58 protein-coding genes (1 of these 58 running past the window's edge) are annotated in these 54536 nt (G+C 70.6%); 30 read left to right on the top strand and 28 right to left on the bottom strand.

All coding sequences use genetic code 11. The features are described 5' to 3' along the window. The 8 genes from VIL76_RS02370 to VIL76_RS02335 all read right to left on the bottom strand — a co-directional run. A protein-coding gene (locus VIL76_RS02370; RefSeq protein ID WP_332043384.1) for a general stress protein crosses the window boundary here: on the bottom strand, nucleotides 1-66 show its 5' end (the start). It extends 147 nt beyond the left edge of the window; 66 of the gene's 213 nt are visible here — the first part of the coding sequence; the start codon lies at nucleotides 64-66; its stop codon lies beyond the left edge, outside the window. Nucleotides 67-300: 234 nt separating this feature from the next. Next, nucleotides 301-1527, bottom strand: a complete 1227-nt coding sequence (locus VIL76_RS02365; protein WP_332043383.1) for an ABC transporter permease — start codon at nucleotides 1525-1527, stop codon at nucleotides 301-303. Next, on the bottom strand, nucleotides 1524-2207 hold the full coding sequence (locus tag VIL76_RS02360; RefSeq protein WP_332043382.1) for an ABC transporter ATP-binding protein: 684 nt from the start codon (nucleotides 2205-2207) through the stop codon (nucleotides 1524-1526). The genes VIL76_RS02365 and VIL76_RS02360 overlap by 4 nt, the downstream gene beginning before the upstream one ends. A 3-nt stretch (nucleotides 2208-2210) precedes the next feature. Further along, entirely contained in the window at nucleotides 2211-3809 is a 1599-nt protein-coding gene (locus VIL76_RS02355; RefSeq protein WP_332043381.1) for an efflux RND transporter periplasmic adaptor subunit, read from the bottom strand. A 125-nt stretch (nucleotides 3810-3934) separates the two neighbouring features. After that, on the bottom strand, nucleotides 3935-4501 hold the full coding sequence (locus VIL76_RS02350) for a hypothetical protein (protein WP_332043380.1): 567 nt from the start codon (nucleotides 4499-4501) through the stop codon (nucleotides 3935-3937). Nucleotides 4502-4505: 4 nt separating this feature from the next. Continuing rightward, nucleotides 4506-5867, bottom strand: coding sequence for a HAMP domain-containing sensor histidine kinase (locus VIL76_RS02345; protein WP_332043379.1), 1362 nt, complete (start codon nucleotides 5865-5867; stop codon nucleotides 4506-4508). Beyond that, entirely contained in the window at nucleotides 5864-6595 is a 732-nt protein-coding gene (locus tag VIL76_RS02340) for a response regulator (RefSeq protein WP_332043378.1), read from the bottom strand. Before VIL76_RS02340 ends, VIL76_RS02345 begins: the two co-directional genes overlap by 4 nt. Before the next feature lie 49 nt (nucleotides 6596-6644). Continuing rightward, nucleotides 6645-7334 carry an MBL fold metallo-hydrolase gene (locus VIL76_RS02335; protein ID WP_332043377.1) on the bottom strand — a complete coding sequence of 230 codons (690 nt, stop codon included), beginning with the start codon at nucleotides 7332-7334 and terminating at the stop codon, nucleotides 6645-6647. Between the two features lie 136 nt (nucleotides 7335-7470). Here VIL76_RS02335 and VIL76_RS02330 point away from each other — a divergent pair, with 136 nt between their 5' ends. Beyond that, nucleotides 7471-9078, top strand: coding sequence for an APC family permease (locus VIL76_RS02330; protein WP_332043376.1), 1608 nt, complete (start codon nucleotides 7471-7473; stop codon nucleotides 9076-9078). 22 nt (nucleotides 9079-9100) lie between these two features. Further along, entirely contained in the window at nucleotides 9101-11545 is a 2445-nt protein-coding gene (gene hrpB, locus VIL76_RS02325) for an ATP-dependent helicase HrpB (RefSeq protein ID WP_332043375.1), read from the top strand. Here hrpB and VIL76_RS02320 read toward each other — a convergent pair. After that, nucleotides 11542-12645, bottom strand: coding sequence for an NAD-dependent epimerase/dehydratase family protein (locus VIL76_RS02320; protein WP_332043374.1), 1104 nt, complete (start codon nucleotides 12643-12645; stop codon nucleotides 11542-11544). The two genes, hrpB and VIL76_RS02320, sit on opposite strands and share 4 nt — an antisense overlap. Before the next feature lie 99 nt (nucleotides 12646-12744). Between VIL76_RS02320 and VIL76_RS02315 the strand changes: the two genes are divergently transcribed. Next, nucleotides 12745-13074 carry a hypothetical protein gene (locus VIL76_RS02315; RefSeq protein WP_332043373.1) on the top strand — a complete coding sequence of 110 codons (330 nt, stop codon included), beginning with the start codon at nucleotides 12745-12747 and terminating at the stop codon, nucleotides 13072-13074. A gap of 1 nt (nucleotide 13075) precedes the next feature. Here VIL76_RS02315 and VIL76_RS02310 read toward each other — a convergent pair whose 3' ends face one another. Next, entirely contained in the window at nucleotides 13076-13861 is a 786-nt protein-coding gene (locus tag VIL76_RS02310; protein WP_332043372.1) for an RNA methyltransferase, read from the bottom strand. Then, nucleotides 13858-14763, bottom strand: a complete 906-nt coding sequence (locus tag VIL76_RS02305; protein ID WP_332043371.1) for a class I SAM-dependent methyltransferase — start codon at nucleotides 14761-14763, stop codon at nucleotides 13858-13860. The genes VIL76_RS02310 and VIL76_RS02305 overlap by 4 nt, the downstream gene beginning before the upstream one ends. 109 nt (nucleotides 14764-14872) lie before the next feature. Here VIL76_RS02305 and VIL76_RS02300 point away from each other — a divergent pair, with 109 nt between their 5' ends. Genes VIL76_RS02300 through VIL76_RS02285 form a run of 4 tightly spaced genes read left to right on the top strand, consistent with a single transcriptional unit; the run spans nucleotide 14873 to nucleotide 18043 of the window. Beyond that, nucleotides 14873-15508: a TetR/AcrR family transcriptional regulator gene (locus tag VIL76_RS02300; RefSeq protein ID WP_332043370.1), complete on the top strand. Its 636-nt coding sequence runs from the start codon at nucleotides 14873-14875 to the stop codon at nucleotides 15506-15508. Between the two features lie 23 nt (nucleotides 15509-15531). Next, nucleotides 15532-16305, top strand: a complete 774-nt coding sequence (locus VIL76_RS02295) for an ABC transporter substrate-binding protein (RefSeq protein ID WP_332043369.1) — start codon at nucleotides 15532-15534, stop codon at nucleotides 16303-16305. Next, nucleotides 16302-17288 (top strand): iron ABC transporter permease, encoded by a 987-nt coding sequence (locus VIL76_RS02290; RefSeq protein WP_332043368.1) that lies wholly within the window; start codon nucleotides 16302-16304, stop codon nucleotides 17286-17288. Before VIL76_RS02295 ends, VIL76_RS02290 begins: the two co-directional genes overlap by 4 nt. Continuing rightward, entirely contained in the window at nucleotides 17285-18043 is a 759-nt protein-coding gene (locus VIL76_RS02285; protein ID WP_332043367.1) for an ABC transporter ATP-binding protein, read from the top strand. The genes VIL76_RS02290 and VIL76_RS02285 overlap by 4 nt, the downstream gene beginning before the upstream one ends. On the opposite strand, the gene VIL76_RS02280 is transcribed toward VIL76_RS02285, so the two are convergent. Beyond that, a complete protein-coding gene (locus tag VIL76_RS02280; protein ID WP_332043366.1) occupies nucleotides 18040-20151 on the bottom strand; it encodes a lytic transglycosylase domain-containing protein in 2112 nt (703 codons plus the stop codon). The genes VIL76_RS02285 and VIL76_RS02280 overlap by 4 nt on opposite strands. Before the next feature lie 122 nt (nucleotides 20152-20273). Here VIL76_RS02280 and dapA point away from each other — a divergent pair, with 122 nt between their 5' ends. Genes dapA through VIL76_RS02265 form a run of 3 tightly spaced genes read left to right on the top strand, consistent with a single transcriptional unit; the run spans nucleotide 20274 to nucleotide 22334 of the window. After that, nucleotides 20274-21158 (top strand): 4-hydroxy-tetrahydrodipicolinate synthase, encoded by an 885-nt coding sequence (gene dapA / locus VIL76_RS02275; protein ID WP_332043365.1) that lies wholly within the window; start codon nucleotides 20274-20276, stop codon nucleotides 21156-21158. A 2-nt stretch (nucleotides 21159-21160) separates the two neighbouring features. Beyond that, nucleotides 21161-21619: an SsrA-binding protein SmpB gene (smpB, locus tag VIL76_RS02270; RefSeq protein WP_332043364.1), complete on the top strand. Its 459-nt coding sequence runs from the start codon at nucleotides 21161-21163 to the stop codon at nucleotides 21617-21619. After that, entirely contained in the window at nucleotides 21606-22334 is a 729-nt protein-coding gene (locus tag VIL76_RS02265) for a GNAT family N-acetyltransferase (RefSeq protein WP_332043363.1), read from the top strand. Before smpB ends, VIL76_RS02265 begins: the two co-directional genes overlap by 14 nt. Before the next feature lie 3 nt (nucleotides 22335-22337). On the opposite strand, the gene VIL76_RS02260 is transcribed toward VIL76_RS02265, so the two are convergent. The 4 genes from VIL76_RS02260 to VIL76_RS02245 all read right to left on the bottom strand — a co-directional run bounded on the left by VIL76_RS02260 (nucleotide 22338) and on the right by VIL76_RS02245 (nucleotide 25441). Continuing rightward, nucleotides 22338-23726 carry a M20/M25/M40 family metallo-hydrolase gene (locus tag VIL76_RS02260; RefSeq protein ID WP_332043362.1) on the bottom strand — a complete coding sequence of 463 codons (1389 nt, stop codon included), beginning with the start codon at nucleotides 23724-23726 and terminating at the stop codon, nucleotides 22338-22340. Nucleotides 23727-23793: 67 nt separating this feature from the next. Beyond that, nucleotides 23794-24147 (bottom strand): hypothetical protein, encoded by a 354-nt coding sequence (locus tag VIL76_RS02255; protein WP_332043361.1) that lies wholly within the window; start codon nucleotides 24145-24147, stop codon nucleotides 23794-23796. Nucleotides 24148-24186: 39 nt separating this feature from the next. Further along, nucleotides 24187-24849, bottom strand: a complete 663-nt coding sequence (locus VIL76_RS02250) for a uracil-DNA glycosylase (RefSeq protein WP_332043360.1) — start codon at nucleotides 24847-24849, stop codon at nucleotides 24187-24189. Continuing rightward, nucleotides 24836-25441 carry an NYN domain-containing protein gene (locus tag VIL76_RS02245; protein ID WP_332043359.1) on the bottom strand — a complete coding sequence of 202 codons (606 nt, stop codon included), beginning with the start codon at nucleotides 25439-25441 and terminating at the stop codon, nucleotides 24836-24838. Before VIL76_RS02245 ends, VIL76_RS02250 begins: the two co-directional genes overlap by 14 nt. Nucleotides 25442-25484: 43 nt before the next feature. Here VIL76_RS02245 and folK point away from each other — a divergent pair, with 43 nt between their 5' ends. The 5 genes from folK to VIL76_RS02220 all read left to right on the top strand — a co-directional run bounded on the left by folK (nucleotide 25485) and on the right by VIL76_RS02220 (nucleotide 30261). After that, nucleotides 25485-25997, top strand: coding sequence for a 2-amino-4-hydroxy-6-hydroxymethyldihydropteridine diphosphokinase (folK, locus tag VIL76_RS02240; RefSeq protein WP_332043358.1), 513 nt, complete (start codon nucleotides 25485-25487; stop codon nucleotides 25995-25997). A 95-nt stretch (nucleotides 25998-26092) separates the two neighbouring features. Beyond that, entirely contained in the window at nucleotides 26093-26422 is a 330-nt protein-coding gene (locus tag VIL76_RS02235; protein WP_332043357.1) for a hypothetical protein, read from the top strand. 70 nt (nucleotides 26423-26492) lie between these two features. Next, a complete protein-coding gene (gene rpoZ, locus VIL76_RS02230; protein ID WP_332043356.1) occupies nucleotides 26493-26852 on the top strand; it encodes a DNA-directed RNA polymerase subunit omega in 360 nt (119 codons plus the stop codon). Nucleotides 26853-26968: 116 nt separating this feature from the next. Beyond that, entirely contained in the window at nucleotides 26969-29119 is a 2151-nt protein-coding gene (locus tag VIL76_RS02225; RefSeq protein ID WP_332043507.1) for a bifunctional (p)ppGpp synthetase/guanosine-3',5'-bis(diphosphate) 3'-pyrophosphohydrolase, read from the top strand. A 59-nt stretch (nucleotides 29120-29178) separates the two neighbouring features. After that, nucleotides 29179-30261, top strand: a complete 1083-nt coding sequence (locus tag VIL76_RS02220) for an alpha/beta fold hydrolase (RefSeq protein WP_332043355.1) — start codon at nucleotides 29179-29181, stop codon at nucleotides 30259-30261. Here the strand turns inward: VIL76_RS02220 and VIL76_RS02215 are convergent. After that, the gene (locus VIL76_RS02215) at nucleotides 30258-32081 is read right to left on the bottom strand and encodes a PQQ-binding-like beta-propeller repeat protein (RefSeq protein ID WP_332043354.1); all 1824 of its coding nucleotides are present in this window, start codon (nucleotides 32079-32081) and stop codon (nucleotides 30258-30260) included. The genes VIL76_RS02220 and VIL76_RS02215 overlap by 4 nt on opposite strands. 105 nt (nucleotides 32082-32186) lie before the next feature. On the opposite strand from VIL76_RS02215, the gene pyrE reads away from it, so the two are divergent. From pyrE to VIL76_RS02190, 5 genes are all read left to right on the top strand, one after another. Beyond that, nucleotides 32187-32771 (top strand): orotate phosphoribosyltransferase, encoded by a 585-nt coding sequence (pyrE, locus tag VIL76_RS02210; RefSeq protein WP_332043353.1) that lies wholly within the window; start codon nucleotides 32187-32189, stop codon nucleotides 32769-32771. Next, nucleotides 32768-33526, top strand: a complete 759-nt coding sequence (locus VIL76_RS02205; RefSeq protein WP_332043352.1) for a pyridoxine 5'-phosphate synthase — start codon at nucleotides 32768-32770, stop codon at nucleotides 33524-33526. The genes pyrE and VIL76_RS02205 overlap by 4 nt, the downstream gene beginning before the upstream one ends. Beyond that, nucleotides 33523-33921, top strand: a complete 399-nt coding sequence (gene acpS, locus VIL76_RS02200; RefSeq protein WP_332043351.1) for a holo-ACP synthase — start codon at nucleotides 33523-33525, stop codon at nucleotides 33919-33921. Before VIL76_RS02205 ends, acpS begins: the two co-directional genes overlap by 4 nt. Next, nucleotides 33918-34808: an aminoglycoside phosphotransferase family protein gene (locus VIL76_RS02195; RefSeq protein WP_332043350.1), complete on the top strand. Its 891-nt coding sequence runs from the start codon at nucleotides 33918-33920 to the stop codon at nucleotides 34806-34808. Before acpS ends, VIL76_RS02195 begins: the two co-directional genes overlap by 4 nt. 122 nt (nucleotides 34809-34930) lie before the next feature. Next, nucleotides 34931-36067, top strand: coding sequence for a calcium-binding protein (locus tag VIL76_RS02190; RefSeq protein ID WP_332043349.1), 1137 nt, complete (start codon nucleotides 34931-34933; stop codon nucleotides 36065-36067). On the opposite strand, the gene VIL76_RS02185 is transcribed toward VIL76_RS02190, so the two are convergent. From VIL76_RS02185 to VIL76_RS02170, 4 genes are all read right to left on the bottom strand, one after another. After that, the gene (locus VIL76_RS02185) at nucleotides 36064-37215 is read right to left on the bottom strand and encodes a hypothetical protein (RefSeq protein ID WP_332043348.1); all 1152 of its coding nucleotides are present in this window, start codon (nucleotides 37213-37215) and stop codon (nucleotides 36064-36066) included. The genes VIL76_RS02190 and VIL76_RS02185 overlap by 4 nt on opposite strands. A gap of 1 nt (nucleotide 37216) precedes the next feature. Continuing rightward, nucleotides 37217-37795: a tetratricopeptide repeat protein gene (locus VIL76_RS02180; RefSeq protein ID WP_332043347.1), complete on the bottom strand. Its 579-nt coding sequence runs from the start codon at nucleotides 37793-37795 to the stop codon at nucleotides 37217-37219. Between the two features lie 70 nt (nucleotides 37796-37865). Then, nucleotides 37866-38231, bottom strand: coding sequence for a nuclear transport factor 2 family protein (locus VIL76_RS02175; protein WP_332043346.1), 366 nt, complete (start codon nucleotides 38229-38231; stop codon nucleotides 37866-37868). Nucleotides 38232-38242: 11 nt separating this feature from the next. Then, nucleotides 38243-39061 carry an EamA family transporter gene (locus VIL76_RS02170; protein WP_332043506.1) on the bottom strand — a complete coding sequence of 273 codons (819 nt, stop codon included), beginning with the start codon at nucleotides 39059-39061 and terminating at the stop codon, nucleotides 38243-38245. A gap of 240 nt (nucleotides 39062-39301) precedes the next feature. Here VIL76_RS02170 and lepB (VIL76_RS02165) point away from each other — a divergent pair, with 240 nt between their 5' ends. From lepB (VIL76_RS02165) to recO, 5 genes are all read left to right on the top strand, one after another. Then, nucleotides 39302-40069 carry a signal peptidase I gene (lepB, locus tag VIL76_RS02165; protein ID WP_332043345.1) on the top strand — a complete coding sequence of 256 codons (768 nt, stop codon included), beginning with the start codon at nucleotides 39302-39304 and terminating at the stop codon, nucleotides 40067-40069. A gap of 103 nt (nucleotides 40070-40172) precedes the next feature. Continuing rightward, nucleotides 40173-40955 (top strand): signal peptidase I, encoded by a 783-nt coding sequence (gene lepB / locus VIL76_RS02160; protein WP_332043344.1) that lies wholly within the window; start codon nucleotides 40173-40175, stop codon nucleotides 40953-40955. Beyond that, nucleotides 40952-41650 carry a ribonuclease III gene (gene rnc, locus VIL76_RS02155; RefSeq protein WP_332043343.1) on the top strand — a complete coding sequence of 233 codons (699 nt, stop codon included), beginning with the start codon at nucleotides 40952-40954 and terminating at the stop codon, nucleotides 41648-41650. Before lepB (VIL76_RS02160) ends, rnc begins: the two co-directional genes overlap by 4 nt. Next, on the top strand, nucleotides 41647-42567 hold the full coding sequence (gene era / locus VIL76_RS02150; RefSeq protein WP_332043342.1) for a GTPase Era: 921 nt from the start codon (nucleotides 41647-41649) through the stop codon (nucleotides 42565-42567). Before rnc ends, era begins: the two co-directional genes overlap by 4 nt. Further along, on the top strand, nucleotides 42568-43299 hold the full coding sequence (gene recO / locus VIL76_RS02145) for a DNA repair protein RecO (protein ID WP_332043341.1): 732 nt from the start codon (nucleotides 42568-42570) through the stop codon (nucleotides 43297-43299). Here recO and VIL76_RS02140 read toward each other — a convergent pair. Then, entirely contained in the window at nucleotides 43296-44132 is an 837-nt protein-coding gene (locus VIL76_RS02140; RefSeq protein WP_332043340.1) for a hypothetical protein, read from the bottom strand. The genes recO and VIL76_RS02140 overlap by 4 nt on opposite strands. A gap of 225 nt (nucleotides 44133-44357) precedes the next feature. On the opposite strand from VIL76_RS02140, the gene VIL76_RS02135 reads away from it, so the two are divergent. The 4 genes from VIL76_RS02135 to VIL76_RS02120 all read left to right on the top strand — a co-directional run bounded on the left by VIL76_RS02135 (nucleotide 44358) and on the right by VIL76_RS02120 (nucleotide 48566). Then, the gene (locus VIL76_RS02135) at nucleotides 44358-44774 is read left to right on the top strand and encodes a hypothetical protein (protein ID WP_332043339.1); all 417 of its coding nucleotides are present in this window, start codon (nucleotides 44358-44360) and stop codon (nucleotides 44772-44774) included. Nucleotides 44775-44964: 190 nt separating this feature from the next. Continuing rightward, the gene (parC, locus tag VIL76_RS02130) at nucleotides 44965-47208 is read left to right on the top strand and encodes a DNA topoisomerase IV subunit A (RefSeq protein WP_332043338.1); all 2244 of its coding nucleotides are present in this window, start codon (nucleotides 44965-44967) and stop codon (nucleotides 47206-47208) included. A 148-nt stretch (nucleotides 47209-47356) separates the two neighbouring features. Further along, nucleotides 47357-47710 carry a hypothetical protein gene (locus VIL76_RS02125; protein WP_332043337.1) on the top strand — a complete coding sequence of 118 codons (354 nt, stop codon included), beginning with the start codon at nucleotides 47357-47359 and terminating at the stop codon, nucleotides 47708-47710. A gap of 58 nt (nucleotides 47711-47768) precedes the next feature. After that, the gene (locus VIL76_RS02120) at nucleotides 47769-48566 is read left to right on the top strand and encodes a hypothetical protein (RefSeq protein ID WP_332043336.1); all 798 of its coding nucleotides are present in this window, start codon (nucleotides 47769-47771) and stop codon (nucleotides 48564-48566) included. Nucleotides 48567-49003: 437 nt separating this feature from the next. Here VIL76_RS02120 and VIL76_RS02115 read toward each other — a convergent pair whose 3' ends face one another. The 6 genes from VIL76_RS02115 to VIL76_RS02095 form a co-directional block, all read right to left on the bottom strand. Continuing rightward, nucleotides 49004-49546 (bottom strand): hypothetical protein, encoded by a 543-nt coding sequence (locus VIL76_RS02115; protein WP_332043335.1) that lies wholly within the window; start codon nucleotides 49544-49546, stop codon nucleotides 49004-49006. Continuing rightward, nucleotides 49543-50304: a hypothetical protein gene (locus VIL76_RS02110; RefSeq protein WP_332043334.1), complete on the bottom strand. Its 762-nt coding sequence runs from the start codon at nucleotides 50302-50304 to the stop codon at nucleotides 49543-49545. Before VIL76_RS02110 ends, VIL76_RS02115 begins: the two co-directional genes overlap by 4 nt. 419 nt (nucleotides 50305-50723) lie before the next feature. After that, nucleotides 50724-51434 carry a hypothetical protein gene (locus tag VIL76_RS02105; RefSeq protein WP_332043333.1) on the bottom strand — a complete coding sequence of 237 codons (711 nt, stop codon included), beginning with the start codon at nucleotides 51432-51434 and terminating at the stop codon, nucleotides 50724-50726. 425 nt (nucleotides 51435-51859) lie between these two features. Continuing rightward, complete coding sequence (locus VIL76_RS02100; RefSeq protein ID WP_332043332.1) at nucleotides 51860-52306, bottom strand: hypothetical protein; 447 nt, start codon at nucleotides 52304-52306, stop codon at nucleotides 51860-51862. Next, complete coding sequence (locus VIL76_RS19730) at nucleotides 52303-52761, bottom strand: thermonuclease family protein (protein ID WP_414695406.1); 459 nt, start codon at nucleotides 52759-52761, stop codon at nucleotides 52303-52305. Before VIL76_RS19730 ends, VIL76_RS02100 begins: the two co-directional genes overlap by 4 nt. Nucleotides 52762-52919: 158 nt before the next feature. After that, on the bottom strand, nucleotides 52920-53777 hold the full coding sequence (locus VIL76_RS02095) for a TauD/TfdA family dioxygenase (RefSeq protein ID WP_332043331.1): 858 nt from the start codon (nucleotides 53775-53777) through the stop codon (nucleotides 52920-52922). Between the two features lie 133 nt (nucleotides 53778-53910). Here VIL76_RS02095 and VIL76_RS02090 point away from each other — a divergent pair, with 133 nt between their 5' ends. Next, a complete protein-coding gene (locus VIL76_RS02090) occupies nucleotides 53911-54534 on the top strand; it encodes a hypothetical protein (protein WP_332043330.1) in 624 nt (207 codons plus the stop codon). Nucleotides 54535-54536: the final 2 nt, after the last annotated feature.

Below are 54536 nucleotides of genomic sequence, written 5' to 3'. Positions count from 1 at the left end.
GCGTTCGGGGTTCATGGCGGCGAAGCCTCGGCGGGCCCGCGGCTTTCCAGTATCCATACTAGGCATCAGTCTGCTCTCCTCAATCGGGCGACGTCATCGGTAGGTCTGGCGAGAAACCCGACCGGCTACGCTCGTGATGCGCAGGCTCGGCCGTGTCGGGGCGGCGGTTCGTGTCAGTCGTCCCGACGTCCGGCGGCGGCGTTTCTTGTTTCTTTTCCAGCTCGGACATGGATTCTCGCCGTGGTTTGCGGTGTGGCTAACCAGCGAGACGCGGCAGAGGTTGCGTTCGGGCTTTTGTTATTATTCCCGCCGCAAAGCCTCGATCGGATCGAGGCGGGCGGCCCGCCAGGACGGGTAGGCGCCGAACACCAGGCCCACCATCATCGAGAAGCCCAGGGCAAGCGGACCGGCCCACGCCGGCACCGCCGCGGGCCAGTTGCCGAGCTTGGCGATCCCGAACGCGCCCGCAACGCCGATGGTCAGGCCGATGATCCCGCCAACCAGGGAAAGCGCCACGGATTCCATGGCGAACTGGATCAGCACGTCCGAGCGCCGCGCGCCGACCGCCATGCGCAGGCCGATCTCCCGCGTCCGCTCTGTCACGGCCACCAGCATGATGTTCATGATCCCGACGCCGCCCACCACCAGCGAGACCGCCGCCACTGCCGCGAGCAGCACCGTAAAGGTCGCCACCGCCGCCTGACTGGCCTGGAGGATGGAGGCCATGTTCTGGGTGGAGAAGTCGTCATCGTCGCCCGGCCGGATCCGGTGCTGCTCGCGCAGGGCGTTGATCACGTCCTCCTGCACCCGGTCCAGCGTGTCGGCCGAGGTGGACTTCACATAGATGGTCTGCACCGCGTCGGGCCGCATCCGGCGCCCCACGATGCGTGAGCGCACGGCGCTCAGCGGCCCCAGCACCAGGTCGTCCTGGTCCTGCCCGAAGCCGGACTGGCCCTTGGTCTCGAGGACGCCGATGATCTCGAAGGGGACGGTGCGCACCCGGACGCGCTTGCCGACCGGATCGTCCTCGCCGAACAGCTCGCGGGCGACGGTGGGCCCCACCACCAGCACCTTGCGGCCCTGGCGGGCTTCGCGCTCGTCGAACATCCGGCCGCCGGCGATGGTGAGGTCGCGGGCGGTGAGGTAGTCGGGCGTGACGCCCTCGATGCGGGTGTTCCAGTTGGCGCCCTCGGCGGCGAGCTGCACCTGGCCGCGGACGACGGGCGCCACGGCGGCCACGTTCTCCACCTGCTTGGCGATCGCCTCGACGTCGCCGTCGCGCAGCGAGAAGCCGCCGCCGGCGCCCTGGCTCACCGGACCGCGCTGGAAGTTCGGGGAGACGATCACGAGGTTGGAGCCGAGGCCCGCGATGGCGCTGGTCACCCGTTGCTGCGCGCCCAAACCGATGGAGGTCATCATCACCACGGCCGCGACGCCGATCACCACGCCCAGCGAGGTGAGGATGCTGCGCATGGGGTGGGCGATGATGGCCCCCAGCGCGAAACGGATCAGTTCGAAGAACCTCACGCCGGCACGCGGCGGTCGTCCGAGACGATCAGCCCGTCGCGGAAGGCCACGCGCCGATGGGCCTCGGCCGCGACATCCGGGTCGTGGGTGACGACCATGAGGGTCAGCCCTTCGTCGTTCAGCTGGTGGAAGAGCTTCAGCACCTCCTCACCGGTATGGCTGTCGAGCGCCCCGGTGGGCTCGTCGGCCAGCAGCAGGTCCGGGCGGTTGGCGAGCGAGCGGGCGATGGCCACCCGCTGCTGCTGCCCGCCGGAGAGCTGGGTCGGCTTGTGACCCATGCGGCCGCCGAGACCAACGCGCTCCAGCAGCTCGGCGGCCCGCGCGCGCCGCTCGCCGGGCGCCATGCCGCCGTAGATCATCGGCAGCTCGACGTTCTGCAGCGCCGTGAGCCTGGGCAGCAGCTGGAAGGACTGGAAGACGAAGCCGATCCGCCGACGGCGGAAGTCGGCCAGCTCGTCATCGAGGAACCCGCCCACCTCCTCGCCCTCGAACCGGTAGGCCCCGGACGTCGGCCGGTCGAGGCCGCCCAGGATGTTCATCAGCGTCGACTTGCCGGAGCCCGACGGGCCGATCACCGCGACGTACTCGCCGCGCCCGATGTCGAGGTCGACGCCGGCGAGAGCCGCCACGTCCTCCCCGCCCATCGTGTAGACCTTGCGAAGGCTCCGGACCTCGATCATCGGCTACATCTTCACCCGGACCTGAGCTCCGCCGCCCTGGCCGCCGCCGCCCATCGGGCCGCGCAGCTGCGGCTTCGGCTTTGGTCCGCCGCCGACGATGACCTGGTCGCCGGGCTTCAGCTGGCCCACCACCTCGGTGGCGGTGCCGTCGGTGGCGCCCACCCGCACCGGCACCGGCGCGGGCTTGCCGTCCTTCAGGACGTAGACCACGCCTGCGCGCATGCCGCCCGCGCCGCGGCCGCCCATCTGGGCCGCCATGCTGGCGCGAAGGGCCGCCAGCTTCTGCTTCTGCTCCGGCTTCAGCGACGGCTCCAGCTTGGCGAAGGCCTCGGCCTGGATCCGGCGCATCGTCTCGCGCATCTGGGTGCGGTCGCCGCCCGCCGAGGCGAAGGCCGCCTGGGTCTTCTGCCGCGTCTCGGCCTGGGTCGCTTCCCACTGCTTGCGCTGGGCGGCGTTCAGCTCCAGCTGCTCGACGATCCGTGCGCCCATCATCCCGCGCTGCGCGCCCTGCGCCCCCTGTCCGCCGCCGCCTTGACGGCCGCCGCCCCCAGGCGGGCCGCCCCCGAAGCCGCCGCCGCCCATGCCGGGCGGTCCCACGGTTGGACGCGCCGCCAGCTCGGGCGGCGTCCACCGTAGCGCCGCCGCCGGCACCTTCAGGACGTCGGCCTTGCGCTCGATGATGATGTCGGCGTTAGCGGTCATGCCCGGGAGCAGCTTGCCCTGCGGATTGTCCGCCTCGGCGATCACCGTATAGGCCACCACGTTCTGTTCGGTGGTGGGCTGCTTGCGCACCTGGGTCACGACGCCGTCGAAATTGTCGTCCGGGAAGGCGTCCACGGTGAAGCGGACGGTCTGGCCCTCCCGCACCTGGCCCACGTCGGCCTCGTCGACGCTGATCTTCACTTCGACCTTGGAGAGGTCCTGGGCGATGGTGAACAGCACCGGCGCCTGGAAGCTGGCCGCCACGGTCTGGCCGGGCTCCACCTTCCGGTCCACCACGATGCCGTTGATCGGCGAGACGATGGTCGTGCGGCCGAGGTCGACGCGCTGGCTCCTGAGGGAGGCGTTCGCCTGGGCGATCCGCGCCCGGGCGGCGGTCACGGACGCCTGGGCGTTGCGGAACGCCGCCTGGCTCTGGTCCAGCACGGCGGGCGCATAGACGCCCTGGTCCACGAGCGTCTTCTTGCGGTTGTAGTCGGCCTGGGCGTTGGCGAGCTGGGCCTCGGCCTGGCGGAGGCCGGCCACGCCCGCCTGCACGTCGGCCTGGGCCTGGGCCACCCGCGACTGGAAGGTCTGCGGATCGATCACCGCCAGCACCTGGCCCGCGCGGACGGGGTCGTTGAAATCGGCGCGGACGTCGCGCACCAGGCCTGAGATCTGCGAGCCGACGTCCACCGTCACCAGCGCCTGCAGCGATCCCGACGCCGACACCGAGCGGGTGATCGCCCCGCGCTCGACCTCGCCGAACCGGTAGGGGTCCTTCTCCGGCTTGGGCCGCATCTGGCAGGCGACCACCGCCACGATGATCAGGCCTATGACCGCCGCGGCGATCATCAGGGGCCGCGACACGCGTCGGCGGCGGGCAGGCGGCGTCGGGCTCATGCGGAGGTCGAAATCTCTAGGGCTAAGGTCGGCTTAAGGACCAAGCCGCAGTTGCCCCGCGATTTCACAGTGGGGCGCCGTCTTGCGCCGCCGTAACAATGGTATGCGCCAGAGCGCGCGGCCTCTCAGCGCGGGGGCGATATCCGGATCGACCGGACGAATCGCCTGAACACCTCCAGGTCGCGCTCGTAGCGGGCCTTAGTCGTTACGAGCCGGACCGTATGGAAAATGTGAGGTGTCTTGTCCTCCGCCTTGCCCCAGCCACCTTCCGTTCGCGTGGTCTGGCCGATCAGCACGAGCTCGACGGCTCCGTCCGCTCGCTCGTAGTGGCACATCGCCGTCCTGAGGCCGCCGACGGCGTGACGCCATTCCCCGCGGGCCCAGGCAGCCTTGGGGCCGGCGCAGCGTCCTTCGTAGCGTAGCACATGCCGGGCGTCCGGCAGGAAGGCCGAGTTGTAGTCGGCCCAGAGGCTGAGCGACGGTCCGGGCTGCGCACAGTCCTGTCCGGCAAGCCGTGTTCCCACGCCATGTACGTGTGTGCCCGACTCTCCCCAGCAGACCGGCGATCCGTCCGGCAATTCGACCGAGAATCCGTACTCGTCGTTGCTGATCCGCTCCGCAGCTTCCACGGGTGCGGTGGCAAGGACGGCTGTCGCGATTGCAGAGGCAATCGTGGGTCCGAAGGCGCGCATGACCCTAGACCGGCAGCAGGACCCGCGCGGTCAGGCCGCCGCCGTTGCGGTTGACCAGGACGACGTCGCCGCCGTGGCCGCGGGCGATGGAGCGCACCACGGCCAGCCCAAGGCCTATGCCGCCGGTCTGGCGGCTGCGCGACGGCTCGCGGCGATAAAAGGGCTCGAAGACCTTCTCCGCGTCGGCCGGGGGGATGCCCGGGCCGTCGTCGTCGATCTCGACGACGGCGTTGCCGGCGTCGCAGAAGACGCGCGCCCGGGCCCGGCCGCCGAACTTCACCGCGTTCTCCAGCAGGTTCGCGAACAGCCGGCGAAGCGCCATGGGGTCGCCCTCGACGACCACCTTCTCGGCGGCGTCCATCTGCGTCTTCGCGCCGGTCTCCGCCATCTCGTCGCAAAGGCTCTCGACCAGCGAGGAGAGCTCCAGCGGCGTGCGCTCGCCCGGCCGGCTGGCGTCCCGCACGAAGGTCAGCGCCGCCGAGATCATCGCCTCCATCTGGTCGATGTCGGCCTCGATCTTGGCCTTCTGCTCGTCGTCGGGCAGCGAATCGATGCGGAAGCGCAGGCGGGTCAGCGGCGTGCGCAGGTCGTGGGCGATGGCGCCGACCATGGCGGTGCGGTCCTCGACGTACTTCCGCAGCCGCTCCTGCATGTCGTTGAAGGCCCGCGCCGCGACGCCGATCTCGGCGGTGCCCTTCACGTGCAGGGGCGGGGCGCGCGGGTCGCGGCCCAGCCGCTCGGCGGCGTCGGCGAAGAGCCGAATGGGGGCCGAAAGCCTGCGGGCGAAGATGTAGGTGATCGGCGCCATGGCGATGGCCGAGAGGATGAACCACAGCGCGATCCGCTGCTGCCACGGCGACAGGCCGATGCGCGGCACCGGGCGGACCACGATCCAGCGGCCGTCGGCCCGCTGCACGCCCACCTCGAAGGGCTCCAGCAGGAAGTGCTCCTCGCGCACGCCGCCCTCGCGGGCCATCCGGTCGCGCAGCACGCGCAGGACGCGGCGGTCGGAGAACGGTCCGCGCTGCCCGGCGATAACGATGCGCTGCACCGGCACCTTCAGCTCCTGGGCGATGCGCAGGCGGATCTGCGGCGCCATGGTCCCGTCCATCGAAGGGCCCGGCGGCTTGTTCAGCACGATGGTCTCGAGCGGGCGGCGCTCCTGGAAGGAAGGCGGGTGGCCGCGCAGGCCCTGCACGATCTCCGGCAGCCGGTAGAAGTCCGGGGTCGGCGGCGGCAGGTTGAAGATCAGGAACAGGCTGATCGCCTGGGCCGCGATCAGGGTCAGGCCGGTCAGCGTCAGGAGCTGGCCGAACAGCGAGGCCGTTGGGCGGTCCTTCCGCAGCTGCCGCCCGAAGGCGGTCACGTGCGCTTCACCTTGGCGGTGAACATGTAGCCCTCGTTGCGGATGGTGCGGATCAGGTCCTGGCCGCCGCCGTCATCGAGCTTACGCCGAAGCCGGCTGATCTGCACGTCGATGGCCCGGTCGAAGGCGTCGCTGTCGGGGCCGCGGGCGTATTCCAGCAGCTGGTCGCGGGTCAGGACCCGCTGCGGCCGCTCCACGAAGGCCCGCAGCAGGCTGAACTCGCCCGAGGAGAGGTTGACGATCACGCCCTGCGGCGAGCGCAGTTCCCGGCGCACCAGGTCGAGCCGCCAGCCGGCGAACTCGCAGCCGGCGTCGACGCCGGCTCCGTTGGAGCGCTGCTCGGCCCGCCGCAGAACGGCGCGCACGCGGGCCAGCAGCTCGCGCGGGTTGCAGGGCTTGGCCAGGTAGTCGTCGGCGCCCAGCTCGAGCCCGACGATGCGGTCGGTGTCCTCGCCCATGGCCGAGAGCATGATGATCGGCGGCGACCCGTCGCCGGTGGTCAGCCGGCGGCAGATGGCCAGGCCGTCCTCGCCCGGCAGCATGACGTCCAGCACGATCAGGTCGACGGGGCCGCGCTCCAGCGCCTGCTCCATCTCGCGGGCGTCGCCGGCGGTCTCGACCTTGTAGCCGTGCCGCCCCAGGAAATCCGAGACCACGTCGCGGATGCCAGGATCGTCATCCACCATCAGGATGCGGGCGCCCGCGGTCATGTCTTGCTGCATCTCCATGCCGCCCCATAAAGGGTAACGGCGTAACACGTGGATTTCGCCCTTGAAATCACGTCCCGCTCAGCACTTCGTCGGCCACGAAGGGGTTGGTCCTGCGCTCCTGGCCGAAGGTGGACATCGGCCCGTGCCCCGGCACGAAGCGCACGTCGTCGCCCAGCGGCCAGAGCTTGGTGGTGATCGCGGCGATCAGGTCGGCGTGGTTGCCGCGCGGGAAGTCGGTCCGGCCGATCGATCCCTGGAACAGCACGTCGCCCACCTGGGCGAACTTCGTCTCCCGATGGAAGAAGATGACGTGGCCGGGGGTGTGGCCGGGGCAGTGGTAGACCTCGAAGGTCTGCTCGCCCAGGGTGACGGTGTCGCCATCGGCCAGCCAGCGGTCGGGGGTGAAGCCGCGGGCGCCCGGCATGCCCCACCGGGCCGCCGAGGCCTCGATCTGGTCGATCCAGAAGGCGTCGTCCGGATGCGGGCCCTCGATGGGGACGCCGGTCGCCTCCTTCAGCGCCGCCGTCCCGCCGGCGTGGTCCAGGTGGCCGTGGGTGACCCAGATCTTCTCCAGCGTCAGGCCGTAGTGCTCGAGGGCCTGCAGCAGGCGCGGAACCTCGCCGCCGGGGTCGATGACCGCCGCCTTCTTCGTCTTCGAGCACCAGACGATGGTGCAGTTCTGCTGCAGCGGGGTCACCGGCGCGATCACCGCGCGGATCGCAGGCTCTTGGGGCTCGGGGGGCGAAGCGGCGTTCATGTCGCCCCTATGATCGGGATTTGCGCTGCAAAATGAAAGTCTCGGCGGCTCCCGAGCGGCGATTGCCCGGAACCCGCGGCGCAGCTAGCGTGCCGCCCAAAGCCCGCACCGGGCAGAATCGACGGGGAACAGCCGTATGGCGAACGGGATCGGGCGCATCTTCCTGCGCAAATCGGTCGAGCAGATCCAGGCCGAGCACGAACAGGGCGAGCTGAAGCGCTCTCTGGGCGCGCTGAACCTGGTCCTGCTGGGCATCGGCTGCATCATCGGCACCGGCATCTTCGTGCTCACCGGCCGGGCCGCGGCCCAGTTCGCCGGGCCGGGGATCATGGTCTCCTTCGTCATCACCGGCCTGCTCTGCGCCTTCGTGGCGCTCTGCTACGCCGAGCTCGCCTCGGCCCTGCCGGTGTCGGGGTCGGCCTACTCCTACACCTACGCCTCCATGGGCGAGGGGGCGGCCTGGGTCATGGGCCTGCTGCTGGTGCTGGAATACGGCCTGGCGGCGTCCACCGTGGCGGTCGGCTGGTCCGGCTACTTCGTCAGCCTGATGCACGACATTGGGGTGAACATCCCAGCCGCGCTGCAGGCCGCGCCAGGGGTGGAGGTCAAGGACCACGCCGGCAACGTCATCGGCACGGGCATGTTCAACCTGCCGGCGCTGGTCGCCATCGCCCTCGTGACCCTGCTGCTGGTCCGCGGCGTCACCGAGTCCGCCACGGTCAACAACATCGTCGTCGCCATCAAGGTGACGGTGGTCATCCTCTTCATCGTCATCGGCTTCCGCTACGTGGATGTGGCGCAGTGGTCGCCCCTGATCCCGGCCGAGATCCCCGCCCGTCCGCCGGGCACCGACAACGGCCTGCTGGCCCAGATCGGCCGCGCGCTCGGCGACGTGATCACCGGCAACTCCGACTACAAGTACGGCATCGGCGGCATCATCCACGCCGCGGCGGTGATCTTCTTCGCCTACCTCGGCTTCGAGGCGGTCTCCACCGCCGGCGCGGAGAGCCGCAACCCGGGCAAGGACATGCCGATCGGCATCCTGGGCGCCCTGACCATCTGCACCGTCCTCTACATCCTGACCTGCGCGGTGCTGGTCGGCGTGGTGCCCTACAGCCAGCTCGACGTGCCGGCCCCGATCGCGCTCGCGGCGGACAAGATGGGCCTGCCCTGGTTCAGTTATGTGGTGAAGGTCGGGGCCATCGCCGGCCTGTCCAGCGTCATGCTGGTGCTGCTCTACGGCCAGACCCGGGTGTTCTACACCATGTCGCGCGACGGCCTTCTGCCGCCGGCGCTCTCGGCCGTGCACAAGACCTTCAAGACGCCGTGGATCAACACCATCGTCGTGGGCATCGCGGCCATGATCGCCGCGGGCTTCCTGTCGCTGGACGCGCTGTCCGACCTGACGAACGTCGGCTCCCTCGCCGCTTTCGCCCTGGTCTGCATCACGGTGATCTACCTGCGCATCACGCACAAGGAGATGGTCCGGCCGTTCCGCACGCCGCTGTATCCGGTGGTGCCGATCCTGGGCGCGGCCATGTGCGTGATCCTGCTGCTGAGCCTGATGGCCGGCGAGCACACCCGGAACTTCTTCCTGATCTACCTGGTGATCGGGATCGCGGTGTACTTCCTCTATGGCATCCGGGCCTCGAAGCTCGGGCGCGGCATCCGGGTCGCGGGCGGCGAGGGCGAGCCCCACGAGCTGCCGCACCGGGTGGGCGAGCCGCCCGAGGGCCAGGGGTGATCCCATCGAAGGGACCGGCGGCATGAGCCTGCCGGTCCACGAGGTTCTGCCGGAACTCAAGGCGGCGTTGGCGAGGGCCAGCGCCGCCGTTCTCGTTGCGCCCCCCGGCGCCGGCAAGACCACGGTCGTGCCCCTGGAGCTGCTGGGCGAGCCGTGGCGGGGCGACGGCAAGATCATCGTCCTGGAGCCGCGGCGCCTGGCCGCCCGCGCCGCCGCCGAGCGCATGGCCAAGACCCTGGGCGAGCCGGTGGGCAAGACGGTCGGCTTCCGGGTGCGGATGCAGTCGAAGGTCTCGCGCGACACCCGCATCGAGGTGGTCACCGAGGGCGTCTTCAGCCGCATGGTGCTGGCTGACCCAGAGCTGGCCGGCGTGGCCTGCGTGGTGTTCGACGAGTTCCACGAGCGCAGCCTGGACGCCGACCTGGGCCTGGCGCTCGCAAAGGACGCCCAGGCGGTGCTTCGCGAGGACCTGCGGCTGCTGGTGATGTCCGCCACCCTGGACGGGGCCGCCGTGGCCCGCCTGCTCGGCGACGCACCCGTGGTGGAGAGCCAGGGCCGCGCCCATCCCGTGGAGACCCGCTACCTCGGCCGCGACGAGCGGCTGCGGCTGGAGGACCGCGTGGTCCGCGCTGTGGAGAAGGCGTTGGCCGAGGAGACCGGCTCCATTCTCGTCTTCCTGCCCGGTCAGGGGGAGATCCTGCGCACGGCGGAGCGGCTGGCCGAACGCGTGCGGCGCCCGGACGTCGACATCGACCCGCTCTACGGCGCGCTCACGCCGGCCGAGCAGGACCGCGCCATCTCGCCCGCGCCGGCTGGCCGACGGAAGGTGGTCCTGGCCACCTCCATCGCCGAGACCAGCCTGACCATCGAGGGCGTCCGCGTCGTGATCGACTGCGGCCTGGCCCGCGTGCCGCAGTACGACCCCGCCAGCGGCCTGACGCGGCTGGCCACGGTCCGCGTCTCCCGCGCCGCGGCCGACCAGCGCCGCGGCCGCGCGGGGCGCACCGAGCCCGGCGTTTGCTACCGCCTGTGGGACGAGCCCGAGACCCGGTCCTTGCCGGCCTACGCCGCGCCCGAGATCCTGGAGGCCGACCTCTCGGGCCTCGCGCTGGACCTCGCCCGCTGGGGCGCCAAGGACCCCGCGGACCTGGCCTTCCTCGACCCGCCGCCCGCCGCGGCGTTCGCCGAGGCCCGCAGCCTGCTGGTTCGCCTGGAGGGGCTGACGCCCGACGGCGTGCTCACCGAGCATGGCCGGGCGCTCTCCGACATGCCCCTGCCGCCGCGGCTGGCGCACATGGTGCTCAGGGCGGCGGACACCGGCCAGGCGGCCCGCGCCGCGCGGATCGCGGCCCTGATCACCGAGCGCGGCCTCGGCGGCCGCGACGCCGACCTCCGCCACCGGCTGGAGAGCCTGGAACGGGACCGCTCGCCCCGCGCTCGTGACGCCCGGGCGCTGGCCGACCGCTGGGCCTCCCTGACGGGCCGGGCAGGGCGGGGCGAGCCGCTCTCCGACGGCCTGCTGCTGGCGTTCGCCTATCCGGAGCGCATCGCCCGCGCCCGCGGGCCGCTGGGCGAATTCCAGCTGGCCAGCGGCCGCGGCGCCTTCCTCGAGGCCACCGACGCCTTAGCCCGGGAGACCTGGCTGGCGGTCGCAGAACTCGGCGGCGGCCAGAGCCGGGACCGCATCCTGCTTGCCGCGCCCCTCACCGAAGCGGAGATCGTCGAAGCGTTCTCAAGCCAGCTGGAAACCGAGGACCGGCTGGAGGAGAGCGGCGGCGGCAAGCTGCGCGCCAAGCGCCTGACCCGCCTCGGCCGCCTCGTCGTCCGAGAGCAGGTGGACGACAACCCCGACCGGGCCGTCGTCGCCTCCGCCCTGGCCGACCGCGTGCGGCGCGAGGGCGTGAGCCTCCTGCCCTGGGGCGAGGCGGCCCAAGCCCTGCGCCAGCGGGTCGCCTTTGTCCGCCAGTTCGATGAGGCTTGGCCCGACCTCTCCGACGCCGGCCTGGCCGCGCGCCTTGACGACTGGCTGACGCCGCTGCTCCCGGGCGTCCGCTCTCTCGCCGCCTTGAAGCCCGACGTCCTCGACAGCGCCCTGCGAACTCTGATCCCGTGGGACCTCCAGCGCCGCCTCGACGCCGAGGCGCCCGCCCGCTGGACCGCGCCCACCGGCAACAGCTTCGCCATCGACTACGGCGCGGACGGCGGGCCCCGCGTCGAGGTGCGCGTGCAGGAAGCCTACGGCCTCACCGAACACCCCGCGGTGGCCGGCGGCCGCGTCCCGCTGACGCTCGCCCTGCTGTCGCCCGCCCACCGGCCCGTCCAGACCACAAAAGACCTGCCGGGCTTCTGGAAGGGCTCCTGGAAGGACGTCCGCACCGACATGCGCGGCCGCTACCCCAGGCACGTCTGGCCCGAGGACCCCGCCAGCGCCCAGCCCACCACCCGCGCCAAGCCGCGCGGGACCTAGGCGGCCTTCAGCTTCGCCAGCAGAGCCGCTTCGCGCTCGGGCGTGAGGCCGGAACGCAGCTTCGCCTGCCGCTCGGCGGGGAGGGTCCTGACCCAGGCCAGCGTGTCCGCCGCAGTCGTCGACAGTGGCCGGCAGGTGAGCCCCGCGGCCAGCGCCCGGCGGATGTCGCGCCGGTGGAAGCCGGCGCTGTCGCCCTCGTGCGGGATCCACACCGGCATGTCGCTCCAGGGGTTCACCCCCCCGGCCTCCAGGAACCGGGTCGGCGCCCAGGTGAGCTTGCCCGTGAAGCCCACCGCCGGTCCGATCCCCGCCAGCATCTGCGCCATGGTCATGGGCCGCGCCGGGCCGATGCCGTTGAACACCCCGGTAGTGCGGTTCTCCGCCAGCCGCACGATCCACTCGGCCAGGTCTCGGGCGTCGATCAACTGGACGGGATCCTTGCCGTCGCCGGGCGCCAACACCTCGCCGCCGCGGGCCAGCCGCACGGGCCAGTAACTGAACCGGTCTGTGTCGTCGCCGGGGCCGACGATCAGTCCCGGCCGCACGATGGTGGTCGCCGCCTCGCCGAACTGCCGGCGGGCCTCCGCCTCGCTGAGCGCCTTCAGCGGGCCGTACAGCCGCCCGCCGCTGGCCTGCAGGGTCTGGGCGGTCTCGGCCATGGGGTCCGCGCCCCGATAGGGCGCCAGCGCCGCCGTCTCGTCCGCTGGCCGGTCATTGGCCGCATACACGGAGATGGTCGAGACGAAGATGTACTGCTTCACCCGTCCCTTCAGCACCCGCGCGGCGTCGCGCACCCAGAAGGGCAGGGTGGTGGGATTGTCGATGCAGACCTCCCAGTCGCGGCGCTCCAGCGCCTTCAGGTCCCCGGTATTCCGGTCGCCGGTCAGGTGCTCGACCGCGTCCGGCAGGTCCGCCTGCCGGCGTCCCCGGTTGAACACCGTCACCTTGTGGCCGCGTGAGACGGCGTAACGCACCTGATAGGGCCCGATGACCCCGGTCCCGCCGAGGATCAGGATGTTCAGCTTCCGGGGCTGGGCGATCGCCGGCGCGGCCAGGGCGGCGGCGGCGGTCGTGATCACGGTGCGGCGGGACGGCGGCATGGGGCTCCTCGAGACGGAATCGTCCCGGAGCCTATAGCGCCGCCGGCCGCCCCGCCGCGCTCTTGCTGCGAACGGCGTCGAGGGCCTAGGCTTGCGGCCATGAAAGCCGCCCTGATCGCCGTGGCCACGCTCGTGAGCGCCACCGCCGCGCATGCGCAGGCTCCGAGCCTCACGGCCCTCAACGCCGCCGTCGGCAAGCCGGTGGAGATCAGGCCCACGCTCCCGCAGGTCGCAGCCGAAGCCCACGCCCTCAAGCTCGCCGGCATCGCCCGCACCTCCGTCGAGCGCCGGAGCGACAACGCCACCGCGGCCCTCGGCTTCCTTTGCGGGATCCAGGACAGCGCCGGCCGCCAGGGCGCGTCGGCCGCCTTCGGGGCGGACCCGCACGGCCGCTTCCTCGGCGCGAAGCTGAGCTTCGCCTTCCGCTGATCTAGGCGGTCGCCGCGTAGATCATGATCCCGGTCGCCACCGACAGGTTCAGGCTGTCGGCGCGGCCACGCATCGGGATCTTCACATTCACGTCCGGCAAGGCGGCCATGTCGGGCGGCAGCCCCTGCTGCTCGTTGCCCATCAGGATCAGGGCGGGCTTTCGGTACTCCGCGCGCCGGTGGTCGACGTCGGCCGTCAGCAGGGTGCCGACCACCGATCCCGGCCAGGAGGCCCGCCAGGCGGCGAACTCGGTCTCGGACGCCTTCGCCAGCGGCACGGCGAAGATCGAGCCCATGGTGGCCCGCACCGCCTCCACCGAATAGGGATCGCAGCACTCGCCCACCAGGATCACCGCCCCACAGCTGGCGGCGTCGGCGGTGCGCACGATGGTCCCCAGGTTGCCCGGGTCGCGCACCCGGTGCAGCGCCACCCAGCACTCGGCGCGGCCCGGATCGAGGCTGTCCAGGTCCACGAACCTCTGGGCGAATACGCCCACCACCGCCTGCGGGTTGTCCCGCCGGGACACCTTGGCGAGGATGTCCGGGGTCACCTCGATCACCTCGCCGCGGACCGCCAGCGTCGCCTGCACCGCCGCCTTCAGCAGCGGATGGTCGGCGGCCTCGCGGCCGTACATCAGGATCTTGGGCGCGTGGCCCGTCTCCACCCCCTCGGTGACGTTCTTCAGCCCCTCGGCCACGAACAGGCCGGTCTCGTCGCGTTCCTTGCGCAGGTGCAGCGCGCGCACGGCCTTCACGGTCGGGTTGGTGAGCGAGGTCACCGCCTTCATGCCTGCCACCGCGCGTAGAAGCTCATGCCGATCTCGCGCTCGCCGCCGTCCTGCGCCAGCGCCAGCTCGCCCCACTCGATCGTCCCGCCGCGGCCCTGCAACACCTCGGACAGCAGCCCGGAGAGCGCCGCCCCCGAGATCCGCTCCGCATAGGCGTTGAGCACCAGGAAGGCCGCATCGTCCGACAGCAGCTGCGCGCAGAGCTGCGCCAGCTCCGGCAGGTCCTCGAACAGCCGCCAGACCTCGCCGCCCGGCCCGCGGCCGTACTTCGGTGGATCGAGGATGATCCCGTCGTACTTCGACCCCCGCCGCACCTCCCGGGCCACGTACTTGCGGGCGTCCTCGGTGATCCAGCGGATCGGGCGGTCGGCGAGGCCGGAGAGCTCGGCATTCTCGCGCGCCCACGCCACCGCCTTCTTCGAGGCGTCCACGTGGGTCACCGCCGCGCCCGCAGCCGCCATGGCGAGGCTCGCGACGCCCGTGTAGCCGAACAGGTTGAGCACCTTGGGATGGCCGCCCCGCTCCCGGACGCGGGCGTCGAGCCATTCCCAGTTCGCCGCCTGCTCGGGGAAGAAGGCCAGGTGCCGGAAAGCGGTGAAGCGGCCGGAGAACCGCACGTCGCCCCACGACAGCGGCCAGGACTCCTTCGGCCGGCCCGAGAACCGCCAGCGGCCGGAGTCCTCGTCCTCGCTGGCCGGGTCGAACACCGCGTCCGCCGCCTCCCAGCGCTCCGCAGGCAGGCTCGGCCGCCACAGGCACTGCGGCTCCGGCCGGACCACCGTGTAGGGGCCGTACCGCTCCAGTTTCCGCCCGCCGCCGGAATCCAGCAGGGCGTAGTCCGTCCAACCCCGCGTGCGCATCACGCCGGGCGTTTCGGCGACCTTGGGGCCGTGCGCGCTCATGGGAGGCCGCTTACAGCCCGCGCCTCGAGGTCACAACCTATGGGCTTGCCATACCAGAGGTTTTAAGGTCCGCTATTGACGCTAGGGGAACTGGGGGAGGGAACCGAGCTTGTCCGTCGCAGAAACGATCACACGCCGATCGGCGCGCAAGGCCAAGGGTGACGGCCACCTCCGTCGCGCCGAGATCCTCGAGGCCGCCGAGCGCATCTTCGTCGCCGAGGGCTACGACGGCGCGACGATCAGGAAGATCGCCGACGAGGTCGGGGTCTCCTCCACCGCGCTCTACATGCACTTCCCGGACAAGAGCTGCATCCTGCTGGAGATCTGCCAGGGCACCATCGGCGTGCTCCTGGAGCGCAACCGCGAGATCGCCGCCAAGCCGCTCGATCCCGTCGTGCGCGTGCGCATGATGCTCGAGGCCTACATGCGCTGGGGGCTGGAGCATCCCAACGCGTATCAGCTTGTCTATTCCGCTCCGCGTCCGGTAACGGCGCATCCCTGGCCTGACGACACGGTGGACCTCTCAACGCAATGCTACGAGAGCTTCTCAGGGGTGGTGCGCGAGATCGCGGCTTGCGGGCGGCTTCGCACCGGCACGGCCGACTCCGCCGCCCAGGCCTTCTGGATGTCCTGCCATGGCGTGGTGGCCCTGCTGACGGCCCGGCCGAGGTTCGGCTGGTCCGACCAGGACGAACTGATCCGCGTCACCCTCGACGCCCTCATGAACGGGCTGGTCATCGACTGATCGCGCTCGCCGCCGCGCTCGCGTTGGCCACGCCGGCCGCCGCCGCGCCGCGGGTGCTGTCCTTCGACCAGTGCGCCGACCAGTTCGTGCTGGCGCTCAGTCCCCGCGAGGCGGTGGTGGGCCTCTCCACCCGCGCCGACGACGCCGATTCCCGCCTGCGCGCCCTCGCCGCCGGCCTGCCGAAGCGGCGCGTCGGGCTCGAGACGGCGCTGGCGGCGGGTCCTGAGGTCGTCGTCCGCTACTGGGGCGGCGACCCGCGCCTGGTCCGCGCCGTCGAGGCCCGCGGCGTCCGGGTCGTCACGATCGACGAGGCGCAGGGGTTCGAGGATGTCCGCGCCAATATCCGCAAGGTCGCCGCCGCCCTCGGCCAGCAGCCCCGCGGCGAGGCGCTGATCCGCCGGATGGACGGGCGCCTGGCCCGCAGCGCCGGCGCCTGGCGCGGCGCGAGCGCCCTCTACCTTACCCCCAGCGGGGTGACAGCCGGGCCTGGCACCCTGGTCAACGCCGTGCTGACCGCGGCCGGCATGCGCAACACCGAGCGCCGGCCGGGCTACCAGACCGTCTCCCTGGAGGCCCTGGCGCTGCAGCCTCCGCAGGCTGTGGTCCTCGGCTTCTTCGACACCTTCCAGCTGGCCGGCGACAGTTGGGGCCCGGGCCGCCACCAGGTGCTGAAGCGCGCCGTGCGCGAGCGGACGCTGGCGAGCCTGCCCGGCGCCACGCTCGGCTGTCCCGACTGGAGCGCCGCGGAAGCCGCGGAGCTGCTGGCGGCCAAGGCGCCCCAAGGCCTTTCCAGGTGAGGGACACCGCCCTCAACCTGGGCCTGCTGCTGGGCCTGCTGACCATGGCCGCCCTCGGCCTGGGGCTCGGCGAGACCCAGCTCACCGCCGCCCAGTACGTCCAGGCCGTCACCGATCCCGCCTCGGGCGCCGGGCAGGTGCTCTGGGATATCCGCGCGCCGCGCACCGCCGCCGCCGCCGTGGTGGGCGCCGCCCTGGGCCTCGCCGGCGCCGTCATGCAGGGCCTGCTGCGCAACCCGCTGGCCGACCCCGGCGTGCTCGGTGTCTCCGGCGGCGCAGGGCTCGGCGCGGCGCTGGCCATCTCCCTGGGGCTGGCCGCCGTGCCGGGTGGGGTCGAGGCCGCCGCCCTTGCCGCGGCGCTCGCCGCCGGGGCCCTGCTGACCGTGCTCGCCGCGCGCTTCCGGGAGCCGGAGACCCTGATCCTGTTCGGCGTCGCGCTCTCGGCCTTCACCGGGGCGGTCACCTCGCTGGTGTTCAACTTCTCGCCCTCGCCGGTGACCCTCGCCGAGGTGTTCTCCTGGTTGCTGGGCTCGGTCGCCAACCGCGACTGGGTCGACATCGGCCGCCAGCTGGTTCCCATGGCGGTCGGCGCCGGCCTCTGCGTCTACGCCGCCCGCGGCCTCGTCATGCTGAGCCTGGGCGAGGAGACCGCCGCGCTCTCGGGCTTGCCCATGACCCGCCTGCGTGTGGCCGCTGTGGCCGGCGCCAGCCTGCTCGCCGGCGCCGCCGTCGCCATGGCGGGCATCGTGGGCTTCGTGGGCCTGGCCGCCCCGCACATGGTGCGCGCCGGGGCAGGCGCCGATCCCGGCCGGGTGCTGCTGCCCTCGGCCCTCGCCGGGGCCGCCCTGCTGGTCGCCGCCGACCTGGCCGGCCGGCTGATCCCCACCGACCTGGAACTGAAGCTGGGCGTCGTCACCGCGCTGTTCGGCGCGCCGCTCTTCGCCCTCATCGCCTGGCGCGCCGCGCGGAGCTGGCGGGGATGACGCCGGCCCTGGAGCTCACCGGCGCCCGCGTGCGCCGCAACGGCCGCCTCGTGCTGGAGGACGGTGCGCTTTCCGTCGCGGCCGGCGAGGTGATCGGCGTCGTCGGCGCCAACGGGGCCGGCAAGACCACCCTGCTGCGCGCCGCCCTCGGGCTCGCGCGCCTCGAAACCGGCTCCGCCCAGCTCGGAGGCCGTGATGTCCAGGGCCTGTCCGACGCAGAGCGCGCAGCCCGCGCGGCCTACCTGCCCCAGGAGCGGCGCGTCGGCTGGAACCTGCCGGCCTGGCGGGTGGCCAGCCTCGGAGCCCCCCTGCAGGACCCTGGCCACGCCCGCACCGCCGGCCTCGAAGCCCTGCAGCGCGTCGGGCTTTCGGGCCTGGAGAACCGCGGCGTGCTGGACATGTCGGGCGGCGAGCGGGCGAGGGCGCTGCTCGCCCGTCTCCTGGCGGCCGGCGCGCCGCTGCTGGTGGCCGACGAGCCGGCAGCCGGCCTGGACCCGGACGCCCAGCTCCTGGCGCTCGACCTGTTCCGCGAAGAGGCGCAGCGGGGCGCCGCGGTCGTGCTCACCCTGCACGACCTCAGCCTGGCCGCCCGCGCCTGCGACCGGCTGGTGGTGCTGCACGAGGGGAGGGTGGTCGCCGACGCCGGGCCGCGGCAGGCGCTCACGCCGGCCGTGCTCGATCAAGCCTTCGGCTTGGACGGGAGCCTTGCGGATACGCCGGCCGGGCCTGTCGTGGCGGCCCGCCGCAAGCCCTAGTTGGTTGCGGTGGCCGACGCGTTGCTGGCGACGGTGGCCGCCGGCGGGTAGCCGTAGCCGCCGCGCTTCAGGTCGTTGGCCAGGGTGATCGGCGCGGAGCCGCCGTTCAGCTTGGCCCGGTACACCTGCATGTTCTCCATCACCCGCATCACGTAGTTGCGGGTCTCGGAGAACGGGATGCACTCGATGAAGTCGAGCGGGTCGGTGGCGCCGCGCGGGTCGCCGCAGAAGGCGCTCCACTGGGGCGGACGGCCGGGTCCGGCGTTGTAGCCGGCGACCGCCATCACGTACGAGCCGGAGAACCGGTCGACCAGCTGGCCCAGGAAGCTGGAGCCGAGCTGCATGTTGTAGTCGGGCTCCCACAGCTTCTCGGTGGAGTAGGAGACGCCCATGCGGCGGGCGACCGATGCGGCCGTCTCCGGCAGCAGCTGCATCATCCCCCGCGCGTTCGCCGAGGACCGGGCGCGCGGATAGAAGCCGCTCTCCTGGCGGGTGATGCCGAGCACCAGGGCCGGCTCCGGCCCGCCGTCGACGCGGGGCGGGGTGCGGTAGGGATAGCCGCGCTCCGGGAGGATGAACCCGCGCTGGGCCGCCGCGCGGACGACCTTCATCGAGGTGTCCTGGTCGCCGTATCCGCGGACCGCGTCCACCAACAGGGCTTCCTCCACCGCGCTCGGCAGCATGTCGTCCAGGTTCAGGGCGAAGGTGCGGAACAGCTCCATCTGCCCCTGGTCGTAGAACAGGCGCATGGCCTGCACGGCCTCGCGGCCTTCGAAGCGGGCGCGGTCCGCCGGCGTGATCTTCGGGTCCGACCCCGGCGTCAGGCGCTGGCCGAGCTTCTCGCCCGCCAGCTGGCCGTAGAAGGTGGTCTGGTGCTGGGCGGCCGAGGCGTAGAAGTCCTGCGCCGCCTGGTGGTCGCCCTTGGCCTCGGCCGCGCGGCCCTGCCAGTAAAACGCCCGGGCCTTGGTGATCGGCGAAGAGCCGATGCGCTCGATGTTGGCGAAGTGGCGGGCGGCCTTGTCGGCGTCGTTGAGGCGGGTGAGCGCGATCCAGCCGGCGTAGAACTCGGCCTCGGTGGCGTCGGTCCCGCTGTTCAGGCCGGTGTCGGCCGCCGCGGCGTAGGCGGCCTTGTAGTCGCCGTTGCGCAGGGAGGTGAGGACCAGGCGGTAGCGCTCGTCCCAGATGCGGCTCGCCTGCTCGTCGGTGACCACCTCCTTAGGGAAGTACTGCAGCTGGCCGATGGCCATCTGGTCGAGTCCCTTGCGCCGCAGGTAGGCGGCGCGCTCGAAGGCCACGCCCGGCGTCTGGGACTGTGCGCCGGGTAGCGCGGCGGTGAGGTCGTTGGCGTTGCCGGCGTCGGTGCGCAGCGCGATCCGCGCCAGGGCCGCCTGCTGGTGCTCGGCGGGCAGCAGGGCGACCATCTCGCGCGCCGCCGGGCCTTGCGGCCCGTAGAGGAGGACGTCGGCGCGGCGGACGTGGTCGTCCACGGTCAGCACGTCGGCGAAGCGCGCCAGCATCGAGCGCTGGGCGTCGGCCTCGAAGCTCTCGTCGCGCCACCAGCGCTTGATCAGCTTGGCGGCGTCGTCGGTGCGGCCCAGCACCCGGTAGGCCGAGGCCAGCGCCATGGCGCCTTCCGCGGTGGAGGGCTGGCGCACGCCGAACCACTCGACGATCTGCGCGGGGCTCTTGCCGGAGGTCTCCAGCAGGCGCTCGGCGGCGGCGGTACGGCGGCTCTCGCGAGGCCAGCCTTCGAGTTCGCGCCGGGCCTGGTCGGCCTCGAAGAAGGACAGCGAGGTCGGGTTCGAATCGACCAGCACCCAGGTGGCGGCCTTCTTGGCCACCGGATCGGTGATGGCGGCGATGGAGACGCGCGCGTCGCCCACCCGGCCGCGGCGGCCCGATTCGACGGCGGAGCGGAAGGCGACCAGGTCGGCCTGGCTCAGCGGGCGGCGCACCGTCTGGTTGGCGTGCGGCGCCTCGACCGCGGGCTGCTGGGACGCCTGGTCCAGCAGATCCCCGATGGAATCCGTCGGCTGGGCGTGGGCCGCCATGCCGGCGAGGACCACCGTCCCGGTAACCACGAACGCTTTACGGAGCTTGGCGTGCAACTCTCGCCCCCCAGACTGACGTAGCCGACATGGTCATTGCGGGCCTGCCCCGCAACGCCATAATGTCCGGCCAATTCTGAACGCCGCTTCAACAAGCGCTCATCACGGCAAATTCATCACCCATGTCCGACCCTATGTTCAGGGGCGTGTTCCCGGCGCTCGTCACCCCGTTCCGCAACGGGGCCGTTGACGAGGACGCTTTCGTCGCCCTGGTCGAGCGCCAGATCGCCGGCGGCGTCCATGGGCTCGTGCCCGTAGGCACCACTGGGGAAAGCGCGACCCTCAGCCATGAGGAGCACCGCCGGGTCATCGAGCTGTGCGTGCAGACCGCCCGTGGCCGCGTGCCGGTGGTCGCCGGGACCGGCTCCAACTCCACGGACGAGGCCATCGAGCTGATGCGCCACGCCAAGACCGTGGGCGCCGACGCGGCGCTGGTGGTGACGCCCTACTACAACCGCCCCAGCCAGGAGGGACTCTACGCCCACTACAAGGCGCTGAACGACGCCGTGCAGCTGCCGATGCTGGTTTACAACGTCCCCGGCCGCACCGGCGTCGACATCTCCAACGCCGTCCTGGAGCGGCTGGCCAAGCTGCCGAACATCGTCGGCATCAAGGACGCGACGTCCGACCTCGGCCGCGCCAGCCTGCAGCGGCTGGAGTGCGGCGCAGACTGGGTCATGCTGTCCGGCAACGACGACACCGGCCTGGGCTACATGGCCCACGGGGGCCATGGCTGCATCTCGGTGACGGTGAACGTCGCGCCCGAGCAGGTCTCGGCCATGTACAACGCCTGCCTCGCCGGCGACTGGGAGGCCGCCCTGCAGGCGCAGGACAGCCTGATCCGCCTGCATAAGGCGCTGTTCTCGGACGCCTCGCCGTCGCCCACCAAGTTCGCGCTCGCCCACCTGGGCCTCTGCAGCGAGGAGGTCCGCCTGCCGCTCGCGCCGGCATCGGAAGCCTCCCGCCAGGAGGTCCTAGCCGGCATGCGGGACGCCGGGGTCATCTGAGGATGGCCGGCAAGCTGATCGCCGAGAACCGGCGCGCCCGGTTCGACTACTTCCTGGAAGACACCTTCGAGGCCGGCCTGTCGCTGACCGGCTCGGAGGTGAAGAGCCTGCGCAACGGCAAGGCCAACATCGCCGAGAGCTATGCGGCGGTAGAGGGGAACCAGATCGTCCTCGTCAACGCCGACATCCCGCCCTACCAGCAGGCCGGCCCGCACTTCAACCACGAGCCCCGGCGGCCGCGGAAGCTGCTGCTGCACCGCAAGCAGATCGAGAAGCTGATCGGCTCTGTGCAGCGCGAGGGCCGCACGATCATCCCGACCAAGCTCTACTGGAACGACAAGGGCCTTGCGAAGCTGGAGATCGCGCTGGCCAAGGGCAAGAACGTCCGCGACAAGCGCGACACCGTCGCCGAGCGCGACTGGCAGCGCGACAAGGCGCGCCTCATGCGTGACCGCGGCTGAGATCGAGGCCATGGAGCGGGCGACCGTGGCCGCCGTCGCCCCGCCCGAGGTGCTCGAGATCGGCGGCTGGCTGGTCCCGCTCGACGACACCAGCGTCGGCCGGGCGAAGAGCGCCGTGCCGCTGTCACACACGCCGAGCTTCGACGCCCTGCCGCAGATCCTCGCCGCCTTCGAGGCTCGCGGCCTGGCGTCGTCGCTGCGGATCGCCGATACGCCCTCCTTGGAAGATGCGCGCAACTATCTGACAGAGCAGGGCTTCCATGCCTACAAGCCGACCCTCGTGAAGGTGGGCGACGTGGACCGCCTCGCCGCCTTCGCCGACGGCGAGGTCGAGCTGATGACCACCCCCGACGACGGCTGGGCTTCGGTGTTCCTGGGAGAAGGGTTCGACCCGCAGGACGGCGCCCAGCGGGTGCGGGTGCTCAAGCGCTCGCCAGATGCCGTCTACGCCGCGGTCCGCAAGGACGGCCGCACGCTCGCCGTGGGCGCCGCCAGCTTTGGCCACGGCTGGGGCGGCATCCACGGCATGCGGACCTTGCCGGCCGCGCGGGGCCGGGGTCACGCCGGCGCCATCCTCGCCGCGTTCGGCCGCGAGATGCAGCGCCGCGGGATCGCCCGCGTCCAGCTCCAGGTGGAGGAGCCCAATCCGGCCCGATCGCTCTACCGAAAGGCCGGCTTCGAAGCCGCCTGGCGCTACCTCTACTGGGTGCGGTAGCGGCTACTTCGCCAGGTCCTTCAGCACGCTCTCCCAGTGCGCCACGGCGCCGTCGATCGCCGCCACCGGGGCCCGCTCGTTGAGGCCATGGGCGAAGTCGTCCGAGGCCTTCATGAAGAGCCCGCCCACGCCGTAGCTTGGCACGCCGCGGGCGCGGAAATGCATGCTGTCCGTTGCGCCCGCGGACATCGACGGGACGATGGTGAGGCCCGGGTATCGCGCGTGCACCGACCGTGTGACGGCGGCCATCACGTCGGGCCTGAGCGGCGAGGCCGGCGCGTCGATCGCCCCGTTGCCCTCTACCCGCGCGATCACGACCTTCGGATCGGCCACCACCTGCGCCAGCGTCTGGCGAACGCTGTCCGACGACACGCCGGGGAAGATGCGGCAGTTCACGTTGGCGCTCGCGCGCTGGGGCAGGGCGTTGGGGGCGTGACCGCCCGAGATCTGCGTCGCCACGCAGGTGGTGCGCACCTGGCCGACGTATTCGGGATCCTTGGTGAGGGTGGCGATGGCCTGTTCGTCCTTCGGGTTGGCCAGGTAGGCCCGCATCGCCGCGCCCGTCGCGCCCGGCGTCTTTGGCGCGCTGGCCTGGAAATAAGCCCGCGTCAGCTCGCTCTGCATGGCGGGGAACTGGTAGGCGCCGATCTTCTCCAGCGCCCGGGTGAGCGTGTAGATCGCGTTCGACGGACCCGGCCGGCTGGAGTGCCCGCCGGGGTCGGTCACCGTCAGGGTGAAGTCCGCATAGGTCTTCTCGCCTGCCTGCAGGCCGTAGACCACCGGCTTGCCGTCCTCGCCCAGCAGGCCGCCGCCGGCGTCGACGTTCAGCACCAGCTCCGCGCCCTTCAGCTGCTCGGCGAGCGCCTTGGTGGTGGCCATCTCCGTCTCTTCGTCGCCGGTGAGCGCCAGGATCACATCGCGGCCGGGCTTCCACCCCTCGCGGCGGAGCTTGGCGATCGTGGCCACCGACATGGAGACGTCGAACTTGTTGTCCACCGACCCGCGGCCGAAGACGTAGCCGTTCTCCACCACTGGGGTGAACGGGTCGCGCGTCCAGTCCTCCCGGTTTGCCTCCACCACGTCCATGTGGCCCAGCACGACGATCGGCTTCTTCGCCGGATCGCGGCCGGGATAGCGCGCGGTCATGTAGGCCGTGCCGCCCAGCCGGGTGATCTTGATCTCGTCGGGCTTGAACCCGGCCTCGATCAGCACGCCGCGGAGGTACTCGGCGTACGGGACGAACTGGTCGCCGCCCTTCACCGTCCGGAAGCTGATCCCCTTCTTCAGGATCTCCAGGGCCTGCTGCCCGGTCGGCGTGGTCGGCTGGGCCGAGGCAGGGAGGGCGGCGGCGAGCGCGAGGACGGCCGCCGCGGCGGCGAAGGACTTGATCACTGAGGAACTCCAGCTTGGACGCGCCCGACACTAAGGCCCAACGCGGGGGCCCGTCGAGCCGAGCGGGTCAGCGGCGGAGCAGGTCGCGCAGGCTGAAGGCGGCCGCGAGCCCGCCCACGGCGAAGACCACCATCGCGGGACCGCGCGTCGCGGCGTCCGTGCCCGCCAGCGTCAGCAGCACGCCCATCAGGACAATCGCGAGTGCGCCCGCCAGGGCGGCGAGGCTCATGAGGCGGTCCGGCCGCCCCGCCCGGGTGCGGGCCAGGTTGGCCAGCCCGGCGACGAGGCCGAGCAGCCCCGCGCTGAGGAACCAGACCCGGCCTTCCGTCGGCTCCGTGAAGGCGCGTGACGCCGCGGCCACGTGGGCAGCGCCCACCAGGAGCAGGGCCGCGGCGGCGAGTTGGTCGACCAGCTTCAGCATGGCGCGACGCTAGGCCTGCGCCCGCTTCCCCGCAACGGCTCAGCCGTCGATCAGCGCCCTGGCGCGAGCGAACACCGCCTCGAACATCTCAGGCGTCAGCCGGCCGGTGTTCGTGTTGAGCCGCGAGCAATGGTAGCTGTTCAGCACCGTGTAGGGACCCGCCTGGAACTCCGAGCCGTGCCCGGCGATCCCGGCGCTGGCCTTCAATCCCAGCGCTCGCAGCACGTTGCGCCGCGAGACGTCGCCGAGCGTCACGATGACCTTCAGTCGGGGCAGGGCGGCGATCCGCGCCTCCAGGAACGGCCGGCAGCTCGCCTCCTCGATCGTCTCGGGCTTGTTGCCTGGAGGAGCGCAGCGCACCGCATTGGTGATCATGCAGTCGACGAGCCGCAGGTCGTCCGCGCCGTCCGGATCGTAGCGGCCCTTGGCGAAGCCGAGCTTCAGCAGGGTCGCGTAGAGCAGGATACCGGCATGGTCGCCGGTGAACGGCCGGCCCGTCCGGTTGGCCCCCGTGCGCCCCGGGGCCAACCCTGCGATCAGCACCCGCGCGCCGTCGTCCCCGAACGAGGGGGCAGGGCCGTTGAACCAGTCCGGATGGGCTTCGGCGTTGGCCCGCCGGTACGCCACGAGCCTGGGGCAGATCGGGCAATCGCGCGGCGGCTCCGGGGCGACGACCGCGGTCGCGGCCTCAAGCCTCGGCATCTTCGTCCAGGGCGCGTTCCCGCTCGGCGGCCTTGGCCTCCTGCAGCAGCCGGGGCAGCCGCGAGGGCCGCCCGATGATGTCGGCGAGGTCCGCCAGGTCCACGAAGCTGTCCGCCTGCCGCCGCAGGTCGTCCGACGCCATCGGCGGCTGCGACTTCACGGTGGAGACCACCGTCACCCGCGCCCCCTTCCGCTGCACCGCCTCCACCAGCGCGCGGAAATCGCCGTCGCCGGAGAACAGCACCATGTGGTCGGCGCCGGCGGCCGCCATCTCCATCATGTCGACGGCGATCTCCACGTCCATGTCGCCGCGCCAGCGCTTGCGGCCCTCGCGGTCGGTGTATTCCCGCGCCGCCTTGGTCACGAGGCGGTACCCGTTGTAGTCCAGCCAATCCACGAGCGGCCGGATCGGCGAGTACTCCTCGTTCTCCACCAGCGCGGTGTAGTAGTAGGCGCGCACCAGCACGCCGCGCTTGCGGAATTCCTCCAGCAGCTTGCGGTAGTCGATGTCGAAGCCCAGGCCCTTGGCGGCCGAATAGAGGTTGGCCCCGTCGATGAAGAGCGCCAGCCGGTCCGTGGGGTAGAAGGTCATTCGCTCGAAGATCCTAGATGCCGGACTGGACGAGGCCGTCGTCGTGGCCCTCGGCTCCAACCTGGCCGGCGATTACGCCTCCTGCGAGGCGCTGCTGGAAGCGGCCCTGGCGCGGTTCCCCCAGGCGGGATTGGCGGTGGTGGCGCGGTCGTCCTGGTGGCGCTCGGCCGCCTGGCCCGATCCATCCGGGCCTGAGTATCGCAACGGAATCGCCCTTGTCGAGGCGAACGGCGACCCGCGCGAGGTGCTTTCCGCCCTCCTTGCGGTCGAAACGAGCTTCCACCGCACCCGTGAGGGCAAGAACGCCCCCCGCACCCTCGACCTCGACCTCATCGCCCACGGCCGCCACGTCCTCGACGAGCCCGGCCTCGTTGTCCCTCACCCCAGGGCCCACGACCGCCGCTTCGTCATGGGACCCCTGGCGGAGATCGCTCCCGACTGGGTGCATCCGGCCCTTGGCAGGACGGCGGGGGAGCTTGCGGCGGCGGCGAAGGTGGGAGCGGACGCGAGCCCCATTACGCCCCCCTCTCGTTCGTCATCCCCGGCCTTGTGCTAGGGACCCAGAAGCACCGATCGCGGCGAGGACTCCAACGTCGATGTCTCTGGGTGGCCGGGACAAGCCCGCCCATGACGATCTAGAGGGGGAGGGCGATGACCATCCTCGACATGCCCCTGTGGCTGCAGATGGCCCTCATGGCCGAGGGCCTGGTCGTGTTGTGGCTCACCTGGCGCTTCGGTTGGCGCGGCCTGCTGTGGGGGCTCCTCGGCGCCACCACCTTCTGGTTCGTGTTTGGCTTCGCGGCCTCGTTCCTCGTCGGGCGGCTGGAGGGCGGCAAGGCGCAGGAAGTCTCAGGCATCCTCTCGGGGGCGGTGATCGCCACCGTCCGCCTCGCGCCCATCGCCGCCCCCCTGGTCGCCCTGGGCGCCGCCGCCGGCCTGCTGCTGCGGCGGTTAAGCCCCCGAAAACCCAGACGGGGCTAGGTTTTGCGGCGTTGCACAATGGAGCCCGAGCCTCTATTTTCCCGGGTTCTCTCCCCGTTCCGAGGACTCCATGGCTCGCGTCACCGTCGAAGACTGCATCCAAAAGGTGCCCAACCGCTTCAACCTCGTGCTGCTGGCCGCGCACCGCGCCCGCGCCATCTCGGCCGGGTCGCAGCTCCTCGTCGACCGTGACAACGACAAGAACCCCGTCGTCTCCCTGCGCGAGATCGCCGAGGACGTCGTGGACGCCGAGGAGCTCCGCGAGAGCCTGATCGGCACCCTGCAGCGCGTCGACGAGCGTTCGGAAGCCGAGGAAGAGGCCGAGACCCTGGCCCTGCTGGCCGACCCGACGCACATGCAGATGAGCGAGCTCGAGCTCGTTCGCGCCCTGCAGAGCGACCGTGACGGCGGCCAGGAGGAGCGGTACTGACCCCGGAAGGGACAGACCCTCTCACCAAGGCGGCGGCCAGGCCTGCCGCCGCCGGCAAGAAGGCCGCGCCTGAAAAGGGTGCGGCCAAGCCTCCGAAGTTCCTCCGCCAGTTCGAGCTGATCGAGAAGGTCCGCTCCTACGACCCCACCGCCGACGAGGCGCTGCTCAACCGCGCCTATGTCTATGCCGTGCGCATGCACGGAGCCCAGAAGCGGGCCTCCGGCGACCCCTACTTCGCCCACCCCATCGAGGTGGCGGGCATCCTCACCGACTACCGGCTGGATACGGCGACCATCGTCACCGCCCTGCTGCACGACGTGATCGAGGACACCGCGGTCACCCGCCACGAGATCGACGAGCTGTTCGGCTCTGAGGTCGGCGAGCTGGTCGAGGGGGTCACCAAGCTCTCCAAGCTGGAGCTCTCAAGCGAGCACCTGCGCCAGGCCGAGAACCTGCGGAAGTTCATCCTCGCCATCAGCCGCGACGTCCGCGTGCTGCTGGTGAAGCTCGCCGACCGGCTGCACAACATGCGCACGCTGGGCTTCATCGAGAGCCCCGCCAAGCGCGAGCGCATCGCCCGCGAGACCCTCGACATCTACGCTCCGCTCGCCCGCTCCATCGGCATGCACCGCATGACCACGGAGCTGGAGGAGCTGGCCTTCGAGCACCTCAATCCGGTCGCCCGCGACGCCATCTACCGCCGGCTCGACAAGCTCCGCGCCGAGCAGGGCCCCGCCGTCAGCCACGTCTCCCAGGAGATCGCCAACCGGCTGGAGGCCGCCGGCGTCCCGGCCCGGGTCTTCGGGCGGGAGAAGCACCCCTATTCGATCTGGCGGAAGCTGCAGCGCAAGTCGATCGGCTTCTCGCAGCTCTCCGACATCTACGCTTTCAGGGTCATCGTCGACACCGAGGAGGACTGCTACCGGGCGCTCGGCGTCATCCACCGCGCCTGGCCCAGCGTGCCCGAGCGGTTCAAGGACTTCATCTCCACGCCCAAGCGCAACAACTACCGCTCGCTGCACACCACGGTCGTGGGCGCCAAGGGCATGCGCATCGAGATGCAGATACGCACCGAGGCCATGGACCGCGTCGCCGACGAAGGCGTCGCCGCCCACTGGCGTTACAAGGATCAGACCTACGGCTTCGACGCCGAGGCCCAGGCCGCCGCCGGCGGCCGCGACCCGCTGGTCAACTTGCGCCACCTCGTCCAGGTGCTGGAGCACGGCGGCGACGCCGAGGAGCTGGTCGAGCACGCCAAGCTCGAGATGTTCCTCGACCAGGTCTTCGTCTTCACGCCGAAGGGCCGGCTGGTCAGCCTTCCGCGCGGCGCCATGCCCCTCGACTTCGCCTACGCCGTCCACACCGACATCGGCGACACCACCATCGGCGTGAAGGTCAACGGCGAGCTGAAGCCCCTGCGCACGGTGCTGCAGAACGGCGACGTGGTGGAGGTCATCCGCGGCGGAAAGCCGGTGGTGCCGCCCGACTGGCGCAGTCTCACCGTCACCGGCCGCGCCCGTTCCGCCATCCGCCGCCACATCCGCCAGACGGAGAAGGAAGAGTTCACCCGTCTGGGCCGCGCGACCGTCGACCAGACCTTCGAGTCCGCCGGCAAGACCCGCAAGGAAGTCAGCCTGCGCCCCGCGCTCGACCGTTTCGCAGCGGCCAGCGAGGACGAGCTCTTCGAAGCCGTCGGCCGCGGCCGCGTCTCCCCGCCCCAGGTGCTGGAGGCCGTCTTCCCGGGCCTCAAGGCGGCCGAGCGCGAGGCGGCGTCCGCCCGCCGGCGCATCGAGGGCGGGAAGGGCGCCAAGCTCTACGTCCGCGGCAGCGGCCTGACGCCCGGGGTGACCATTCACTTCGGTGAGTGCTGCTCGCCGGTGCCGGGCGACCGCGTGGTGGGCATCCTGGAGGGCGACGGGCGCGGGCTCACTGTCCACACCATCGACTGCACCAAGCTCGAGGAGTTCGAGGAGCGCGAGGAGCTCTGGCGCGACCTGCAGTGGACGCCCGAGGCCGAGCGCAACTCCATCGCCCGCGCGCGCCTCACCGCCACCATCCGCAACGCGCCGGGCGTCCTCGGCCAGGCCTGCACCATCATCGGCGAGGCCGGCGGCAACATCGTCGGCCTGCGCATGCACCACCGCCAGTCCGACTTCTTCGACGTGGATTTCGACGTCGACGTGAACGACGCCCGCCACCTCACCCACATCGCCGCAGCGCTCCGGGCCAATCCCAGCGTCGAGACGGTCGACCGGGCAAAGGGGTGAGTGGTTTACACGCGTAACATTTTGCGCTTACGTTGAGGCTTCGCCGCTGCGAGGTCTGCATGAACCGCCGTCTGTTCCTGACCGCCTCGGCGGCTGCGCTTGCGTTCGCGCCCGCCGCCGGCGCTCAGAACCCTGCCGACCGCGATTGGCCAGCTCTGAAGCCCGACGCCTATGAGATCGCGACTCCGAAGGGTGTCCGCGAGGAGGCCTTCGTCACTCTGGGCGGCGTCGAGCAGTGGGTCAGTATCCGCGGCCGCGACAAGGCCAACCCGGTGCTCCTGCTGATCGGCTCCACCGGCGGCGGGCCAGGCGCCACCCACAGCCTCACCCAGCAGGTCCGGCTCCCTTGGGAGGAGCACTTCACCGTGGTGAGCTGGGACGTGCGCGGATCGGGGAAGAGCTACATCCGGGCCGGCAAAGAGAAGGCGCGCGACGGGCTCACGCTGGACCGCATCGTCGCCGACGGCCTGGAGCTGACCGACCATCTCCGCCGCCGGCTCGGCAAACGGCGGATCGCGCTGCTCGGGATCTTCTATGGCGCGACGATCGGCCAGAAGATGGCGCTGGCCCGTCCCGATGCCTATTCGGTGCTGGCCCTCGACGGCCCTGTCGCCAACAGCTCGCACGAGCGTGAGCAGTTCTATTACGACCGCCTCGTCGAGCTCGCCCGCGCCGCGGGAGACAACGCCGCGCTCGAGGACCTGAAGTTCTCCGGCCCCTTCGTCTGGGACGACGGCGTGGACCCGCAGAAGCGGGTGAAGCTCAGCGCCGTTTACCGGAAGTACCGCCCGCCAAACCCGCGCTTCAACGGCACGCCGCCGCATTGGACGCTGCTGGAAGCCTCGCGGAACCGCGAGGGCATGCTGCTCGGCGACGAGGTCCTGCTGCCCGAGTGGAAGGCCTACGACTTCGGGAAGCTCGGCTACCGCTACGGTGTCCCGATTGTCGTCGTCACTGGGGCTGACAACCTGTTCGCGCCCGCGCCCATGGCCCGCGCCTGGCTGGACAGGGTCCATGCGCCCAGCAAGGCCTTCCACGCCATTCCCGGCGGCGGCAACCACGCTCAGGAGACCCACCCGGAGGCCTACCTCGAGCTGCTGGTGAAGCACGTCCGCCCGCTGGCGGCCTCGCGCGAGCGCTAGCGGCCGTCCACCGAGTAGGCGATCAGCACGTTCAGCGGATTGCCGAACCCGCCGCTGGAGCCCGAGTAGCCCGAGAGCACGAACAGTCGCCCGCCGGCGAGGACCGGCCCCGTCGCATCCACCGAGCCGCCCGGCTGGTCCTTCACGCCCTGCACGGTGACGTACTTGCGGCCCGCCGTGTCATCCTCCCACAGCTTCTTGCCGGTGCGGCTGTCGTAGGCCCGCAGCCAGCCGTCGTGGGTGCCGGTGAACACCACACCTGGCATCGCGCTGGGCGGGGCGGCGTAGGCGTTGGAGCAGCGCGGCGCCTTGAAGCTGCAGGTGGGCGTCGGGGCGGGCGCGGACCACACGACCTTGCCGGTCGCCGGGTTGAGCGCATAGAGCCCCGGCTTGGGGTCCTTGCGCGCGCCGGCGTCCGAGTTGGCCGCGAACAGCAGCCGGCCGTCATAGGCCATGCCCCACTCGATCCCGCCGATCGCCGAGCCCGCGCCGACCTTGGTCTGCCAGACGAGCTTTCCGGTGGCGGCGTCCATCGCATAGACGATCCCCGACTTCTGTCCCGACAGCACGAGCGCCTTGCCGCCGGCCGTCACCGGGATGGGCGAAGCGCCGTAGTCGTAGTCCGGGCCGATGTCGCCCAGCGGGCAGTTGATTCCCCGCTGCGCGCCGCAGCCCACCAGGAAGTTGTCGTCCTCCGTCACCTGGTTGGCCCAGACGACGCGGCCGGTGCCCAGGTCCAGCGCCACCACGGCGTCGGACATGGACTCCTTCACCTCGGTGTAGCTGTCGCCGGTGGCGACGTAGACGTGCCGCCGCTTCGGATCGATGGCCGGCTGGGACCAGATCGCCGCCCCGGCGGGGCCGTACATCTGGGTGCCGGCCGCGTTCTTCCGGGTGGGCTTGGCGTCGGGCAGCAGCTTGCGCTTCCACCTGATCTTGCCGGTCTTCGCGTCGATGGCGATGACCGAGCCGGAGAAGGTGCAGCACTCGTAGGTCGCGACGCTGGTGATCGTCTCCTCGGCCGAGGAGGTCGGCACGTAGAGCACGCCCTCGTGCAGGGCCGGCGAGCCGGTCAGCCGCGAGCGCTCATGGGTCTCCACATTGGTCGTCCAGAGCCGCTTGCCGGTGTTGGCGTCAAGTGCGTGCACGTCGCTGTTGGAGTCGCCGACGAACACCACCCAGCGCCCGCCGACCTGCCCCAGGACGGGCGAGGTGCGGGAGGCCGAGCCCAGGTCCGCGCGCCAGTGCACGCAGCCGGTGTCCGCATCCAGCGAGAAGGCATGGCCGCCGTAGCTCGCCACGAACAGGTGCCGGCCGATCACCGTCGGTTGCCCGTACTTCCCGCCGCTGAGCGAGAACGACCACTTGGGCTTCAGCCGCGCCACGTTGGCGGCGGTCAGCCCGCCGGGGTTCGGCTGGTGACGGGTCGCCTGGGGGTCGCGTCCGAAGCCGTTCCAGTCCGACGCGGACGCCTGCACCGGCGGGTGCGCCTTGCAGATGGGGTCGCTCGGCTGCGCGCCCGGCTGCGGGCCGCGGGCCGCCTGGCCCGGCGGGCGGCCGGTCAGGTGGAAGGCCAGCGCATTGATCTCCTGCCGCGTCAGCCCCTGGGCCATCGGGGCCATGACCCCGCGGGTGAGGATCTGCACCATGGCGTCGGCTTCGCGCTGCCGCATCTCGGCGCGGCTGATGGCGCGGTCGATCGGCGGCTCGTGGCAGCCCTTGCAGCGCTGCTGGAAGATCGCCTCGGCGTTCACCTGCGCGAACGCCGGCTGCGCCAGCATCATCAGCCCGAAGGCCGCCAGAACCGAAAGGACCCGCAACGCTTCCCCCATCTTGTTTTGCGGTGAGCCTAACCCGACGGATTCCGGATTCGCATTTCAGCGCTGAATCTTCCGCTCTCCCCCGAACACGATTATCTCCACGCCATGAACACCGAAGACGTCCTCGACGAGTTCCGCGGCGCCGGCGCCCTGCGCGAAGGCCATTTCGTGCTGTCCAGCGGCCTGCACTCGGGCGTCTTCCTGCAGAAGAACCTGGTGTTCCAATACCCCGACCGCACCGAACGCCTCTGCAAGGCCCTGGCGGCCAAGATCCGCGCCCAGGTGGGTGACGTCGACGTCTGCGTCTCCCCGGCCGTGGGGGGCATCATCCCGGGCTACGAGACCGCCCGGCACCTCGGCGTGCCCTCGCTCTACGTCGAGCGCGAGGGCGGCGAGTTCAAGCTGCGGCGCGCGTTCCACATCCCGCAGGGCGCCCGCGTCGCCATGGTCGAGGACATCGTCACCACCGGGCTTTCCAGCCGCGAGTGCGTCGACGCCATCCGCAAGGCGGGCGGCGATGTCGTGGTCGCCGCCTGCATCGTCGACCGCTCGGGCGGCAGGGCCGACCCCGGCGCGCCGCTGGTCAGCCTCGCCCAGCTCGACGTGCCGGCCTACCCGGCCGACCAGCTCCCGCCCGAGCTCGCCGCCATCCCCATCGAGGACCCTGGCAGCCGGAGGCTCCACGCATGACCTCCCTCAGGCTGGGCGTGAACATCGACCATGTGGCGACCGTCCGGAACGCCCGCGGCGAGGGCTATCCCGATCCGGTCCGTGCCGCCGAGATGGCCCTGGCCGCCGGGGCCGACGGCATCACCGCCCACCTGCGCGAGGACCGCCGCCACATCTCCGACGGCGACATCGACCAGCTCGCGGTCATCTGCCGCCGCCGCGGCCGGCCGCTGAACTTCGAATGCGCCGTGACGCCGGAAATGGAGGCCATCGCGCTCGCGCACCGTCCCCACGCCGCTTGCCTCGTGCCGGAGCGCCGCGAGGAGCGCACCACCGAGGGCGGCCTCGACGTCGCCGGCGGCCACAACACCATCGCACCGGTCGTGCGCCGCCTCGCCGACGCCGGGATCCGTGTCTCCTGCTTCATCGACCCCGACCTGCGCCAGGTCGCCGCCTCCAGGGACGTCGGCGCCCAGGTGGTCGAGCTGCACACCGGCGCCTACTGCGAGGCCGTCCGCCACCGCTCGCCCCAGGCCGACGACCTGCTCGCCGCCCTCAAGGCCGCGGCGGCCGAGGCCCACCGCCTGGGCCTCGAGGTCCACGCCGGCCACGGCATCGACTACGAGACCGTGAAGCCCATCGCCGCCATCCCGGAGCTGATGGAGCTCAACATCGGCCACTTCCTGATCGGCGAGGCGATCTTCATCGGCCTCGGCCCCGCCATCCAGCGGATGCGCGCCCTGATGGACGAGGCCAGAGCGGTGCGCGCGGCGTGATCCTCGGCATAGGCTCCGACCTCTCCGACATCCGCCGCGTACAGGCGTCCCTCGACCGCTTCGGCGACCGGTTCACCAACCGCTGCTTCACCGACATCGAGCGCGCCCGCTCCGAGCGCAAGCCGGACCGCGCCTCGTCCTACGCCAAGCGCTTCGCCGCCAAGGAGGCCTGCGCCAAGGCGCTCGGCACCGGGATGAGGCGAGGGGTCTTCTGGCGCGATATGGGCGTGGTCAACATGCGCTCAGGCCAGCCCACCATGGCGCTGACCGGCGGCGCCGCGGCCCGCCTGGCGGAGATCACACCCCCGGGCCACACCGCGGTGATCCACCTCAGCCTCACCGACGACCACCCCTACGCCCAGGCCTTCGTGATCATCGAGGCTCTGCCCGCGTGAGCCGCGAGGCCTCGCGGCTGGAGATCGACGCGGAGCTCGTCCGCCGCCTCGTCGCCGACCAGTTCCCCCAGTGGGCGGACCTGCGGATCAGCGCGGTCGAGCACGGCGGCTGGGACAACCGCACCTTCCACCTGGGCCCCGACATGCTGGCCCGCCTGCCCAGCGCCGGCCGCTACGCCCAGCAGGCTGAGAAGGAGCGGACCTGGCTCCCGAGGCTTGGCCCCCACCTGCCGCTGCCCATCCCGGAGCCGCTGGCGATCGGCGAGCCCGGGCACGGCTATCCCTACCGCTGGTCGGTCTACCGCTGGCTGCCAGGCGACAACGCCAGGGTCGCCGCCATCCCGGACAGGACCGCGCTCGCCCGCGATCTCGCCGCCTTCCTGCGCGCCATGCACGCCATCGACCCCGCCGACGGCCCGCCGCCGGGCAAGCACAACTTCTTCCGCGGCGGCCCGCTGGAAACCTACGACGCCGAGACCCGCGACGCGCTCGCCGCCCTCGAGGGCCGCATCGACACCGCCGCCGCCCGCGCCGTCTGGCATGCGGCGCTCGCCGCCGACTGGCGGGGCGCGCCGGTCTGGGTGCACGGCGACATGGCTCCCGGCAACCTGCTGATCGGCGACGGCAGGCTCAGCGCCGTCATCGACTGGGGCATCTGCGGCGTCGGCGACCCGGCCTGCGACCTCGCCATCGCCTGGACCTTCTTCTCCGGCGAGAGCCGCGCCGCCTTCCGCGCCGGGCTTCCGCTCGATCCGGGCGCCTGGGCCCGCGCCCGCGGCTGGACGCTGTGGAAGGCGCTCATCCTGGCCGCCGGCTCCAGCGGCGACCATCCGGACGTCCCCGCCTCGTGGGGCGTGATCGAGGACGTCCTCGCCCACCCACTCTAAGGCCAAGCTCCGCCCAAAATCCGCCGTCTCCGGCCGGCAGAAGCCGACCATCGGGGGCGGGGAAACCTGCCAAAAATCAACGAGCTGAGCCGTAGCCTTCAGGTTGCGGCAGGGGGCGATCCATGGCGGGCACCTTCGCGGACTTCCTGACGGCGCTTGGGCAGAACGAGTCCGGCAACAACTACGGCTTCGTCTCCAGCGTCGGCTATCTCGGCCGCTACCAGTTCGGCGAGGAAGCCCTGGAGGCCGTCGGCTTCTACAAGGGCCACGACGGCACCGGCGCGATCGACTTCATCGGCGGCTGGACCGCCAAGGCCGCCAGCTATGGCGTCTTCGACAAGACCACCTTCCTGGCCTCGAAAGCCGCCCAGGACGCCGCTGCCGAGGCGTGGTTCGCCCGGGTCGACGCCGACCTGAAGATGCTCGACCTCTACCGCTTCGAGGGCCAGTGGATCGCGGGCGTGAAGGTCACCGCCTCGGGCCTGCTGGCCGGCGCGCACCTCTCCGGCGTCTGGGCCCTGAAGTCGTGGCTGGAGACCGGCGGGGCGAAGGAAGCCTGGGACCCCTACGGCACCACCATGTCCTCCTACGTGAGCAAGTTCGGCGGCTACGAGACCCCGTTCTTCGCCGGCAGCCATTCCGGCGCCGAGACCCTGGTGGGCGGCTCGGGGGCCGACATCTTCTCCGGCGGCGCCGGCGACGACCGCCTGATCGGCGGCGACGGGCTGAACGTCCTGCGCGGCGACGACGGGAACGATTACCTCCAGGGCGGCGCCCACTTCGACGACCTGCACGGCAACGCCGGCGACGACACTGTCTCCGGGGGCTGGGACGGCGACTGGGTCGTGGGCGGCAGGGACCAGGACCTTCTCTACGGAGAAGGCGGCGGCGACGTGGTGCTGGGCAACCTCGGCAACGACACCGCCGAGGGCGGCGACGGGGCCGACGTGGTCCGCGGCGGCCAGGGCGACGACATCGTCCGGGGCGGGGAGGGGGCAGACTGGCTCTCCGGCGACCGCGGCTCCGACACGCTCACCGGCGGCTCCGGCGCCGACGTCTTCCACACCTTCGCGGAGGCCGGGCTCGACCGCGTGCTGGACTTCCACGCCTGGGAAGGCGACCGGGTGAACGTGCTGCCCGGCACGGCCTGGAGCGTCGAGCAGGTGGGCGCCGATACGGTGGTCCACGCCGGACCCGGCGCGGACCTCGTGCTGGTTGGCGTGCAGGCCTCGTCGCTGCCGGAAGGCTGGATCTTCTAGTTCGGGCTGCGGCGGTCGATCTCGATCGAGACCAGCACGTCGCCGCCCTGCACGGGCCGTGCGTCGGCCGACCACAGGTTCATCCGCATGGAGCGGGCGAGCGCCAGCGCGGCCTCGTCGAACCCCAGCAGGTCCGGCCGGGCCATCATCACCTCGCAGCCGTCCAGCGCGCCGGCCTCGCGCACGTTGCAGCGGAGCACCGCGGCGCCAGCCTGCACCCCCTTGGCGGCGGCTTCGGCCGGGAACACCCTGGCGGCCGCCTCCGGATCGAAGGTGGCCAGCCACACCGGCGCGCGCACCGTCCGGTCGGGCCGTGAGCCCGGCGGCGCGAACCGCACCGGCACGTCCACCTCCACCGGGGCGCCGCGTGGCGCGCTCGCCATCGCTTCCGGCGCCACCCGGAACTGCGGCGTCAGCGCCACCGCCGCCTGGCCGAAGCCGCGACCCGCCGGCTCCTCGATCGCCGCCTTGCAGTGGCTGAGCACCCCCGTGGGCTGCACCCGGCAGTGGGCGACGGCGTAGCCCGGCGCCCCGCCGCCCTGCGCCGGATAGGCCGCGTCTAGCGCCTCGAAGCCCGGCGCGTGGCTCCAGGCCGGCCCGTTCAGCATGGTGATCCGCCGCGTCTTCACCGGATTCCCGCGGATCTGCAGGCCGCCGATGTTGACGTCGCGGTTCTGCTCCTGCGGCCGCCCGGTCGGGTCGGTGGCCACCGAGCCGGCGCTGTTCAGGATGTCGGCAAGGTTCGAGCTCGTGTTCGGCGGCTTGAACTCGATGGCGACGTTCATCTCCGACGGGATGGGCCCGTCCGGGCCCGCCTTGGGCGTGAGCGTCAGCGTCGGCCGCAGCGACAGGGCCGCCGCGCCGAACCCATGCCCCAGCGGCTGCTCGTAGGCCACCCGGCAGGTCTCGGCGAGCCCGTGGACGTTGACCTTGCAGGTCAGCACCACCTGTCCGCGCACGCGGGCCCGCAGCGCCGCGTCGGGCCAGATGCCGACCTTGTGCCCGCCCACCCTGTCCTCGTCGGCTCCGATCACCACGGTGGCGTCGGTGGGCGGCGGCGCCTTCGGCTGGGCGGTGACCACCAGGGGCGCCACTTCACCCGGAGCCTGGGCGGCCAGCAGCATCAGGAGGAGCGACGGCGCGAGCATCTCAGCGCTTGGGCGCCGGCGGCGCCACCGAGGCGCCGAACCCCAACCGCGCCAGCTGCGCCTTCGGAAGGTTCCAGTCCGGCGCCAGCTCCAGCGCCTTCTGGTAGTCCAGGTAGGCGGCGGCCGGGTCGTCCAGCCATTGGTAGGCGACGCCGCGGTTGTAGTAGGCCTTGTGCGGCTCGGGCACGCCGAGCTGCAGAGCGCTGTTGAAGTCCACCACGCTTTCCATGAACCGGCGGGCGCCGATGTAGGCGGCGCCGCGGTTCACATACCCTTCCGCCAGGTCGGCCTTCGTCTTGATGGCGTTGTCGAAGTCGGCGATCGCGGCCGCGTACTCCTTCCGTCGCAGCTTGATGATCCCGCGGTTCACATAGGTCCCGGCCCGGTCGCGGGCGGGCATCAGCTCGCCCTCCAGGGCCGCCGTGCAGGCCTGTTCGGCGGCCGGGTCAGTCACCCCGTCCCGGGCCGCGGCGGAGCAGGCCTGGGCCATGCCGCCGCCGAACACGGTCACCGCGGCCTGCGCGCCGCCGGCCGCGGCAAGGGCCAGCACGCAGGCGGCCGCCGGAGCATATCTGCGCATGACGTGTCCTCCCCAGGACCTTTTTTTGAGCGTCCCCTCGCGGCAGGATCAAGTCAACGGACGCAGCGCCTCACCCCTTCATCTGCGCAGGGTCGTAGAAGAAGGTCTCGGCGATGATCTCCTCGCCGGCCCAGGTCTGCCAGGCGACCTCTTCGAAGGACCGCGTCGAGCCGTCCTTCCCGGTGAAGGTGAACCGCCAGCGGATCGGCACCTGGTCACCGTCGATCACCGGCGGGGCGACGAGCTCGGTCTTCACGCCGGCGAACCGCGCGAGCGTCTTGCGCTCGCCCTCCATCAGCACCTCGCGGCCGACGCGCCGCTCGCCCTGGTTCTCCTGCATGTAGGCGTCCTGCGCGTACCAGCGCTCGATGGCGCCCACGTGGTCTTCGGAGAGCACGTCGGCGACGAAGGCCTCGACGATCCGTCGGTCGGGCATGGACGAGCCTCCTATTCGGCGAGCGCGGCGGCGCGCCGCCGCTCCAGCATGGGCCAAAGCGAGTTGATGGCCAGGCCGCTCAGCACCAGGACGGCGGCCGTGAGCTTCCACGAGGTCAGCGCCTCGCGCAGGAAGATCGCCGAGGCGCCCATGCCGAACACCGGCACCAGCAGCGACAGCGGGCTGATGGTCGCCGCCGGGTGCCGCGCCAGCAGCCACGCCCAGGCGGCATAGCCGAACAGGCTGTTGCCCACCGACTGCCAGAGCACCGCGGCCCAGGTCGCGGCGTCGGCCTGGCGAATCCCCGCTGTGATCGCCGCCGGCCCTTCCATGAAGAATGCCAGGGCGAACAGGGCCGGCGCCGCGAACAGGCTCGACCAGACCACGAACGCCACCATGTTCACCTGGCCCACCCGGCGCGAGACGATGTTGCCGCCCGCCCAGCCCAGCGCCGCCGTCAGCACCAGGATCAGCCCCAAGGGCGTCACCTCGCTGTTGGTGTGCAGCATGAGCCAGCCCAGGCCCGCCGCCGCCAGCGCCAGGGCGGCGATCTGGTAGCCGCGCACCCGCTCGCCGGTCAGCAGCATCGAAAGCCCGATGGTGAAGAAGGCCTGCACCTGCACCACCAGGGAGGCGAGCCCCGGCGAAATCCAGCCGTCCATGGCGATGTAGATGGTCCCGAACTGGCCCACCCCGATCAGCAGGCCGTAGGCGGCGAGCGCGCCCCACGCGGCCGGCCGCTTCAGGAAGAGCACCGCCGGCAGCAGCGCGAAGGTGAACCGCAGCGCCGCCAGGGTCAGCGGCGGCAGGTGGCCCAGCGCGAACTTCATGATCACGAAGTTCGTCCCCCACACCGCCACCACGCAGAGCGCCAGAGCGCGTGCAGGGGCGGCAGGGCAGGGCGTTGCATCGACGTCACATGGGCCCAGCTTGGCTGGTTGTCACCCGCCGCCGCCACATTCCCGCCCACGAGATGACCCCGAGTTCACGGGCGCGCGGGCCCAGGGTGCGCTATCTCAGGCCCCAGCCGACTCGGTCCGGCCGCACCGGACGACGACCAGGGACGATCTATGACTTCGACTGCCGAGGCCGCGCCGGCCACCCAAAGATCCGACGGCCAGGGCGGCTGGGAGACGGTGAAGACCGTAATCTATGCCTTGCTGATCGCCCTCGTCCTGCGGGTGCTGCTGTTCCAGCCCTTCACCATCCCGTCGGCCTCCATGGAGCCCAAGCTCTTCGAGGGCGACTACGTGGTGGTCACCAAGTTCAGCTACGGCTGGTCGCACCACTCCATCCCGTTCAGCCCGCAGGTCTTCGACGGCCGGCTGTTCGCCCAGGCCCCGCAACGGGGCGACATCGCGGTCTTCAAGACCCCGCTCGACAACCGCACCGACCTCATCAAGCGCATCGTCGGCCTGCCCGGCGACCGCATCCAGATGAAGCAGGGGGTGCTGCACATCAACGGCCGCGCAGCGCCGCAGACGTTCCTCGGAAACGCCACGGAGCATGACAGCGGTCGGCCCGTGGCCCGCTTCCGCGAGGCCCTGCCGGGGGGCCGCACCATCGTCATCAACGACTTCGGCCGCGGCGGCGAGCTCGACGACACGCCCGTCTACGTGGTGCCCGAGGGCCACTACTTCATGATGGGCGACAACCGCGACAATTCCGGCGACAGCCGCGTGCCCGTTGAGGCCGGGGGCGTCGGCTATGTCCCGGCGGAGAACCTGGTCGGCAAGGCCCAGGTCGTGCTGCTGGCCTGGAAGCCGGGGGCCTCGGTGTTCAAGCCGTGGACCTGGCTCAACCTCGACACCAGCCGCTTCCTGCGTCCCCTGAACTGAGCCCGCGACATCGGCCGCTGGGCCGGCGCAAGCCTTGCTCGCGCGTTATCGAGCGCGTAGCTACACGCCGTCCGGCCTGCCGGACCCACCGTCAGGGACAAGCATGAGCGAGAACGTGCAGGCCGCGCATACCCCCGAGAAGTCCGGCGCCGTCAACGAGATCGTCGAGATCGTCAAGACGGTGGTCTATGCGCTGCTGATCGCCCTGTTCCTGCGGGTGATCTTCTTCCAGCCCTTCACGATCCCCTCGGCTTCGATGGAGCCGAACCTCTACCAGGGCGACTACATCATCGTGTCGAAGTACACCTACGGGTACTCCCGCCACTCGATCCCGTTCAGCCCCCGGATCTTCCCGGGCCGCATCCTGGAGAACGTCCCGCAGCGCGGCGACATCGTCGTCTTCAAGCTGCCGAGCGACGGCCACACCGACTACGTCAAGCGCGTCATCGGCCTGCCGGGCGACCGTATCCAGATGAAGGACGGCCTGCTGTTCATCAACGGGCAGCAGGTGAAGCGCGACTCCCTGGGGACCAAGCGGGAGGAGAGCTCGTTCGGCGCCGCCCGTGACGTGACCGTCTATCGCGAGACCCTGCCGGGCGGGCGCACCTACGTCACCAACGACTACGGGACCGACGGCGACCTCGACAATACCGAGACCTTCGTAGTGCCCGAGAAGCACTACTTCATGATGGGCGACAACCGGGACAACTCCTCCGACAGCCGCGTCGCCCCGGAGATGCAGGGCGTGGGCTACGTCCCGGCCGAGAACCTGGTGGGCAAGGCCCAGATCATCCTGCTCTCCTGGTATCCCGGCGCCTCCATCTTCAAGCCCTGGACCTGGTTCTTGGACGCCCGGCCCAGCCGCTTCTTCCACGCCCTGAAATGAGCCCGCGCGAGGCCGCGGTCGCCGAGCTCGAGCGCCGCGTCGGCTACCGGTTCCAAAACCGCGAGCTCCTGGAGCGCGCGCTCACCCACTCCAGCGTGGGGCAGGGCGCCAAGAAGGTCCGCGACAACGAGCGGCTGGAGTTCCTGGGCGACCGGGTGCTCAACCTCATCGTCGCCGAGCGGCTGATGGAGGTCTCCCCGCACGCCACCGAGGGTGAGCTCTCCAAGCTGATGGGCCAGTTCGTGAACTACCACGCCTGCGCCGAGGTCTCCCGCGCGGTCGGCCTGCCCGAGGCCCTGCGCGTCGACGCCAGCGCCACCAAGATCGGCGCGCGCAAGAATGACCGGATCCTCGGCGACGCCTGCGAGGCGTTGATCGCGGCCATCTACCAGGACGGCGGCTTCGCGGCGGCCAAGGACTTTGTGCTCCGGGCCTGGGACGAGCGTTTCCAGCACGTCGACGAGCCGGTGAAGGACCCCAAGACCATGCTGCAGGAATGGGCGATGGCGAACGACAAGCCGCTGCCTGACTACGTCGTGGTCGAGCAGGAAGGCCCGGCGCATGCGCCGCGCTTCACCATCGAGGTGCGCGTCGAGGGCCTCGAGCCCGAGCGCGCCGAGGCCGGCTCCAAGCGCGACGCCGAGAAGCTCGCCGCCGACCGCATGCTGCGCCGCCAGACGGACGTGCCCCAATGACCGCGCGCGCAGGCTTCGTCGCCGTCATCGGCGCCCCCAACGCCGGCAAGTCCACGCTCACCAACCGCCTGGTGGGCGCGAAGGTCTCCATCGTCACCCAGAAGGTGCAGACCACCCGCTTCCCGGTGCGCGGCGTGGCCATGGCTGGCGAGGCCCAGATCGTGCTCGTCGACACGCCCGGCATCTTCCAGCCGCGCCGCCGGCTCGACCGGGCCATGGTCCGGGCGGCCTGGGGCGGGGCCGACGAGGCCGACGCCATCGTCCACCTGGTCGACGCCGCCGCCGAGCTCGGCGACAAGCCCGCCGACAAGAAGGCCCGCATCGACGTCGAGACCATCGTCGAGGGCCTGAAGGGCGCCGGCAAACAGGCCATCCTGGCGCTGAACAAGGTCGACGCCGTGAAACGCGAGGCCCTGCTCGACATCTCCAAGCGGCTGTTCGACACCGGCGTCTATTCCGAGGTCTTCATGATCTCCGCCGCCACGGGCTCCGGCGTCGAGGACCTCAAGAAACGCCTCGCCGAGCTGATGCCCGAGAACCCCTGGTTCTACCCCGAGGACCAGACCGCCGACCTCCCCGCGCGCCTGCTGGCCGCCGAGATCACGCGGGAGAAGGTCTACCTGCGTGTCCACGAGGAGCTGCCCTATTCCGCCGCCGTCGAGACCACCAAGTTCGAGGAGCGCCAGGACGGCAGCGTCCGCATCGAGCAGACCATCGTCGTCGAGCGCGACAGCCAGCGGCCCATCGTGCTCGGCAAGGGCGGCCAGACGCTGAAGTGGATCGGCCAGAAGTCCCGCGAGGAGCTCGAGGTCATCCTCGACCGCAAGGTCCACCTCTTCTTGCACGTCGCCGTCGACGAGAAGTGGGCCGACAAGAAGGAGTTCTACGGCTCGATCGGTCTGGAATACGATTCCTAGGTGGAATTCGAAGACGACGCCTTCGTGCTCTCCGCCCGCGCCCACGGCGAGACGGGCGCGATCGTCGAGCTGTTGACCGCCCATCACGGCAAGTACGCCGCCCACGTGGCCGGCGGCGCGTCACGCAAGATGAAGCCCTTCCTGCAGGCCGGCAGCCCCGTCACCGCCCGCTACCGCGCCCGCGTCTCCGACCAGCTGGGCTCCGCCACCCTCGAATCCGCAGGGGAAGGGCCCGCCGCCCTGTTCGACGACCCGCTGGCCCTGGCCGGCGTCGCCGCCGCGGCCGCCGTCGCCGCCGGGGCGCTTCCCGAGCGAGAGCCGCACCCCGGCGCCTACCTGGCCTTCCAGGCGCTCTGCCAGGCGCTCGCCCATCCGGAGATCTGGCCTGCGGTCTTTGTGCGCTTCGAGGCCGGCCTGCTGCAGGACCTCGGCTTCGCCCTCGACTTCTCCAAGTGCGCCGCCACGGGCACGACCGACGACCTGGTCTACGTCAGCCCTAGAACCGGCCGCGCCGTGAGCCGCGAAGCGGGCGAGCCCTACGCCGAGCGCCTCCTGGCCCTTCCGCCGTTCCTGCTCTCGTCCCAGTCGCGCCTGCAGCCCGGCGACGTGAGAGCCGGCCTCGACCTCACCGCCCACTTCCTCGAAGCCTTCATCTTCAACCCGCTGAACCGCCCCCTGCCGCCGGCGCGCCTGTGGCTCGTCGACCGGCTCAGCGAGGCGGGGCGGCTCTAGTCCAGGTCCACCGCGCTGCCGCGGCACCAGGGCGTCGAAGTGCTGCAGGGGCCGTAGGTCCCCACCGAGCCCGCGCCATGCGCCAGGATCTCCGCGCGCAGCTCGCGCCACTCGCCGGCCATCGCCGCCCAGGGCTCGGGCCGCCAGTCCACCGCAAGGCCAGCGGCCACGTCACGCCAGAACGCCCGCTCAGCCGGGTCGGCCCCCAGGTCGTAGGAGCCCGCGCCGGCCAGCCGCTCCTGGCATTCCCTGTGCCCGCCGCGCGCGCACAGCCGCAGCACCTTCGCCGCCAGCGGCAGGTTCGCCGGGTACTGGTGCACGTTCCCGGCGATGTAGACGCCGATCCGGTTGATGGCATGCCACTGGCCGCCCGCCGCGGCCGGGGCGGCATGGTCCAGCGCCCGGGCCCGGTACCGCTGGACGGCCGCCAGCGAGCCGTCGCCCTTCTGGTGCCACCACCAGCGCACCAGTTCGTCATGCGCGTCCGGATGCCCGCCCGCCGCCGCCCGCGTCACCAGTCGCTGCCAGCGGACGATGGCGCCCGGCGCTTCCTCGTCGCGGAGGTCCCAGGCCAGCCGGAACATCGCCTCGGCATTGCCGGCCCCCGCCAGCGGCTCCAGCACCTGCGCCCGCGCTGCCCTGTGCCGCTCGACCCGTCGCGCCAGCTCCGCCTCGTCGCCGGCGTCGGCCGCGGCCAGCACCGCCGCATGCTCCGGCGCGACTCGGGCGAGCACGGCCTCCACCGCCTGCCGCTGCGCCGTCAGGTCCGGCGCCGCCGGCCGCGTCGCGCAGGCCGCGAGCGCCGCCATCGCCAGGATCGCCACCCACTTCATGCCCGGACTTTCCGGTGGCCGCCGCTTTGACGCAACGGCCGCGTGCGACTACAAGCGCCGCCATGGCCGCTCACCGGACCCAGCAGCAGCAGACGCAACAACGCCGCCCGGCGGTGTCTGCGCGCGCCTGCTAGCCCGACCAAGCCCCAGCAGTCGACCCACGCAGACCCCGCCCCGGCGGGGTTTTTGCTGCGGCCTCGCACCGGGGCTCCAAGAGGAGCCACCATGTTCACCGAAGACGACATCGACCGCATTGGGCTGGGCGTCGAGACGCGCACCCTGCCCAAGCCGGAGTGGACGCACGCCGCCCACTTCGCCGCCGCCTTCTGGCTGATCACAGCCCCCGGCCGCGACGCCGCGCGCGAGATGCCCGGCCTGATCCGCGCCTACAACGCAGCCACCGGCGTCCCGAACACCGACACCGAGGGCTACCACGAGACCATCACCCAGGCGTCGCTGCGCGCCGCCGCCGCCTGGCTCGCCGGTCATCCCGGCCCCAGAGCCGACGCCCTGAACGGCCTCCTGCAAAGCCCCTACGGCCGCTCCGACTGGCTGCTGAAGTACTGGAGCCGCGAGCGCCTGTTCAGCGTCGAAGCCCGCCGCGCTTGGGTCGAGCCCGACCTCCAGCCCCTCCCGTTCTGAGGCGCGAAGCGCAACACAGACACGAAGACCACGAAGAGCACGAAGACCACCAAGGGTCGGCGCCGGCCTCTTCGTGCTCTTCGTGTCCTTCGTGCTCTTCGTGTTGAAAACGGCGCCTGCGGCGCGTCGCAGCGTCGCCGCATTGGCCGGCCCGCGCTAAGGATGGGGCCTAGATGCCCCGCGTGATTCCATGAACGACGTGACCACCGCCCCGCCGCCCGCCGGCCCGGACAACTCCGGCCGCATCATCGACGAGCCGCTCAGCGAGGCGCTCAGCCGCCGCTACCTCGCCTATGCGCTCAGCGTCATCACCGACCGCGCGCTCCCCGACGTGCGCGACGGCCTCAAGCCCGTGCAGCGCCGCGTGCTCTACGCCATGCGCGAGATGCGCCTGAACCCCGAGGCCGCCGCGCGCAAGTGCGCCAAGGTCGTCGGCGAGGTGATGGGCGGCTACCACCCGCACGGCGACCAGTCGATCTACGACACCCTCGTGCGCATGGCCCAGGAGTTCGCCCAGCGCTACCCGCTGGTCGACGGCCAGGGCAACTTCGGCAACATCGACGGCGATAACCCCGCCGCCATGCGCTACACCGAAGCCAAGCTCACCACGGCGGCCATGCTGCTGCTCGACGGCATCGACGAGGACGCCGTCGACTTCAAGCCCACCTACGACGGCGCCGACACCGAGCCCGTGGTCCTGCCCACCGGCTTCCCCAACCTGCTGGCCAACGGCACCACCGGCATCGCGGTCGGCATGGCCACCTCGATCCCGCCGCACAACGCCGGCGAGCTGATCGACGCTTGCCTCCTGCTGCTCGACAACCCGAACGCCTCGACCGCCGATCTGATGGCCCACGTGAAGGGCCCCGACTTCCCCACCGGCGGCGTGATCGTCGAGCCGGCCCACTCCCTGCTGGAGACCTACGAGACCGGCCGCGGCGGCGTGCGCCTGCGCGCCGCCTGGACGAAGGAGGACACCGGGCGCGGGACCTACCAGATCGTCGTCACCCAGGTCCCCTACCAGGTGAAGAAGGCCGACCTCGTCGAACAGCTCGCCGAGCTGATCGAGGCCAAGAAGGCCCCGCTGCTGGGCGACGTGCGCGACGAGTCCGCCGAGGACGTCCGCCTGGTCCTGGAGCCCAAGAGCCGCAACGTCGAGCCGGAGGTCCTCATGGAGAGCCTCTTCAAGCTCTCCGCGCTGGAGACCCGGTTCAGCGTCAACCTCAACGTCCTCGACGCCCGCGGCACCCCGGGCGTCATGTCCCTCAAGCAGGCCCTGCAGGCCTTCCTCGCCCACCGCCGCGACGTGCTGGTCCGCCGCGCCCGCCACCGGCTGGCCAAGATCGAGGCCCGCCTCCACATCCTCGACGGCCTCTTGATCGCCTACCTCAACCTCGACGAGGTGATCCGCATCGTCCGCTACGAGGACGAGCCCAAGGCCCGCCTGATCGAGGCCTTCGCGCTCACCGAGATCCAGGCCGAGGCCATCCTCAACACCCGCCTGCGCCAGCTCGCCCGCCTCGAGGAGATGGAGCTGCGCCGCGAGCACGCCGAGCTCGCCGACGAGCGCGACGGCATCCTCAAGATGCTCGACTCAGACCGCGCCCAGTGGAAACTCGTGGGCCAGGGCCTGAAGGACACCAAGGCCCAGCTCGGCGACCTCAACCGCCGCCGCTCGGTGTTCGCCGACGCCCCCCAGGTCGACGCCGAAGCCGCCATGGAGGCGATGATCGTGCGCGAGCCGATCACCGTCATCCTCTCCGAGCGCGGCTGGATCCGCGCCGCCCGCGGCCGCGTCGACGACCCCTCCGAGCTGAAGTTCAAGGAGGGCGACAAGCTGGCCTTCCTGGTGCCTGGCGAGACCACCGACAAGCTGCTGATCTTCGCCTCCGACGGCCGGTTCTTCACCCTGGGCTGCGACAAGCTCCCCGGCGCCCGCGGCCACGGCGAGCCCGTGCGCCTGATGATCGACCTCGACGACAAGGTCGGCATCGTCGACGTCTTCATGCACCGCCCGGGCGCCAAGCGCGTGATCGCGTCCAAGGAGGGCTACGGCTTCATCCTCCCCGTGGACGAGGCGCTCGCCAACCGCCGGGCCGGCAAGCAGGTGCTCAACGGCAAGGCGCTGGTCTGCGTCCCCTTGGGCGACGCCGACCACCTCGCCGTCATCGGCGACAACGGCAAGCTGCTGGTCTTCCCCACCGCCGAGCTCCCCGAGATGCCGCGCGGCAAGGGAGTCAAGCTGCAGTCCTACCGCGAAGGCGGCCTGCGCGACGCCGCCGCCTTCAAGGGCGACGACAACCTCACCACCGTCGACGCGTCGGGCCGCACCCGCGCCTGGCCCGAGTGGCGCGAATGGCTGGGCCGCCGGGCCGGCGCCGGCAAGCTGGCCCCCAAGGGCTTCCCCGCCAACAAGCGCTTCCGGCCGAAGTAGCTACCTCCCCCGTTCCACGGGGGAGGGGGACCGCCCGCCGAAGAGCGGGTGGTGGAGGGGGGCGAGGAGACGCACGTAGCAGGCGTCACCGTCGGAACATTCCGACCCCTGATCAGCTTCCTGCCCCACACGGGACAAGGAATTTCAAATGATCAGAACTGTGATGGCGCTCGCCGCCACCGCGGCGCTGCTCGCCGCCTGCGGCGACAGCTCCAAGAACGCCGAGGGCGGGGACAACACCAACGGACCGGCCGTCGCCGCCTCCGAGACCCCGCGCAACGAGGCCGTCGACACCACCCCCACCGCCGACGGCGCGGCCCAGACCCCAGGCGCCAACTCCTTCACCGAGGCCCAGGCCCGCAGCGCCATCGAAGGCGCAGGCTACGGCGAGGTCGGCGCGCTGACCCAGGACGCCTCCGGCATCTGGAAGGGCCAGGCTGTCAAGGACGGCAAGAAGGCCACCGTGTCTGTCGACTACAAGGGCGCCGTCACCGCCGGCTAGCCCGCCGGCCCCGCCCCATCACCCCTCCCACCCGCCTAACCTCCGAACGGAGATCCCCATGACCAGGACCATCACCCGGCTGTTCGACAGCCACACCGAAGCTCTCCGCGCCGTCGAGACGCTGGAGCATTCCGGCGTCGACAGCGACCGCATCAGCCTCGTCTCCAACAACGCCGACAACTGGCACGAAGGCCACAAGCATCCGGGCGGCGAGGCCACCGCCATGGGCGGCCGCGGCCCGCTCGGCGACGCCAATGGCGACGGCGAGAACGACGTGGCCGACGGCGCCGGCAAGGGCGCGACCACCGGCGGCCTGCTGGGCGCCGGCGCGGGCCTGCTGGCCGGCCTCGGCATGCTGGCCATCCCCGGCCTCGGCCCCGTGGTGGCGGCGGGCTGGCTCGCCTCCACGCTGACCGGCGCAGCGGTCGGCGCGGCCGCCGGCGGCGCCACGGGCGGCCTCCTGGGCGCGCTCAAGGAAGCCGGCCACACCGACGAGGAGGCCCACGTCTACTCCGAAGGCGTCCGCCGCGGCGGCACGCTCGTCAGCGTCAAGGCCGAGGACCACGAGGCCTCGCAGATCGAGCAGGTCCTGCACGGCCGCAACGGCATAGACGCGCAAGTCCGCGGCCAGGCCTACCGCGAGTCCGGCTGGAGCCAGTTCGACGCCAACGCCCAGCCCTACAGCACCGACGAGATCGCCCGCGAACGCCAGCTCTACGCCGAGGACCGCTCCTTCGCGGCCTCGGGCGGGAGCACGACGGGCGGGTTCGCGAGCGACGCCCCGTCGGACACCGAGCGCGGCACGAGCGCCGGCATCCCGGGGACCCCGGACGCCGACCCGATGCGCCGCATCTAGCGGCGGCGGCCTAGCGCTGAGACGACGAAGGCCCCGGCCGCAAGGCCGGGGCTTTTTCGTGTGGCGACATCATCCAGTGCGTACCGACACGCGGCACCTCGCCACATTGGAGCCGCGGGGGTTTCCAGTAGAACGCAGCTACGGGCGGGCTAGCACCGCCCAACAAGAAGCTGGAGGTCGGGGGTTCGAATCCCTCTCCGGACGCCACAACGCTTCGGCTCTGTGTCCGGGTAGCTCAGTGGATTAGAGCAACAGCCTGCTATGCACGGGAAGCCCGGTCCTTGTGGCCGGGCTTCTTCCGTTTTGGAGTATCGGACGGCTTGGGTGTCGCCCAGGGTGGCCCGAAAGACGGCCTCGAAGGTCTCGCTCGTGCGGTCGGCACCCGCCTCGCGGGCGGCGTCCTCGAAGTGCGCGCCTGATGCTCTTAGGCTTGCGTGTCATATGCCGCCACTCCAAGGCAGCTCTTGAGCCGCTGCAGTCGTGGGTATCGGGATTTCGGCCAAGCCGCGAACGCTCATCCCTAGCCGCAGCGCCAAGCTCCGCTGCCCGACATCGTCCGTATAGAAGGTGGTAGCCCCTTCGGTCGCGGCGATAGCTACGATCTGCCGGTCGTACTTCAGCTTAGCGTAGGTCCCGCCCGTCGCCGCCTTTGAGGTTTCTCCTTTAACCATATGGCCACCCATGATCGCCACTTCGATGGCAGACTTCGCGTCGAAGGGTACGACCTTGAAAGCCTTCGACTGGTTCATCATTGCCAGCCAGCTCTGGCCGGCCTGGACGCCGGAGCGCACCATGATTTCGCTCAGTGCTGGCGTGCCAACGATGATCGTGGAGCCCTGCTTCTCCAACTCGGCGATCAGGCCCTGCACTCGCTCCTTCGCCATCGATATGGGCTGGCCTGCGAAATCCAATGGGACGCCAACCCCCTCCGGCGGCGCGAAGAAGTAGAGGAGGAACGTGGCGTCAACGCCGACGATCAATGCGGCTCACCCTCCTCGTTCCGGTCGCGCATGATGTCCCCCCAAGGGTCGCGCAACTCGGCCAATCCAGACGGAACCGCACGCATCCGGTCGACCACCTGGGAAAGGGTCTGACTCTCCAATGGTTCGTGATTGTTTATTACGAACCTCTTCAACGACCACGCGCCGTTTTCGTCTCTCTGCCAGGTCGCAGAACCCTCGAAGCGGCGCTCGGCGCCGTCCAGAATGTAGGGGCCAAGGGTCTTGGCTATCGCTCTAGAGGCGACGCACTGGTGAACTGTTTCGCCCGTGTCGATGAAGACCGCCACGCGAGCATCATTGACGACCCTGCCACCAACGCCCTGCACAATGCCGATTAAAGCGCCCGGCTGCTCCACCGGCAGAATTTCAATTGGCTTGGGCGCGTGCACGCCGGGGAACTCTAGGAAAGTCGCCCCCGCCCCGATGTCCGCGTACGTCGCGAAGGTGTTGTCCAGCGCGAGCTTCTTGTTGAGAGCCCGGTAGGCGTTCATCGCCTCCGCTGCTGCTATCCCATCACGGATCGCAGCGAGCCGCTCTTGAATCTTCGGGAAGGCGGTGAAGCCAACATCGTGCATGATCTGAACGCAGCCATCTTCGAGGCTGACGAAATGCACGTCCGCCTTCTCTCCGAGCATGGCCGCGAGGTCTGCCATGTACTCGGCGAGCCGAGCCATGGGGATGGTCTCAGGTTGAAAGGCATCGATCTTGAAGCTTAGCCGGACGGCGTCATGTGCCATGGTCCGCCTCCCTGCTAGAGCGCCGCCCTGTACGAATCCCGGTACTTGAGTCGCTTATCAACAAACCCGAATAACGCCCTAGAGGTCCTTTCCAGGTCGTTCATGCCTAGGGCCGCGCGCCCGATGTAGCGAAAGGCCTAGGCGCGACAGCGGTGCAATGGGAACTCGCCCGGCTCGCGCCCTTTGAACGTCTCGTACACCTCAACAGCGCCGCTACCGACCTCGAACGGCGCAAGATCACCATCTCGCATCGCCTCCCACGTTCGATGTGCCATCAACCACGCCGTCTTCAGCGTGACCCTCTGGGTGCGGCGTAGCTGGTGGCCGCTGATGCATTCCTCTATAGAACATAGCGGGAACATATCCTGAAGCCAATCGTGCATCTTCACAAAGACGGCTCGCTTACCGGGCACCACGAGCTAATCCTGAAGCAGAGCGAACACGATAACCGCGACGATGAGGAGCCACACTAGACATCCCCAATTGAAAGACTGGCCATTCGTGCCAGGAGCGTATCCCGCCGAGCGTGGATCCTCGATTGACGCTCCCGAGGTGCCACGATCGACTAAAATTTCAAGTTCGTGCTTCCCAATCTTGATGACTTGCGCCATGCGGCCCGTCATCGAGCCCGATTCAGATCTCATGTGCGCCAACATGACCGGGGTCTGCGCGCGTATTCCTTCGGCCGCGAGTTCCACTTCTGCAGACGTTAAGTGATTGAGTAGTTGTTGCTTTACGGCGACGTCACCAGCAGACAGCCATCGAAACCTTGCTTCCAGCTGCCACGGAATCTCGAACGTCTTTACGACCGCCGAAACGTGTTCAAGGAAGGCGTTTGCGACCTCCTCTCCTGAAACATCCAGGCCAATGCGCAGCACCTTCTTCGATGATGGGCCGTGGTGTTTCCAAAGTGTCTCGGTGAGACGGTACTTGTCCGGGAGGGGCATCCGCGGTGGAAGAAGGTTGAATAGCCGCTCCGCGACCGTGCCACTCATTTTGGTATGACCTGATGCCCACTTGGGTATCGTGGCATCGGCGTACTCGCGTGCGGCTTTCCCGTACTGCCGCTCGTACTCGCGAAGGATGCTCTCCCTTTCAGCAGCCGGAAGCCGAAAGAAGTAGGCTTTCACGTCCTGGTCGGCACCCCCTAACTCAGCCGTAAGCCGCCTTGCGTCTTCAATGTGTTGCCGAGCTCGCTCATGGCCGTAGTCGGATCGCCCACGGGAGTACCTCTTATAGCGGTAGCGGCGGCGAGCCACGTTTCACCGGCTAAACAGGCGGCTAAGCAGTCCGCGCCGAGGCTTAGTATGGAAGCGAACTGACACTCTATATCCTCGCCCCTGGACCTCTCGAGTGACAGCCATTTGGCTGCCGACAGCGGTCAAACGCGCGCCCTGTTCTACTAGGGCACTCACAACCGTTCGGGTGCTATCGACGAGAGAGGCAGTTGAGGCGGGATCGAGACCGTCTGCGTGCGCGCGCCGCGTGAGATCGCGGATAACGCCGTCTACGTCCGTGGCCGGAGTGGCGTGGATGATGGCGCGAAGCACGACGACTAGTTTCCGGCGAGCGCGGACACCACGAGCACCAAGGCGATAAGGCCTGCCACGATATAGAGCCAGGTGAAATCGCGCTCTCCCGTCTGGCTCTTGGACAGCTTACCCCGCTGCGCTGTTTCCGTGTTTCCCATGATGATCTCAGTGCGCCCAATCGATGTCGTTTGGGTGTGAGTCACGGTGACCGAGGCACCGCTTGCCGCCACCTCTTTGGTCGTGTGGCTCAAGGTGCTCAGCGTGCTTTGGAGAGCCCCGATGTCTACGTGAAGGTCTTGAGCCTTCTTCGCAATGTCGAGTACTCCACGGGAGTAATCCAGCAATAGTGCACGCCGCTCATCTTCCGGAAGGAAGCTCAAATCAACTGATGCCGTCGGGCCTATCGCTACCTTGGTTGGCACACTCGAAACCGGTGCAGTCGGCTCGATGCCGGTGGTCTGCTTTGTCAATTGCCCCCTCCGCGACGCTCCGCTCGGTACTCGGCTGGCTGGACAAAACTACCTGCCCAAATGCCCCGTCCTGCTTGCTTAGCTTTACGCTCCGCGGCGAGATAGTCGAGTGAGTATTGAGTGTAAGCCAGCGCCCATCCAGCCGATACCAGTAGCTCGCCTAAGTCTCTGCCCGCCGACTGACACGTCGCCACGGTTCGTCCGTAACGGTCTATGTCGCGCTTCCTGCAATGCACGGTGCCGGTGCCGATCAGGTCACTGAGGTAGAGTGCTGCGTCTCGTCCGCAGCGATAGGAAGAGTCGCTCCGCTGGCAGGTTTGGCTCGCTTCCGGTGCATCAACACCATGAAGTCGGATCCTCTCACCTCGGATCTCCAGTGTGTCGCCGTCAATCACGGATGCTCGACCTATTATTTCATCGGGCCTGACACTGCGTTCCGCGCCTGCGATCAGCATCTGATCCGCTCGAACGGCGGGCTTCTCCAACCATCGCGCAGCGAAGAGCACGATCGCAGCAGCAACGGGCAATCCGATCGCGACAATTGCTTTGCGCTCCAAGTCGGCTCTGAACCGACGCCGAAACGGGCGCACTCTACGAATGCGGGCCCTCCCCATTACACCCCCTCCGTCGCCAGATTCCCCGCGATCCGTGAGTGCCACATCACCCGCGGCTCGCGCAGGTCCCACGCCATGGCCCGGTGGAGCAGGCAGCGGTTGTCCCAGACGACCACGTCGCCGGGGGTCCAGGCGTGGGTCCAGACGCGGGGCGGCTGGCAGGCGGCCTCGACCAGGCCCTCCAGGAACCGCTCGCTCTCTCCCTCAGCCATGCCTGTCACCCCGAACGCGTGCCGGCCGATGGCCAGGCTCTTGCGTCCCGTCTCCGGGTGGACCTTCACCAGCGGGCGCAGCGGCGCCTCGCCGTCGTGGAAGCCGTAGCCGGAATAGGCGCTCCCGCCTGAGTGCACGTGCCCGAGCTTGCCCTGGGTGTAGGCCAGGGAGTGGCGGGCGCTGAGGCCCTCCAGCCGCGCCTGCGTCGCGGCGTCGAGCGCGTCCCAGGCCGCGCGCATGTCGGCGAAGCCGGTCTCGCCGCCGGTGCGCGGCGCGACCTCGCAACTGAACACCGCCCCCTTGGCCTGCACGGGCATGTAGGTGGAGTCCTGGTGCCAGCCCATGTTGCCTTTCAGGATCTTCAGGACGTCGTCGTCGCCTTCCGGCGGCCGCACGCTGCCGTCGGCGCGCACGTTGGAGATGGCGGCGAGCTCGAACTCCGGCGGCCCGAACCGCCGCGCGAACGCCACCTGCTCGCTCTTGGTCAGGTGCTGTCCGGGCAGGATCAGCAGGGCGTAGTCGAGCCAGGCGGCGTAGAGCGCCTCGAACCCGGCCTCGTCCAGCTCGGCGACACGGGCCCCCGTCACCACCGCCCCGAAGGTCGCCGGCAGCGGCTCGATCTGGAAGGGCAGGGGAGAGGCCATTCCCCTAGCCTCGCCCCGCCGCGCCGAACCCGCAAGGCCACGCCCGCTCCCGCCCGGGGCCGTGGAGGCCTGCGACAATAAGGACTCACCGAATGTTTGCTGCCGGGCTGGACCTTGTGTTCTTGTTATGTTCATGTCCGAGTTCGGCCACATCTCCGAGACCCGCCAGGGCAAGAGCCTGGCGAAGCTCGCCGCCATCGGCGAGCGGCTGGCCGAGGTCATGGCCGAGCGGGCGGCGGAGGCCGAGACCTCGCAGGACGCCAAGATCTACGTCGACTGCTTCCACAAGCTCGCCCGCGGCGTGCGCATGACCTACGCGCTGGAGATGAAGCTGCAGCGCGACGAGCAGGCGTTCCTGCGCGAGTACGCTCCGCAGATGGACAAGCAGCGGAAGGAGGCGGTCGCCGCCCGCCGCAACCAGCTCTACGTGCGCCTGGAGCACGAGGTCTGGGACGAATTCCCCGACGACGAGACCTTCCACGAGTTCACGGGCGACATCCGCGAGCACCTCGAGGAGGAAGCCCGCCTCGACACCTTCCTGGACGAGACCCTCGAGCACCAGCTGGCGCGCCTGAAAACCAAGCTCGGCCTGGGCCAGGCCTGCGACGATGATGACGAGCCTACCTCCCCCGATGCGGCAGCATCGGCGGGAGGGGGACCGGTCGCCGAAGAGCGACCGGTGGAGGGGGCAGGCGACCACGCGGCGCTCGCCACCGCCGACGGCGCGACCGCTGCCGAACCCCCGGACAGCTCGTAGGC

The organism is Phenylobacterium sp., from assembly GCF_036563285.1.
Taxonomy (GTDB): Bacteria; Pseudomonadota; Alphaproteobacteria; order Caulobacterales; family Caulobacteraceae; genus Phenylobacterium.
The sequence above is the reverse complement of the archived record's forward strand: the minus strand, read 5'-3'. Positions and strand labels throughout refer to the sequence as shown.

What these genes read in the sequence shown, in the direction of transcription:
- hrpB (WP_332043375.1), top strand. Translation starts at nt 9,101, where the DNA reads ATGAGCCTGCCGGTCCACGAGGTTCTGCCGGAACTCAAGGCGGCGTTG.
- era (WP_332043342.1), top strand. Translation starts at nt 41,647, where the DNA reads ATGACCGCGCGCGCAGGCTTCGTCGCCGTCATCGGCGCCCCCAACGCC.
- VIL76_RS02205 (WP_332043352.1), top strand. Translation starts at nt 32,768, where the DNA reads ATGACCTCCCTCAGGCTGGGCGTGAACATCGACCATGTGGCGACCGTC.
- VIL76_RS02110 (WP_332043334.1), bottom strand. Translation starts at nt 50,304, where the DNA reads ATGGCACATGACGCCGTCCGGCTAAGCTTCAAGATCGATGCCTTTCAA.
- pyrE (WP_332043353.1), top strand. Translation starts at nt 32,187, where the DNA reads ATGAACACCGAAGACGTCCTCGACGAGTTCCGCGGCGCCGGCGCCCTG.
- VIL76_RS02305 (WP_332043371.1), bottom strand. Translation starts at nt 14,763, where the DNA reads ATGAGCGCGCACGGCCCCAAGGTCGCCGAAACGCCCGGCGTGATGCGC.
- VIL76_RS02245 (WP_332043359.1), bottom strand. Translation starts at nt 25,441, where the DNA reads ATGACCTTCTACCCCACGGACCGGCTGGCGCTCTTCATCGACGGGGCC.
- VIL76_RS02320 (WP_332043374.1), bottom strand. Translation starts at nt 12,645, where the DNA reads ATGCCGCCGTCCCGCCGCACCGTGATCACGACCGCCGCCGCCGCCCTG.
- parC (WP_332043338.1), top strand. Translation starts at nt 44,965, where the DNA reads ATGAACGACGTGACCACCGCCCCGCCGCCCGCCGGCCCGGACAACTCC.
- VIL76_RS02330 (WP_332043376.1), top strand. Translation starts at nt 7,471, where the DNA reads ATGGCGAACGGGATCGGGCGCATCTTCCTGCGCAAATCGGTCGAGCAG.
- VIL76_RS02180 (WP_332043347.1), bottom strand. Translation starts at nt 37,795, where the DNA reads ATGCGCAGATATGCTCCGGCGGCCGCCTGCGTGCTGGCCCTTGCCGCG.
- VIL76_RS02235 (WP_332043357.1), top strand. Translation starts at nt 26,093, where the DNA reads ATGACCATCCTCGACATGCCCCTGTGGCTGCAGATGGCCCTCATGGCC.
- VIL76_RS02125 (WP_332043337.1), top strand. Translation starts at nt 47,357, where the DNA reads ATGATCAGAACTGTGATGGCGCTCGCCGCCACCGCGGCGCTGCTCGCC.
- VIL76_RS02255 (WP_332043361.1), bottom strand. Translation starts at nt 24,147, where the DNA reads ATGCTGAAGCTGGTCGACCAACTCGCCGCCGCGGCCCTGCTCCTGGTG.
- VIL76_RS02170 (WP_332043506.1), bottom strand. Translation starts at nt 39,061, where the DNA reads ATGAAGTTCGCGCTGGGCCACCTGCCGCCGCTGACCCTGGCGGCGCTG.
- VIL76_RS02350 (WP_332043380.1), bottom strand. Translation starts at nt 4,501, where the DNA reads ATGCGCGCCTTCGGACCCACGATTGCCTCTGCAATCGCGACAGCCGTC.
- VIL76_RS02250 (WP_332043360.1), bottom strand. Translation starts at nt 24,849, where the DNA reads ATGCCGAGGCTTGAGGCCGCGACCGCGGTCGTCGCCCCGGAGCCGCCG.
- VIL76_RS02360 (WP_332043382.1), bottom strand. Translation starts at nt 2,207, where the DNA reads ATGATCGAGGTCCGGAGCCTTCGCAAGGTCTACACGATGGGCGGGGAG.
- VIL76_RS02355 (WP_332043381.1), bottom strand. Translation starts at nt 3,809, where the DNA reads ATGAGCCCGACGCCGCCTGCCCGCCGCCGACGCGTGTCGCGGCCCCTG.
- dapA (WP_332043365.1), top strand. Translation starts at nt 20,274, where the DNA reads ATGTCCGACCCTATGTTCAGGGGCGTGTTCCCGGCGCTCGTCACCCCG.
- VIL76_RS19730 (WP_414695406.1), bottom strand. Translation starts at nt 52,761, where the DNA reads ATGCTGATCGCAGGCGCGGAACGCAGTGTCAGGCCCGATGAAATAATA.
- VIL76_RS02135 (WP_332043339.1), top strand. Translation starts at nt 44,358, where the DNA reads ATGTTCACCGAAGACGACATCGACCGCATTGGGCTGGGCGTCGAGACG.
- smpB (WP_332043364.1), top strand. Translation starts at nt 21,161, where the DNA reads ATGGCCGGCAAGCTGATCGCCGAGAACCGGCGCGCCCGGTTCGACTAC.
- rpoZ (WP_332043356.1), top strand. Translation starts at nt 26,493, where the DNA reads ATGGCTCGCGTCACCGTCGAAGACTGCATCCAAAAGGTGCCCAACCGC.
- VIL76_RS02120 (WP_332043336.1), top strand. Translation starts at nt 47,769, where the DNA reads ATGACCAGGACCATCACCCGGCTGTTCGACAGCCACACCGAAGCTCTC.
- VIL76_RS02190 (WP_332043349.1), top strand. Translation starts at nt 34,931, where the DNA reads ATGGCGGGCACCTTCGCGGACTTCCTGACGGCGCTTGGGCAGAACGAG.
- lepB (WP_332043344.1), top strand. Translation starts at nt 40,173, where the DNA reads ATGAGCGAGAACGTGCAGGCCGCGCATACCCCCGAGAAGTCCGGCGCC.
- VIL76_RS02220 (WP_332043355.1), top strand. Translation starts at nt 29,179, where the DNA reads ATGAACCGCCGTCTGTTCCTGACCGCCTCGGCGGCTGCGCTTGCGTTC.
- VIL76_RS02090 (WP_332043330.1), top strand. Translation starts at nt 53,911, where the DNA reads ATGTCCGAGTTCGGCCACATCTCCGAGACCCGCCAGGGCAAGAGCCTG.
- rnc (WP_332043343.1), top strand. Translation starts at nt 40,952, where the DNA reads ATGAGCCCGCGCGAGGCCGCGGTCGCCGAGCTCGAGCGCCGCGTCGGC.
- lepB (WP_332043345.1), top strand. Translation starts at nt 39,302, where the DNA reads ATGACTTCGACTGCCGAGGCCGCGCCGGCCACCCAAAGATCCGACGGC.
- VIL76_RS02310 (WP_332043372.1), bottom strand. Translation starts at nt 13,861, where the DNA reads ATGAAGGCGGTGACCTCGCTCACCAACCCGACCGTGAAGGCCGTGCGC.
- VIL76_RS02185 (WP_332043348.1), bottom strand. Translation starts at nt 37,215, where the DNA reads ATGCTCGCGCCGTCGCTCCTCCTGATGCTGCTGGCCGCCCAGGCTCCG.
- VIL76_RS02140 (WP_332043340.1), bottom strand. Translation starts at nt 44,132, where the DNA reads ATGAAGTGGGTGGCGATCCTGGCGATGGCGGCGCTCGCGGCCTGCGCG.
- VIL76_RS02285 (WP_332043367.1), top strand. Translation starts at nt 17,285, where the DNA reads ATGACGCCGGCCCTGGAGCTCACCGGCGCCCGCGTGCGCCGCAACGGC.
- VIL76_RS02335 (WP_332043377.1), bottom strand. Translation starts at nt 7,334, where the DNA reads ATGAACGCCGCTTCGCCCCCCGAGCCCCAAGAGCCTGCGATCCGCGCG.
- VIL76_RS02095 (WP_332043331.1), bottom strand. Translation starts at nt 53,777, where the DNA reads ATGGCCTCTCCCCTGCCCTTCCAGATCGAGCCGCTGCCGGCGACCTTC.
- VIL76_RS02315 (WP_332043373.1), top strand. Translation starts at nt 12,745, where the DNA reads ATGAAAGCCGCCCTGATCGCCGTGGCCACGCTCGTGAGCGCCACCGCC.
- VIL76_RS02340 (WP_332043378.1), bottom strand. Translation starts at nt 6,595, where the DNA reads ATGGAGATGCAGCAAGACATGACCGCGGGCGCCCGCATCCTGATGGTG.
- VIL76_RS02175 (WP_332043346.1), bottom strand. Translation starts at nt 38,231, where the DNA reads ATGCCCGACCGACGGATCGTCGAGGCCTTCGTCGCCGACGTGCTCTCC.